This window comes from Vibrio limimangrovi (assembly GCF_054064025.1).
On sequence record NZ_JBSUGF010000011.1, the window covers coordinates 230,687 to 287,892 of the forward strand.

Here is a 57,206-nt window from a genome sequence, read left to right on the forward strand (position 1 = left end):
AAACGCCAATGATGCACGTGATCCCTGGCGGTGCGACAGCGCGTCCATTCGTGACTCATCACAATGCACTTGATATCGATATGTACCTGCGTGTTGCACCAGAGCTTTACCTGAAACGTCTGGTTGTTGGTGGTTTTGACCGCGTATTCGAGATCAACCGTAACTTCCGTAACGAAGGTTTGTCTCCTCGTCACAACCCAGAATTCACTATGATGGAATTCTACCAAGCTTACGCTGACTACAAAGATCTGATGGATCTAACGGAAGAAATGCTAAGCACAGTGGCAATGGAAGTTCTGGGCTCAACATCAATGCCTTACGGTGAAGAGATGGTTGAGTTTGGTGGTACTTACGCTCGTATGAGCATGTTTGAAGCTATCAAGCAATACAACCCGGATCACGAGAAAATTCAGGCGCTGACTGAAGAAGATCTGCAAAATCGTGAGCTTATGGTATCAATCGCGAAATCAGTTCACGTTGAAGTAGAGTCATTCTGGACGTGTGGCCAGTTGCTAGAAGAAATCTTTGGCGAAACGGCTGAGCCTCTGCTAATTCAACCGACTTTCATCACTGGCTATCCGGCGGATATCTCTCCACTTGCACGTCGTAGCGATGACAACCCATTCTTCACTGATCGCTTCGAGTTCTTTATCGGTGGTCGTGAAGTTGCAAATGGTTTCTCTGAGCTAAACGATGCAGAAGACCAGGACGAACGCTTCAAAGCACAAGTGAATGCGAAAGACGCGGGTGATGATGAAGCGATGTACTACGACGCTGACTACATCACTGCGCTAGAGCACGGCCTTCCGCCAACAGCGGGTCAAGGGATTGGTATCGACCGTCTTGCCATGCTGTTTACCAATACGCACACAATTCGTGACGTGATTCTGTTCCCGGCAATGCGTCCACAAGCGTAATCGAATATTTATTTGAGATGAAAAACCACCTTCGGGTGGTTTTTTTTGCCTCTTATTTAAATTAATTCAGATGGTTAGCTTAAACACCCAATCGGATATGCAAATAAGTATTCGCCAAAGCGCGATCTATTGCATAGTCTTAATATTGAGACAGACTTGAAGAGTTGTAGTCTCGATAATGTTACCCGTTCGCAAAGTTGCGTCTGTGGCTAGAAAGTTACATCAACAATAATTAATAAGGGTTGAAGAATGGCTGGGCAGTTTAAGATGGATTCCATCCCGGGATCGCTTGTCGTCGTAGGTGGTACGTATGAGCCTTGGTTATCTGTACTGGAACAAGTTGGCTGGAAGTGTCATCAGGTCGGTGATTTGCGTAAAGCCAATGCGTTGCTGGAAGATATTGGGCCTTGTATTGGTATTGTCGACCTTAGTCACGATGAGTTTAGTTTGAACGGTTTGGCTAACTTGGTGAGTTCTCATAAACATGTACGATGGCTCGCATTCATCCGTGAATCTCAGCTTGGTGTGGATACCATCTGCCAGTTTATTGTGAACTTCTGTATCGACTTTTTCACCGCGCCGATTCCGGATGCGCAACTATTAAGTACTATAGGCCACCAACTGGGCATGTTAAAGCTAGAAAAGAAGGTCTGGCCGAGTTTCGGTAACTGTCTGGATATGGGCTTGATAGGTGAATCTATCCCAATGAAACGTCTGCGTGATCAGGTTAAGCGAATTGGTCCAACGGATGTGAGTATCCTAATCTCTGGCGAAAGTGGTACAGGTAAAGAGGCGGTCGCGCGTGCTATTCATAAAGTATCCTCTCGCTCTCATAAACCGTTTATGTCAATTAATTGCCGAGCTCTAAATGAGCAGCGATTCCAGACGGAAGTGTTTGGTGTGGCAGCGAATGGCGATACGGGCCCAAGCTTATTGGAACAGGCTGATGGTGGCACGGTTCTGCTTAACGACATTCTCACTATTTCCAAAGCGCAGCAATTGAACTTGCTAAGATTTTTGCAGGAGGGCACGGTTGAAACCCAAGATGGGGTGAAAAGTGTCAATGTCCGTATCCTTGCTGCGAATTCGTCTGACGTTGAAAAAGCGCTGATCAATGGTGATTTCAACGAAGAGCTTTACCACTACATTAATGTGTTGCGTATCGGTGTGCCTAGTTTGAAAGAGCGTGCCAGTGATATTGCGCTATTAGCCCGTTACTACTTGCAAGAGTTCTCGAAAGAATATAACTCACAAGCGAAGAGTTTCTCCGAAGATGCATTGAAAGCACTGACTCGTTATTTCTGGCCAGGTAACGTTCGTGAACTGATGAATCAGATCAAGCGTGCGGTATTGATGTCAGACAGTGTCGTGATTGAAGTGCAGCATTTGGATTTACCGCATAGAAATGATACCAGGCGCAGTTTGAAGTCGATTCGTGAGAAGAGCGAACGAGATGCGCTATTGGTGGTGCTGGAATCTCACTCTGGCCAGGTATCGAATGCAGCGAAAGAGTTGGGCGTTTCACGAGCGACAATGTACCGATTACTCAATAAACACAACCTGATCACAGAACAAACCATCTGATATACAGACAAAAGTGAAAAAGGAGCGTGCAATAGTCGCTCTTTTTTATTATTCATTCAGTTGAGTTATAAAGCTTTGCAGTTTGTTAGTTTTTTAGATGAATATTTTACGATTTAAAGAATATGCAACTAGTTACCAGTTCAATGGTTTGTTTTTAATCGTTAGGTTAAAAAATGGTTGATAAACGAACACTGTTGCTTACAATTTAACCATAACTCAATGAGTTATATCACTTCATAACGGATTAATTTTTAAGCTAGGAGGCGCAAGATGAAACACTACGTTGTTGACACCACGACTTGCGCTGACCGTATTTCTATTACACCGACACTCATTCATGCGGCGGATAAAAATACCACTGGCTCTCAAGATAAAATTAACCCGTAACCTATCTTATTTTTTACTAGGCTGCGGAAAAATAGCGGCTTAGTAATACAGACTGCCTGTTTCTCTATGCACTATTTTTCCTAGTCGAATACTATCGATAATTGGAGAAAATTATGATGCGTCACTCTATTTACTTGAAACTTGCAGCTTTACTTTTAAAAGCAGATCTAAAACGTGAAGAAAGAGAATGGCAACGAAAAGTACGCCGCTCTGCCCATGATATTCCTTGGACTAATGCGCACTTATTGAAGGATATTGGTCTGGACGCGGAAGGTCGTTCAACACGAGTAAGCGTTCCTGATACTGTAAAAGTAGAACGTCGAGTTCGTCATCTTCGTCGTGTTTTAAGTGCGCGAATACCGACGTAATTTATAGCGTGTTGGGCTTGTCTATTTGGCCACTGGTAAATCCTACTGTGCTCAACACGCTGTAAATTAAGTAATAAAACTGATTCGTTTTAAATAGTTCAAACGGGCTGGCCTTGAAGGTCAGCCCGATTGCTTTTATGGGCAAGGGTTGGAGTAAGTGGTACCGACCGCTTGAATCTCGGCCAGAAGTTCATCACTGAGTTGAAGATCAATGCTGTCGATATTCGCTTTTAGCTGGTCGAGATTGGTTGCGCCAATGATGTTAGATGCTACAAATGGACGCTGATTGACAAACGCGAGTGCCATTTGTGCGGGATCTAAGCCGTGTTCTCGCGCCAAATTGACATAGGCCTCGGTGGCTTTGACACCCTGGGGAGTAAAGTAACGAGCAAAACGCTCCCACCTCGAGCAGCGTGCGCCTTCAGGTCTTGCGCCATTGAGATATTTCCCACTCAAACAGCCAAACGCGAGAGGGGAATACGCCAGTAACTGCACACCTTCGTAGTGGCTGATTTCAGATAGACCTACTTCGAAGCTACGGTTAAGCAGGTTATAAGGGTTCTGAATAGAGACAATGCGTGGTAAGTCGTGCTTTTCTGCCAAACGGAGCAGTGACATCACGCCCCACGGAGTTTCATTGGATACGCCGATATATCGAACTTTACCTGCGTTTACGAGTTCGGTCAGCGCTTCCAGTGTCTCGATTAATGTGACTTCTTCTTGTTTGTCTGGGTATGGGTAATTGAGCTGACCAAAGCAGTTGGTTTGGCGTTGTGGCCAATGGAGTTGGTATAGATCCACGTAGTCTGTTTGAAGTCTTGTAAGACTGGAATCAATCGCATCGTGAATGTTACGGCGGTTCAAGCTCATGTTTTCACGAATATATGGCAAGGTTCGTGGCCCGGCTACTTTGGTGGCCAGAACCACTTTTTCACGTTTGCCTGATTTTGCCAGCCAGTTTCCAATGTATTGCTCAGTACGACCTTGCGTCTCTGCATTTGGTGGAACTGGGTACATCTCAGCGGTATCGATGAAGTTCACGCCATGATCAAGGGCAAAATCAAGCTGTTCAAACGCTTCCTTTTCTGTGTTTTGTTCACCGAAAGTCATCGTTCCAAGACAGATTTTACTGATCTCGAGAGAGGAGTGCGGTAGTTTGGTGTATTGCATTTCACTTCCTTGCAGAATTGCCAACTTTAGTAGGTCATCCCAATATAGGGGATTTTTGGGCTCTCTCGCAAATGATTTGCGTTTAACTACCTGTAGAACTCGAAAGCCATTCATACCCTAACTACACTTAAAACGAGTTGTTAAGGAGGTGGATCATGCAGAAACATCAATTGGACATGTGGTTACATGGTCAACATAAAAACAGCTATCAAATGCCTAAAGTCTTTGTTATAGGTTGTTCTGATGTCTCTGACTATTTGTTAGCAGTGGAATACAAACACCAACTTGAGCCAATAAAAGACGGCGAGGATCCTATCCATTACGGATCATTAGAATTGGTGAAAGAGGAACTGCTCCGATTGGGCTTCGAAAAAGCCTATTTGAGGCTGCGCAATGCGTACGACGAGTGCGGTAACGATAGTGGTGTAGCCGCATATTGTGATATCGAGTTATCACTCATCTCATATTAAAGTGGTGTGGTCCCGTGTCATTCTGATAGCGTGTTGATGTAATGTTTTAACAGAATTTGCTCAGTAAACTGTGTTCTCAGGTAGAAACCTCTGGGTAACGTTTTTATTGGTTTTCCGTTTGAGCTGTACGCTTCAGTTTGTGCTTTGGCGTTGGCTGCTTTTGGTCGCAGATGGAGTGCTTCTCCGTGTCTGGCGGAAATTTGATCAAACTGGCCAAGTACGATCATTTCCATTAATTCCTCCCAGTCGTTACGTAAGACACGCTCCTCAGCTTCATCTGGTGACCAGATAAGTGGGCTACCAACGCGACGTTCCGCAAGCGGGATCTCTCTTTCTCCTTCAACAGGTACCCAAAGAACACGGGATAATTTATTGCGTACGTGGCTTGTTTCCCACGTTAGCCCTTGCACTCCAGTTAACGGTGCTACGCAGACGAAAGTGGTTTCTAATGGTCGGCCAGAGTAGCCCACTGGGATGCTTTTTAATTCAATTCCCAGTTTAGAAAAGTCTTGTTGGGGCTTACTGCCTGCTGGTGCGCCCAAATGCCATTCAAGTAGTTGACCGACCCAGCCTTTATCACGTTTTAAATTGTCAGGAACGATCATGCCTGCTTCTTCTGCAAGTTCTGCGAAACTAAGGCCAGCAATATCGTGAGCACGCTCCATCAGTTCCGTTTCTGTCTGTGGTTCTGGTTTCATAATGACTACGTATCGATTTAAAAAACGTAGTCTAACAAATTACAACAAAATCTACTGTTCAAGATTTCATCTGGGTGGATTAATAATGATCAATCCATAACTTATCCACAAGCTAAGGGGCGTGGAGGTGGATCTAAAGCACGACTGGATGAATAGACAGGTGTTTTGTATTGAATTAAGGCTTGATTTTATCGCAATGTCATGAAGTCCTACTGGTGTGGTGTGGATAAATTGCGGGTTGGTGGATCTTTAACCGATCTAAGTTTGATGAAAAGATCATCAGTGCGTGCAAGATCTTTTTTTCATCGATTTTTTAATAAAACTAATATTTATCAATTAATTATATTTTTTCATTCTCTTTTGTAAAAAGAAGGTAGGAAAAGGTTTTGAACAAAAATATCTACTGTTAGCGAATTCTTCACAAAGTTATTCACAGAAAAGGTGAATAAATGTGGGCAATGTCTCAATCTTGTGTTGATAAAGTATTGATAGGCTAAAAGATATCCAATGTTGATGGAAAAGTAATAAATCTTGCTCATATCACATCAGTAAGTTTGCTAGTAATGGGGATATGTGGAAAAATCACGGTAATAAAAAATTATTCATAGAGGTTAGCCAGTGATAGATGGCGATGGTTACCGACTGAATGTTGGTATTGTAATATGTAATAACCATGGTCAGGTCTTCTGGGCTAAACGATACGGGCAACACTCATGGCAATTTCCACAAGGTGGAATTGACGAAGGTGAAACCCCTGAGCAGGCGATGTTCAGGGAGTTATATGAAGAAGTCGGTTTAACGAAAAAAGACGTTAAAATCATTGCAACAAGTCGTCACTGGTTAAGGTATAAACTACCAAAGCGATTGGTGCGTTGGGACTCTAAGCCTGTTTGTATCGGCCAAAAACAGAAATGGTTTCTGTTGCGATTGGAATGCGATGAGTCATGCATCAATATGCAACGTGGGAAATCCCCTGAATTTGATGGTTGGCGTTGGGTAAGCTATTGGTACCCCGTCAGGCAAGTGGTATCTTTTAAGCGAGACGTTTATCGTCGTGCAATGAAAGAGTTTGCTTCTTTAGCCATGCCTTTTCGAGAAAGAAAAACGAAAGGGAAAAGAAAAAAGCAACGTAGAGGATAGTCATGCTCAGCCAGCTAAGGGAAATAGTTGAAAAGGTCTCCAGAGTTGAAGATGTTCATCTGGCACTCGATATATTGGTTAAGGAGACTTGTATTGCCCTTCGCACAGAGTGCTGTACGATTTACCTCGCCAATGAAGAAATGCAACGCCTTGAGCTTATGGCGACTCAAGGCCTTATTTTTGAAGGTGATAGTATACATATCAACTTCAATGAAGGTTTGGTTGGCCTCGTAAAACGCAGTGCTGAGCCGCTCAACCTTGCTGAAGCTTCCAAACATCCAGAGTTTAAATTCTTCCCTCAACTCGGTGAACAAATTTTCCACTCGTTTCTTGCTACACCGATTATTCACCGCAAACAAGTTTTGGGTGTCCTCGTCATACAACAGAAAACGCCGCGCTTGTTCAGTGAGATGGAAGAGTCATTCCTTGTCACATTGTCGGCTCAGTTAGCGGTTATCATTGCGCATGCGCAAAGTCTTGGTCACTGGCAATTAGCCTCCAAACCTACTGTCCTAAAAGGCTTACCAGCTTCTACCGGTGTGGCGATCGGCGAGTTTTGGTTTGACAACACTCAGCCGAGTTTGTCCGATGTTTTTCCTGCTTCAACATTGGACAGAGAGCGGGAATATGAACTCTTGCTGGTGGCAATTGAGCGCGCACTGAATGATTTTCGCCGGATGCGTAAAAAGCTTGATAGTGAAATCAACAAAGACGCTTTGGCTATCTTCGATCTTTTCACTCACTTGCTGAATGATCCGATGCTGCGTGGTGATCTGAAAAAGCAAATCGAGAAAGGGGACAGGGCTGATTGGGCATTGCGTCAGGTTGTTGAGTCGTACTCGAATCGATTTGCGCGCATGTCAGATGTTTACATGCGTGAACGTGCGCAGGACATCAGAGAGTTAGGCCAGCGTCTACTTTACTTTTTGCACAATAGTGAGCAAGAAAACTCGGCTATCGATCGCTCTATTATTCTGGTGGCAAATGAGCTTACTGCTACGTTATTAGCGTCAGTCCCTAAAGAATACCTGTTGGCGGTTGTCTCTCTGGAAGGCGGTGTTAACTCTCATGCAGCCATTTTATCACGTGCTCTGGGCGTCCCTGCTGTCATGGGGGCAAACATCAATACCGACGTGGTCAATGGCAAACTGGGCATTGTGGATGGATACACTGGTGAGATTTTCCTCGAGCCAAATCGCCAACTGTTACGTGAATACCGTAGCTTAGTCAGCGAAGAATCTGAGTTGACCGCGATGGTGAACAAGGATCTCGCCTTACCAGCGATCACTCTGGATAATCATCAAGTGGCAGTGATGTTAAACGCTGGATTGAGTGCCGACAGCAATATCGCGATCAATACCGGTGTTGATGGCGTTGGTTTATATCGCACGGAAATTGCATTTTTACTTCAGCATCACTTTCCATCGGAAGATGAGCAGTATCATCAGTACCGAGCGATATTGAACAGCTATCAGAATCAACGTGTTGTTATGCGTACGTTGGATATCGGTGGTGATAAGCCATTGCCGTATTTGCCGATAGAAGAAGACAATCCATTTTTGGGGTGGCGTGGGATCCGTTTTACGCTGGATCATCCAGATATCTTTCTTATCCAATTACGGGCAATGCTACGGGCGAGTGCCGAGAGTGGCAATCTGGATATTCTGCTGCCAATGGTATCTGGAGTAAAAGAACTGGATGACGCGATTACTTTAATTAATCAGGCATACACGGAAACCGTACTGATTGATGATCGGATCCTAATGCCTAAAGTCGGCGTTATGATTGAAGTACCGTCAATGGTGTATCTACTGCCGACGATTGCCCATCGTGTCGATTTTGTTTCTGTTGGTACAAACGATTTAACTCAGTATTTATTAGCCGTTGATCGGAACAATTCGCGGGTTTCAGATGTCTATGAATCCATGCATCCAGCCGTCATGCTGGCCTTAAAGCAAATTCATGATGTTTGTGAGAAGTATCAGGTACCCGTTTGCATTTGTGGTGAACTCGCCGGAGATCCGTTTGGCTCGCTGTTGCTACTGGGCTTAGGTTATCGCACTCTGAGTATGAATACGTCTAATGTGGCTAAAGTGAAGTATTTGATTCGCCATAGCCAACAAGAAGAACTCGAAAAATTAGCAAAACAGGCTATGACACTTTCATATGGACAGGAAATTCATCAGATGATGCATGATTTCTTTATCCAACAAGGTTTTGCTGGCTTTATTCGGGCAGGTAAGAAGTAGGTAATTGTGACCCTCTCTCTATTTTTATTATTGCTGGCAGTAGGTGCTTTTGTAGGTGTGATGGCAGGTCTGCTTGGCATTGGCGGCGGGTTAATCGTTGTTCCTGCGTTAGCGTACCTTCTTCCCTTGGCAGGTGTCTCGCCTGAAATGATCATGCACATGGCACTTGCTACTTCATTGGCGAGTATCATCATTACATCAGGCTCATCAGCAATGCATCACCTCAAACTGGGCAATGTTGATATGTTTGTGGTGAAGTGGCTGATGCCGGGTGTTGTGATTGGCGGTTTTGTTGGTGCGAGCCTGGCTGAATGGATCCCCACTCAATATTTGCCAAAAATTTTCGGTGTGATAGTGCTGCTGTTAGCAGTACAAATGTTCCGCTCGATTAAAGTGACAGAATTCAAGCCTATGCCGAGCAGCCCGATTACCATGATGTACGGAACCGGAATTGGCGTCGTGTCGAGTCTGGCTGGTATTGGCGGTGGTTCGCTGTCGGTCCCTTTCCTCAATAAACACGGCATCGAAATGCGAAAAGCCGTCGGATCCTCATCAGTATGCGGTTGCGTGATAGCCATTTCTGGCATGATCGGTTTTATCTTACATGGTTACAAAGTCGAGAATTTGCCTGCGTACAGTGTTGGTTATGTTTATCTTCCTGCTTTATTAGCAATCGTCATGACGTCGATGCTGACCACAAAAGTTGGCGCTAAGTTGGCGACGAATCTCCCGACAGCAGTATTGAAAAAAGTCTTCTCAGTATTTCTGATTTTTATTGCTGCAACAATGCTGCTGTAACCTCCATCCATTTGTAATAAGAAGAGAATGATTTATGTCTCAGGGATACATTGAATTTCCCAATATTGATCCGGTTTTAATCGCGATTGGCCCGGTTTCTATACGCTGGTACGGCATAATGTACCTAGTCGGCTTTATGTTTGCTTTATGGCTGGCAAATCGCCGTGCAGACAAGCCAAACAGTGGCTGGACACGTGAACAAGTCTCAGACTTACTATTTGCAGGCTTCCTTGGCGTAGTGATCGGTGGCCGGGTTGGTTATGTGATTTTCTACAATTTTGAGTTGTTCCTGGACGATCCTTTATATCTCTTCAAAGTCTGGACCGGTGGTATGTCATTCCACGGTGGTTTACTGGGCGTGATTACCGCCATGCTCTGGTACGCACGTAAAAATGGTCGTACCTTCTTTGGCGTAGCGGACTTTATCGCACCACTCGTACCATTCGGATTAGGGATGGGACGCCTGGGCAACTTCATGAACAGCGAACTTTGGGGGCGTGTGACTGATGTGCCTTGGGCGATTGTTTTCCCGAATGGTGGTCCGCTACCTCGCCATCCTTCTCAGTTATACGAAATGGCGCTGGAAGGCGTGGTGTTGTTCTTTATCTTGAACTGGTTCATCAAAAAACCACGTCCATTAGGCTCGGTATCAGGGCTATTTTTAGCTGGATATGGTACATTCCGCTTCCTGGTCGAGTTCGTGCGCGAGCCGGATGCTCAGCTTGGTCTGTTTAGTGGTTTTATTTCAATGGGACAGATCCTGTCTACTCCGATGATCGTGTTGGGAATTCTCATGATGGTTTGGGCGTACAAACGTGGTCTTTACCAAGATAAAGCGCAAGTGAAAAAGAAGTAGGGTATTGGTGTGAAACAGTATTTAGATTTGTGTCAGCGCATCGTTGACCAAGGAGTTTGGGTTGAAAATGAGCGTACAGGCAAGCGTTGCCTGACGGTGATCAACGCGGATTTAACCTACGATGTTGCGAACAATCAATTCCCATTGGTGACCACACGCAAAAGCTTTTGGAAAGCCGCAGTTGCGGAACTGCTGGGCTATATTCGCGGTTATGACAACGCGGAAGATTTCCGTAAATTGGGCACCAAAACCTGGGATGCCAACGCTAACGAGAATGATGCCTGGCTGAGTAATCCTTACCGTAAAGGCGAAGACGACATGGGCCGTGTATACGGTGTTCAAGGTCGTGCATGGGCGAAGCCAGATGGTGGTCATATTGACCAGTTACGCAAGATTGTTGATGATTTAACCCGTGGTGTTGATGACCGTGGCGAGATCCTCAACTTTTACAACCCGGGTGAATTTCACATGGGCTGTCTGCGCCCTTGCATGTACAGTCATCACTTTTCACTGTTGGGTGACACGCTGTATCTCAACAGTACTCAACGTTCATGTGATGTGCCATTGGGTCTTAACTTCAACATGGTTCAAGTGTATGTTTTTCTGGCTATTATTGCCCAGATCACTGGAAAGAAACCGGGGCAGGCATACCACAAGATAGTGAATGCTCACATCTACGAAGACCAGCTTGAATTGATGCGCGACGTGCAACTGAAACGTGAGCCACTTAAGGCGCCAACTTTCCATATCAACCCAGAGATCAAATCTCTGCAAGATTTAGAAACCTGGGTCACGCTGGATGACTTCTGGGTGGAAGGTTACGAGTACCATGACGCAATTCGCTACCCATTCTCTGTGTAGTCAGGTTTGTTGATCATTAATGTGAAAAAAGCTCCATGTCGGAGCTTTTTTCGTTTTAACGGTCTTACTTTAAGGCACTGACGATATAACGGTGGATCGGATTGGTTTGTTGTGGCTTAGACAGGGCTGGGCTGATGTAATCGGGTCTTGAAAAAATCCCTTTATTAACCAGTGAACGAATCAAATCAAAGTATTTCAGTTCGGTTTTTCCGCACAACAACAGATAGAAATCGTCACCCAGTTGATCATAAGCGTTAAGCACTTCCCGGAATCCGCGTAGATACAAGTAATCTTTTGTCAGGCCACCACCGCGGTACACGCGTGCGGTAATCGTAAAAGCGAGCGTATCAGAGGCATGGTATTGTTCCTTCAATAGTCTGAAAGTCTGGCGAAAATCCCGATCTTTAATCATCGATTCAACAGCCAGTACCCGCAGCGCCAACGTGCGTAATCGTTTGATACTGAAGTGCCCGGAAAGGTATTCACACAGAATCGCAAGTCCTTCCTGAGTATTGGTACTGGCAGGACAACCTAAGCTCAGTACGCTGAGAGGCTGGCGACGGCCATTTAGGGTGGTGAGTAGGTGAACGCCCATTTCATGATGAGCGAGCGCTTCCAATTCATCCGTTGCGATGCGTGCTGCGCTATTGATCTTCACTCGTATACCAGATACCAGCGCGTTAGCCAGCATCCCATCCAGCACCTGTATGTCGCATTCGTAGCCATTTTTCTGGGCAAAATGATTCATGAAACGAGCAATGGACTGGCTGTCATGCTCTGGTTTGCTTTCTTCTTCTGTCGGTAAATGCAAAATAAAATGTGCATTGGAAATATCTTTCGTACTTGGTTCTCCGTAATAGCGCAGAGAATTGTACAGGAAATCCTGTGTGCCAATGGTATCGACTTGATCGAGTTTATCCGCATAAGACTGAATCACATCTGCATACAGCTTTTGTAGCTGCGTATCGTGGATCTCTTCTAAAGGCAGTTCATACAAGCGACGCTTAGACTGGTGGGTATCGAGAGGTGATTTCTGGTATTCAAATTTAGGCTCTAAAGAGTATTTATTGCTAATGAATCGTTCTCTTTCTTGTGCGTAGTTGATCGGGTTGACGCTACTAAGAATATCAATATCACTAACTAATTGGGTTAGGTTTTCATCTATCGCTAATAGTTGACTGGGAATCGATTCGTAAGCTTGAGCCATGCTTTTAAACTCCATGTTAAAATACGACTAACCAAAAGCGTGGTTTACTCGGTGGGCTATGGCTCAAATTATCATCGTGAATGGGGTTTGAACAACAAATATTTGTACATCTGTCACAATTAGCGTTGAGTTTCTTTTTGTATATAGGGTACACATACAAAAAAGGCCCCACGATGTGGAGCCTGAAAGTAAGCGATGGTACTTCGTTATTATTATGCAGTCAGGGCCAGAATTGCACCTGGTAAAAGAATGAATACTGACATTAGGTAACCACCTACAACAGCTTTGTTCTTAATTGCCATCTCTGAAAGCTTTTCTGCGCCTTTTAGTGGCAGTTCACGTAAGAACGGAATACCAAAGATTAATAGTGTCGCTGCAACGTTAAATGTCAGGTGAACCAGTGCAATCTGTAGTGCAAACACCGCGAACTCACCGGAGACAGCCGTTGCTGCCAGAAGCGCTGTAATACATGTACCAATGTTAGCACCCAGAGTGAATGGGTAGATGTCACGTACTTTCAGTACGCCAGTGCCCACTAGCGGAACCATTAAGCTTGTTGTTGTTGAAGATGATTGCACAAGTACAGTCACGATCGAACCAGAAAGGATACCGTGGATAGGGCCACGACCAATAGCATTCTTAAGGATGTCACGTGCACGACCCACCATCAGGCTCTTCATCAGTTTACCCATCACAGTGATAGCAACGAAGATAGTTGCAATACCAAGCAGGATAAGAATCGCACCACCAAATGCGTCGCCGAATGTGGATAATGGCTCTTTGATTGCTGAAACGACAGGTTTTGTGATCGGCTTGATAAAATCGAAGCCTTTCATGCTCATATCGCCAGTATTCAGAAGTGGTGAAACCAGCCAATGAGAAACCTTTTCTAATAAGCCGAACATCATTTCTAAAGGTAAGAAGATAGCGACAGCAAGCAGGTTGAAGAAGTCATGGATCGTCGCACTGGCAAAAGCGCGCTTGAACTCTTCTTTACAACGCATGTGACCTAGAGAAACGAGCGTATTAGTAACCGTTGTACCAATGTTGGCACCCATAATCATTGGAATGGCGGTTTCTACAGGCAGACCACCTGCAACTAAGCCCACAATAATAGAAGTTACTGTACTAGAGGATTGGATTAGGGCCGTTGCCACCAGACCGATCATAAGACCAGCGATAGGGTGGGATGCAAATTCAAACAGTACTTTCGCCTGGTCGCCAGTCGCCCATTTGAAGCCACTACCAACCATAGATACTGCTAAAAGAAGCAGATACAGCATGAATGCCAAGTTAGCCCAGCGTAACCAATGAGTTGATCTCGAGATTGGCGCCGCTGCCGAAGTAGCTTGGTTCATCATAATTTTCTCCGTTGACCTTGCTTTATGTTTTGAGGTCTTTAGTTGAAACTGCGAGCGATGTTAGAGATAAAATATTTCATTAATATGACAGATCCGTGTCTTTAAAAGCTTTTTACTGTCATTTTTGACAGTTACTTTTTTATTTTTCTTTAGTTAGGTTTAACTTGTTGAAATTAAATGGCTTTAAAGTTGGTCTTTTTGCGCGGAGTTTGAGGGGGGAATGATAAAAACTGCATGTTGGGTTGTTGTTTATGACAATGTGAATTTTATTTGTTCGGTAAAATCTGTTTTTTTGTGTGTTTATTGTGGTTTTTTCGAATTAATTGTTTATCGTTGTCACATTTGATATAAAAGCAATCACCTTCTTTCCGGGGACTGGGTATGTCACATCTAAATTATAACCACCTGTATTACTTCTGGATGGTCTGCAAGCAAGGCTCTGTTACTAAAGCCGCCGAAGCTCTTTTCCTTACTCCTCAAACTGTGACTGGGCAAATCAAAGCATTTGAAGAGCGAATGAAAGGAAAATTAACAAAGCGAAATGGTCGTACTGTAGAACCAACAGAATTGGGTCAGTTAGTGTTTAAATACGCTGACCGCATGTTTGGCTTGAGTTATGAGATGTTGGATATTGTGAATTATAGCCAGCACTCCAATATCTTGTTTGAAGTCGGAGTCGCGGATGCGCTGTCAAAGCGTCTGGTCAGCAAAGTGCTCATGACCACGGTTCCTGAAGATGACAGTATCCATCTGCGTTGTTACGAATCGACTCACGAACTGTTGCTCGAGCGATTATCACAACACAAACTCGATATGATTTTATCCGATTGCCCTGTTGATTCGACTCAAAGCCCTGGCCTCTATAGTAAGAAGCTCGGTGAGAGCAGTATGAGTTTTTTTGCTTCGTTTGAAATAGACGAAGTGAAATTTCCAGAAATTCTGGAACAGAAAAAGCTCTTGATTCCAGCCAGCCGAACAGCAATGGGGCGTAAAGTGATTCAATGGTTTGATCGCCAAGGTTTACAGCCAGATGTGTTGGGAGAGTTTGATGATGTGGCGTTGATGAAAGCATTCGCACGATATCATGATGATGTTATCTTCCTGGCACCTACGGTCTACATGTCCGAAATTGAAGACGACCGCAAGTTACAATTAATTGGTCATGTCGGTGATTTAAAGGAAGAATATTATGTTATTTTTGCTGAGCGTATGATTCAGCATCCAGCAGTTAAGAACGTTTGTGATGCTGATTTTAGCCAAATGTTTGAATAAACACGTATCGTTGCGCAAATAAATAGATTACTATCGTCCAAAATATAAATCTAAATGAGACTTAAGTAACTTTGTAGCTTGTTAGTACCATTGGTATCTCGTGATGAGAGAGTTTGTACTTCTGAGAGCGATGCAAACTCTATGGCGTCAATCAAAAGACTATTTCAAAGTTATCAATATTGCGACATCTTTTATTTATTTGGGTGTCACAGGAAAAATTTTTGCAACACAACTAGCTAGCCAGAGTTGGAATAGGTAAGTTGTAGCTAGAGGTCCAACACATGAATCTACAAGACATGGAGAAAAACTCCGCTAAAGCCGTCGTGTTGCTCAAAGCGATGGCAAACGAAAGACGTTTACAAATTCTTTGCATGCTGCATAACCAAGAGCTGTCTGTTGGCGAGTTGTGTGCAAAACTAGAGTTAAGCCAGTCGGCATTGTCTCAACATTTGGCGTGGTTACGTCGTGATGAATTGGTCGCGACAAGGAAAGAAGCGCAAACGGTGTTCTACACCTTAAAAAGTGATGAGGTGAAAACGTTGATTAAAACCCTTCACGGACTGTATTGCGAAAGCGAGTAACCTGATCTGGTCAGCGCATTTACGTACGGTAGTACTGGAGATGCGTTTGGTCTGGCAAATAGAGAAAAGAAAAGCTGGCAGTGCCAGCTTTTTTATTGCGAAATTTAGATATAAAAAAACCGACACAAAGTCGGTTTTTTCTTCACTGTAAAATCAGGACTCTATTAAAGAGCTTTGATTTGTGCAGCGAAACGAGACTTATGGCGTGCTGCTTTATTCTTATGAATAAGGCCTTTAGTTGCCATGCGGTCTAGGATAGGTGTAACTACAGCAAATGCAGCAGTTGCAGCTTCTTTGTCGCCTGCTACGATAGCAGCAACAGTTTTCTTCATGTAAGTACGCATCATTGAGCGACGGCTAGCATTGTGCTGACGACGTTTCTCAGCTTGGATAGCGCGCTTCTTAGCAGATTTACTATTTGCCAAGGGTCTAACTCCCAAAAACTTAGTTCTGTGACAATTTAAGGGCGAGGAATATCCCTCATTTGCGCTTAAATGTCAAATGATTTGTGCAAAAACCGTTCTAAACCAAAACAAGTTTTGGTAAGAGAGGTCATCGCGGTTAAGATGGCGGGGATTCTAACAGCATTTTTATACCAATGCTAATAATTATCCGCATAGAACTAACAATAAGCGGATAAATTTTTGACGCCTATTTAGAGCCACCGCGAACCCAAAGGTATAGGGTTGGCTTTATTATAGTTATATTCCGAGGTTACAGTGAGTAAACGACTGCTCAAGTCAGGCATGATCGTAAGTGCCATGACGCTTATTTCCCGCGTTCTAGGTTTAGTACGTGATGTAGTAGTGGCAAACCTAATGGGGGCAGGGGCGAGTGCAGACGTCTTTTTCTTTGCCAATAAAATTCCCAACTTTTTACGACGTTTATTTGCTGAAGGTGCATTTTCCCAAGCATTTGTTCCCGTTCTAACTGAAAGTCATGCCCAGGGTGACATGGATAAAACCCGAGATCTCATTGCGCGAGCTGCCGGAACACTGGGTGTGATTGTCTCTGTGGTGACTTTGTTTGGTGTACTCGGCTCTGGCGTAGTCACTGCACTGTTTGGCTTTGGCTGGTTTTTGGACTGGATGAATGGTGGACCGTCGGCAGAAAAATTTGAGCTCGCTAGTATGATGCTCAAAATTACGTTCCCCTATTTATGGTTCATTACTTTCGTCGCACTGTCTGGTGCAATTCTCAATACTCTCGGCAAGTTTGCCGTTTCGTCATTTACCCCCGTATTTTTGAACGTCATGATCATACTGTCGGCTTGGTTTATTTCGCCGCAGATGTCACAGCCTGAGATTGGCCTTGCGATTGGTGTTTTCTTGGGTGGCTTAGTTCAGTTCCTGTTTCAAATTCCTTTCCTTATTAAAGCAGGCGTGATGGTCAAACCTAAATGGGGTTGGCGCGATCCGGGGGTAGTAAAGATACGTACCTTGATGATCCCGGCTTTATTTGGTGTATCAGTTAGTCAGATTAACCTGCTGTTTGATACCTTTATTGCCAGTTTTCTTCAAACAGGGTCGATAAGCTGGCTGTATTATTCGGACCGCTTATTGGAATTCCCGCTCGGGTTGTTTGGTATTGCCATTGCGACCGTGATTCTGCCGGCACTTTCTCGTAAGCACGTTGATGCCCACAGCGAAGGGTTTGCTCATACCATGGACTGGGGGGTACGCATGGTCACGCTACTCGGTATTCCAGCCATGTTGGGTTTGATGGTGTTGGCTAAACCAATGCTGATGGTGCTATTTATGCGTGGTGAGTTCTCTCCACAAGATGTACACCAAGCCTCACTTTCACTGCTCGCTTACGCATCTGGCTTATTAAACTTTATGTTGATCAAGGTACTTGCTCCGGGTTACTACTCTCGTCAGGACACCAAAACACCAGTGAAATACGGCATCATAGCGATGGTGACCAACATGGTGTTTAACGCCATTTTTGCCTACTTCTATGGTTATGTTGGTTTGGCTGTTGCGACGGCTCTATCTGCCCTTGTGAACATGGTACTGCTATACCGAGGCTTACATTTAGCGGGGGTTTACCAAATGACCAGACGTACTGTCTTCTTTATTATGCGTTTATTTCTTGCTGGCGCAGCGATGGTCGCAGCCATCATGTGGCAAATGGAAGAGATGCCTGTCTGGCTAGACTGGAGCTTTGCACACCGTAGTGCTGTGTTGGGAATGTTGATCGCCTTAGGTGCTGCAGTCTACCTTGTGGTTCTATTTTTAACAGGTGTACGCTTAAAAGACCTAAAAGCTGGGACAGAGTAAGGGGGATTAGTATATAATCCGTCAGTTTCACACAGTGCAAAGTAAAAACAGGGGCATAAAGCAGTATCCAATGGAACTGATCAGAGGCATTCACAATATCACATCGCATCACTACGGGTGTGTTCTGACTATTGGCAATTTCGATGGCGTACACAGAGGCCATCAACAAGTATTGCAGCAAGTATCTGAACAGGCGAGGAAACTTTCGTTACCTTCGGTTGTGATGACCTTTGAACCTCAGCCGATGGAGCTGTTTGCTAAAGACAAAGCACCAGCAAGGTTGACACGATTGCGCGATAAGTTCGTCCAGCTAAGCAAGCTCGACATCGATCGTTTGCTATGTGTCAATTTTAATCGACATTTTGCCAGCTTGACGGCGGAAGAGTTTATCCGTGACTTGTTGGTCGAGCGTTTGGGTGTTAAGTTTCTTGTCATTGGTGATGATTTCTGTTTTGGCCAGGGCCGCACAGGAAACTTTGCTATGTTGCAAGAAGCCGGGGAAAAATACGGCTTTGAAGTCGTCAGTACCCGAAGCTTTTGTTTACAACAGTTACGAGTCAGCAGTACCGCGATTCGCGAAGCCTTGGCTGGTGATGACTTGCATTCCGCACATGACATGCTGGGAAGAAATTACAGCATCAGCGGGCGTGTTTCCCATGGAAGAAAGCTGGGCAGAACGATTGGTTTCCCTACTGCGAATATTCCTCTGAAACGCTGTGTCTCTCCGGTTTCCGGAGTCTATGTTGTTCAAGTGCTTGGCTTAGGCGATAAACCAATGGGTGGTGTGGCTAACATTGGCCAAAGACCAACGGTAAATGGCGTTCGCCAGCAGTTAGAAGTACACTTATTTGACTTTCATGCCAATTTATATGGCAAGCAACTAGAAGTGGAACTTTTGCACAAACTTCGAAATGAGCAAAAGTTTGAGTCGTTTGAAGCACTTAAACAACAAATTGAATTGGATGCTGAAGCAGCAAGGGTGTGGCTGCGTCAGCTTAAGGGTTGAGCGGTTTATTCCACCGTTCAACATAATGTCTAATTTTCGCCCAATATAACGGAATTAAGAATCGATGAGTGAGTATAAAGATACCCTGAACTTACCTGAAACAGGGTTTCCAATGCGCGGCAATCTGGCTAATCGTGAGCCAGAAATGCTTGAGCGTTGGTACAAAGAAGATCTTTACGGTGAAATCCGTAAAGCTAAGAAAGGCAAAAAGTCATTCGTATTGCACGATGGCCCTCCTTACGCAAATGGTGACATTCACATTGGTCACGCACTAAACAAGATTCTTAAAGACATTATTATTAAATCCAAAACACTTTCAGGTTTTGACGCACCTTACATCCCTGGCTGGGACTGCCACGGTCTGCCTATCGAATTGATGGTAGAGAAGAAAGTAGGCAAACCAGGCCAAAAAGTAACTGCAGCAGAATTTCGCGAAAAATGTCGTGAATACGCATCAGGCCAGGTAGAAGGTCAGAAAGAGAGTTTCAAGCGTCTTGGTATCTTGGGTGAGTGGGATAAACCATACCGCACTATGGATTTCGATACTGAAGCGAACATTATCCGTGCGCTTGGTAAAATCGCGAGCAAAGGTCACCTGCTAAAAGGCTTCAAACCTGTTCACTGGTGTACAGATTGTGGTAGCGCATTGGCTGAAGCAGAAGTGGAATACAAAGATAAAGTATCTCCATCTATCGACGTACGTTTTAAAACTGCGGACGAATCGGCACTTCTGTCTAAGTTCGAATTGACTCAAGGTCATGAAGGTAAGGGTGACGTTTCTATCGTTATCTGGACAACAACGCCTTGGACATTACCAGCGAACCGCGCTGTGTGTCTGCGTGACGATCTTGAGTATGTACTTATCCAGGTTGAAGGTGACAACCCAGAGCGTATTATCGTTGCTGCTGAGCTAGCAAAAGAGGTAATGGATCGCGCGGGCATTGAGCACTTCCACAACCTTGGTTTTGCCAAAGGTGCGGACCTAGAGCTTTCTCAGTTCCAACACCCATTCTACGATTTCACTGTACCGGCGATCTTAGGTGATCACGTTACTACTGACTCAGGTACTGGTGTTGTACACACTGCACCTGGTCACGGTCAGGAAGACTTCGCGGTTGGCCAAAAGTACAATTTGGAAGTAGCAAACCCAGTTGGCTCAAATGGCGTTTACCTGCCAGATACTGAGCTATTCGCTGGTCAGCACGTATTTAAAGCAAACGATGCCGTTGTTGAAACGCTAAAAGAAAAAGGCGCGCTACTGCATCATCACGCTTACGAGCACAGCTACCCACACTGTTGGCGTCATAAGACTCCAATCATTTTCCGTGCAACACCTCAGTGGTTCGTATCAATGGACCAGGCTGGCCTGCGTGCAAAAGCACTAGAAGCAATCAAGGGTGTTCAGTGGATGCCTGAGTGGGGTCAAAGCCGCATTGAAGGTATGATTGAAGGTCGTCCTGAGTGGTGTATCTCTCGTCAACGTACCTGGGGTGTGCCAATCGCTCTGTTTGTACATAAAGAGACTTCTGAACTTCATCCAAATACGCTTGAACTGATCGAAACCGTGGCAAAACTGGTTGAAGAGAAAGGCATTCAAGCATGGTGGGATGTGGATGCAGCTGAGATTCTGGGTGAAGAAGCAAGCCAGTACGAAAAAGTGTTAGACACGCTAGACGTATGGTTTGACTCAGGTGTTACTCACTTCTCTGTTGTTGATGCTCGTGAAGAATACAACGGTAACAGCGCAGATTTATACTTGGAAGGTTCTGACCAACACCGTGGTTGGTTCCAGTCGTCTCTGATTTCATCTATCGCGATGAAAGACGTAGCGCCTTACAGGCAAGTACTGACTCATGGTTTCGTTGTTGATGGTCATGGCCGCAAGATGTCGAAATCTATCGGTAACGTTGTTGCACCAAAAGATGTAACCAACAAGCTAGGTGCAGATATCCTGCGTCTATGGGTTGCTTCGACAGACTACACTGGTGAAGTTGCGGTTTCTGATGAAATCTTAAAACGCAGTGCAGACGCGTACCGTCGTATCCGTAACACTGCGCGTTTCTTCCTTGCGAACCTGAATGGTTTCAACCCAGAAACAGACATCGTTCCTGCTGAAGAAATGGTTGCTCTGGATCGCTGGGCGGTAGGCCGTGCACTGGCTGCGCAAGAAGAGATCGTGAAAGCGTACGACGAGTACAATACGCACGCCGTAATGCAGCGCCTAATGCACTTCTGTTCTATCGAAATGGGTTCATTCTACCTAGACGTGATTAAAGACCGTCAGTACACAGCAAAACGTGGCGGTCACGCTCAACGTAGCTGTCAGACTGCACTTTACTACATCGTAGAAGCACTGGTTCGTTGGATGGCTCCTATCATGTCTTTCACTGCAGATGAAATCTGGAGCGAAATGCCAGGTGAGCGTGACAAGTTCGTGTTTACTGGTGAGTGGTTCGATGGTCTGTTTGGTCTTACTGAAGATGAAGCACTAAGCAACGAGTTCTGGACTGAAATCCAGAAAGTTCGTGGTGCGGTGAACAAACTACTCGAAGCGGCACGTGGTGAGAAAACCATCGGTGGTGCACTTCAAGCTGAACTAACGCTATTTGCTGATGACGCACTGGCTGCGAAAATCAACAAACTGGAAGATGAACTACGCTTCGTACTACTGACTTCTGCAGCAACAGTGAAGCCACTAAGCGAGAAGTCTGACGCAGCACAAGCGACAGATATCGAAGGTCTGTTCGTTGAAGTGAAAGCAACGGAATCTGAGAAGTGTGACCGTTGTTGGCACCACACTCCAGACGTAGGCACAATCGCGGGTCACGAGACAATCTGTGGACGTTGTGTGTCGAACGTTGAAGGTGAAGGCGAAGTACGTAAATTCGCATAAATACTCGTCATTTTTGGCGCAGTAGCTTTGTTGACTACATTTATTCCGGGATGCCGGACCAACTCCATCACATAGGCCACTATGTTCAGGAGCTTCATAAATGTGTCGCCTCGCTACAGCACCAATAATTTAGAGTATTAATGTCTTCGGAACTTTTTAGCAATTCTATAGCCCCAGTATCTACTGGGGTTATTTTTATTATCCAGTACAGTCTCTTACCTGTGAATTTCACTCACGTTATCCTTGCAAGGAGATAACCAGCGAGTGGGATATCTATGGTATTAATGACAGTTTAGGTCCCTTATTGTGTTCGTTCCTTACTATCGGGAATGATGAGTTTGTATTGGGTTAGTTGATTGAGATAGGGATAGAAATGAGTCATATTCCATTAAAGCAATCTGGTGTACGTTGGCTATGGCTGGCGATTGTGATTTTTCTGGCTGATATTGGCATTAAGTATGTTGTGATGAACAACATGGGGTTCGGCTGGGCAAACCGTATTGAAGTTTTGCCTTTCTTTAACCTTCTGTATGTTCATAACTATGGTGCCGCATTCAGCTTCTTGAGTGATCAGGCGGGCTGGCAACGTTGGTTCTTCACTGGGATTGCGTTCATTGTGTCAGGCCTTCTGACTTACTGGATGAGCAAGCTTTCAGCGAAAGAAAAGTGGAACAATATCGCGTACGCCATGATTATTGGTGGCGCTGTAGGCAACGTTTTCGACCGCGTGATTCATGGCTTTGTGGTCGATTACCTCGATTTCTACTGGGGGAATTATCATTGGCCGGCTTTCAACCTTGCAGATATGGCGATCTGTGTTGGTGCGGCAATGATTATCCTTGATGGATTTCGAAAAAAAGAGTCTGAGAAGTAAATCTGGCCAGCAATATTCCAATAACCTTAGGCGTCGTCCGTTGATTCGTGCGGCGCTTTTTATTATGTTGGAGCGAACATCAGCGCACCGTCATAAATACAGTCAAAAGCGCTGACTGACCTAAGAATAAGGAAGCCGTAACGTGACAACAATTACTAATGATTCGGTAGTGACTCTGCACTTCACCATTAAAATGAACGATGGCTCGGTGGCAGACAGTACTCATAACATGGGCAAGCCAGCTAAATTTGTGATGGGGGATGGTAGCCTGAGCGAAAACTTTGAGCAGTGTCTGGTTGGCCTGCAATCGGGTGAGCAAAAAGCCATTGAACTAAAAGCGCAAGACGCATTTGGTATGCCAAATCCAGATCATATCCATTATATGGATCGCGCCAAATTTGTTGGCGACGCAGAAGTCGAGGTTGGTACCATCATGGCATTCAGCGGTCCGGATGGTATGGAAATCCCGGGCATCATTACTGAAATTGCTGGTGATTCAGTAACGGTTGACTTCAACCACCCTCTGGCAGGACAAGACGTGACTTTCGAAGTCGAGATTTTGTCAGTAGAATAGCGCTCCATAGCGAACCTAAGTAAAGATAATTTCCATGAGCAATGAAATGAAAATCCTATTAGCTAACCCACGCGGTTTTTGTGCCGGTGTTGACCGTGCGATTAGCATCGTAGAGCGTGCGCTAGAGATGTACCAGCCACCGATTTATGTACGTCATGAGGTGGTTCACAACCGTTTTGTAGTCGAAGGGCTCAAACAACGCGGTGCGATCTTCGTCGAAGAGTTACATGAAGTGCCTGACAATAACATTGTGATTTTTTCTGCTCATGGTGTATCACAAGCAGTTCGCCAAGAAGCGAAGCTACGCGATCTCACGGTATTTGATGCAACTTGTCCACTGGTAACTAAAGTCCATATGGAAGTGGCGCGTGCAAGCCGCCGCAATATGGAAGTGATACTGATTGGTCACGCAGGCCACCCTGAAGTGGAAGGCACCATGGGACAGTACGCGAGTGAAACTGGCGGTATGTACTTAGTAGAAACACCTGCTGATGTAGAGAAGCTCAAAGCGATCGTTAAAGATCCTTCCGATCTGCATTACGTAAGCCAGACCACACTTTCTGTTGATGAGACGGCCGACGTGATTGACGAACTGCGCCGCGTATTCCCTGATATCCAAGGCCCGCGTAAAGATGATATCTGCTACGCAACACAAAACCGTCAGGATGCAGTGCGAGACATGGCGAGTGATGTGGATGTGATGGTTGTGGTGGGTTCTAAGAACTCGTCTAACTCTACACGCCTAAAAGAACTAGCAGAAAAGCTGGGTACGCCGGGTTACCTGACAGATTGCCCTGAAGACATCAAACCTGAATGGTTCGAAGGCAAAACGAAAGTGGGTGTGACCGCTGGCGCATCGGCACCAGAGGAGTTGGTTAATCAGATTCTTGAACGCATTAAGGAACTGATTGGTGCGCGCTCCGTCGATGAAGTTTCAGGCAGAGAAGAAAACATGTTCTTCGAAGTACCTAAAGAGCTACAGATCAAACAAATTGATTAAAACGAGCGAATAGTAATAAACAGGCGACTTCAAGGTCGCCTTTTTTGTGTCGGAGTTAATTATTGATACCAAGCATTTCTTTGAGTACTTTCAGATAGCGTCGACTCACAGGGATCTCAAAGCCCGTCTTGGTGATGATTTCCGCTAACCCGTTCTCCAACAGTTTAATTTCGCTGATCGCTTTGATACTGACTAGATACTGCCGATGACACCGAACCAGAGGCGTTTTTTCTTCGATGGTTTTTAGCGTTAATTGTGTACTGGCGGTTTGGCTCACAGATCGAACGTGAACCCCACTGATATCGCTATAGGCGCATTCAACGGTATCGGTAGCCATAATCACAATCCGGTTATGACCAATACAAGGTATCTGGTCTAAAGTGTCTGGCGCAATGGCTGAAAATTGCTGAGTTAGTGTCGACTGGTTGATGGTCTTATTCAGACGTTTTACGGTTTTATTGAGGCGGTTCGGATCAACAGGCTTCAGTAAATAGTCAAAAGCATTATCTTCGAAAGCTTGAATCGCATACTGGTCATAGGCGGTAACAAAAACCACGTAAGGCATCGTGTCAGGGTCGAGCATGCCGAGCAGTTCAATGCCGGTGACTTGAGGCATCTGGATATCTAAGAACACCACATCAGGTTTAAGCTCATTGATTTTCTTCAGGCCGAGAATGGCGTTTGAGGCATCGCCTATCACCTCGACTTGGCCTGTTTCGGACAATAACTCTGCTAATTCTTCACGAGCAAATTGTTCATCATCAATGACGAGAGCGGTTAACATCCACTATTACCTTTATTCTGACTGACGTTTTTACGAATTCGGGGGAATGATAAAACTCATTTTAGTAAATTGATGCTTCTCGCACGTAATTTTTAGCGCTGAATCACGTCCAAATTGATTTGTGAGGCGTTTATCGACAATTTCCAAGCCTAATCCCGAGTGGTTATCTTTCGGTGGCTCAAAGCTGCCAGCATTGTCTTCTACGGTAATAAGGTGTCCCTGTGGATGCACTTGGCTGTATATTTTGACTTTACCGCCTTCCAGCAGATTAGAAATACCGTGTTTGATGGCGTTTTCAACCAGAGGCTGGAGTGTAAAGCTTGGTAATTTGATATCGAGTAATTCTGGTTCAATATCTATCTCGACTTCCAGACGGTCAGTAAAACGTGCTTTCTCAATGCTCAGGTAGGAGTTCACATGGGCGAGCTCTTCTTTTAGCGTCACAGTATTGATGTTTTGTTTTAAGTTACTGCGGAAGAAGTGCGATAAATTCTGAATCAACTCACGCGCTTTATCTGGATCACGACGCGTGATGGCACTGATGGTATTCAGTGCATTGAACAAGAAGTGCGGGTTGACTTGTGCATGCAATAATTTGATTTCTGCCTGAGCTAGCAAGGCTTGTTGTTGCTGGTAATCGCCATATAAGATCTGGCTCGACAATAATTGGGCAATCCCTTCTCCCATTGACATGTTGACCGTTGAAAACAGCTTTCGCTTCGGCTCATAGAGCTTAATCGTACCTATGACTTCCTTACCTGCACGCAGTGGAATGATAAGCGCAGAACCCAGTTTGCAGTCTTTCGCGATTGAGCACTGATATGGACGTTCTGTGCCATCGAGATAAATGATGTCGTTCTTCTCCATTGAGTCCAACGTACTCTGTGAAGAGATAGGCGTGTTTGGTTTATGGTGATCATCGCCGATACCCACAAAGGCGAGGATCTTTTCCTGATCGGTAATCGCGACCGCGCCTACTTTTGTCTCTTCATAAATAATACGGGCGATTTTTTCTGCGTTTTCAGTGTTAAAACCGTTACTTAAAATGCCTACTGATCGGTCGGCAATGGTTAACGCTCGACGTGAAAAGGTTGCCGAGTATTTTTCGAAAATGGTTTTTCGGTCTTGAAGAATGCTCATGAACAGAGCAGCGCCAAACGAGTTGGCAATGATCATTGGAGCAGCAATCGCTGATACCAATTCATAAGCCTGGTCGAATGGTTTTGCGACCGCGAGCAGCAAGATCATCTGTACCACTTCAGCCACAAAGGTAACGCTGAATACAACGCTTGGGTTAAACAGCAGAGCGCCTTTGTTGCGTTTGATTAGGTATACATGGAGCAGGCCACCAATGACCCCTTCGGCGGTTGTCGAGATTGCACAGGCTAAATCAGTAAAACCACCCAGCGTGTAGCGGTGAATACCACCAGTGAGACCGACAGCGAAACCAACCACAGGTCCGCCGAATAATCCGCCCATCACCGCGCCAATCGCACGGGTGTTGGCAATCGCATCGTTAATGTGCAGACCAAAGTAGGTGCCGAGAATACAAAATCCCGAGAAGAGTACATAACAAATTAAGCGGTGACTTAAACGCGAAGAGATGCTCAGCAAAGGTAAAATGATCGGCGTTTTACTCAGCATATACGCCAGTACCAAGTAAACACACATTTGCTGTAATAGGGAAATAACCAGTTCCATAGCGAACCTAACCTGAAATCAATGAAGTTATTGTATACCTAAACAACCTTGAGGTTTTATCAGCCTTTAAAGTCATTTGGGTATAAAACAAAAAGAGCCTGCGTTTGGGCAGGCTCTTAATCTTAATCAGTCATGAATCAGCTGGGATTAAGCCGTTTCAGATACTGTTTGTGGTTTCTCTTCGTCTGCCAGTTCAGTTTCGCCTTTACCTTTAGAGGTTTTGATAACGTAAGCTGTTACCACTAGCGAGAAGATGATACCCGCGATAGTTGACACTTGCATTGGCAGGCCGAAACCTAGTGAGCTGTTGTTCAGAATGAAGCTCACACATACTGTCGTCATGAACACTGCTGGGATAGTGGTAATCCAGTGCAGTTTGTTGTGACGTAGTAGGTAAGCCGATGCAGTCCAAAGCATCATTACCGCTGTTGTTTGGTTTGCGAAGCCGAAGTAACGCCAGATGATACCGAAGTCTACTTGAGTCAGGATGCCACCGATAACGAACAGTGGAAGTGCCATTAGTAGTCGGTTACGTAGCGTTTTCTGTTCCATGTTGAAGTATTCAGCAAGAATCAGACGGCTTGAACGGAACGCTGTGTCACCAGAAGTAATAGGCAGGATAACTACACCCAGGAACGCGATGATACCGCCGAACACACCTAGTAGACCAAATGAAGCGCTGTATACCACGTTACCAGGACCACCGTTCTTCACTGCTTCTGACAATGCGTCTAGAGAGCCGAAGAAAGATAGCGCAATAGCACACCAGATTAGCGCGATAACGCCTTCACCGATCATTGCACCGTAGAATACGAAGCGACCGTTTTTCTCATTTTCCATACAACGAGCCATCAGAGGAGACTGAGTTGCGTGGAAGCCAGAGATAGCACCACATGCGATAGTGATGAACAGTGCTGGCCATAGAGGCATGTCATTCGGGTTTAGGTTGCTGAACATGTCCGAGACTTGGAAGTCACCCATTACTGTGTGCTCACTAGACAATGCAATCGCTGTCATCAGGCCAACAGACATGAAGATGAGTAGCGCGCCAAACAGTGGGTAGAAGCGGCCGATGATTTTATCAACAGGAACAATTGTCGCGATGATGTAGTAAGCAAAGATAACCACAACCATCGTTGTCATGCTAACGCTCAGGCTAGTTTGATCATTGATTAGGTTTGTGATCATGCCAGCTGGTGCCGATACGAATACCACACCTACAAGAAGCAACAGGACAATGGCAAAAATGTTCATAAAGTGTTTAGCGCCATTACCTAGGTAGCGACCTGTAATCGTTGGTACAGAAGCACCACCGTTACGAACAGATAGCATACCAGAGAAGTAATCGTGTACTGCACCAGCAAAGATACAGCCAATTACGATCCACAGCATTGCCGCTGGGCCGTATAGCGCACCCATGATTGGGCCAAAGATTGGACCTACGCCAGCGATATTCAGGAGCTGAACCAGGTAAACTTTCTTGGTTGACATTGGAACATAGTCAACACCATCTGCTTTAGTATGAGCAGGCGTTTGGCGTTTTTCATTAATACCGAAAATTTTCTCAACGAAAGCGCCGTAGATGAAGTATCCGCCGATTAGAGCTGCGACACAGGTTAGAAACCACATCATAACTATTGTCCTTAGTTTGTAGGATAGGGTAATTGTTTTAATTTCAGGATGCATGTTATGCGCTGCTGCTGTGAATTGCATTCGCTTAGTCGATGAGTGGTCGAATAGGGTGATGAGTGGTCGATATGACCCGTGAGTGGTTTTCATTCTGGCTCAGTGGTCGCCAAAAGCAGTAAGTGGTATCAGTGTGGATTGAGTGGCACGGATTTGACCGCGAACGGTTAGTTGTCACAGCCAGTGGCGAAATACACAGATAAACGGTCAAACCGAGAAATTAGTGATAAGCTTATTTTGAAAACGAATTTTTAAAACAATAAGTTAAGGGAAGGTATGAACAAGGCAACGTTAGGGTTAGCGCTGGCTTTACTGGCAGGGTGTACCGCAACCACAGAAGATCTTGCGCAATCCGGGGACTGGTACCAAATTGGTTATCGCGATGGCGTGGCAGGCCACACATCACGCACGGTAAAAGAGTTAAGTGAGATGGGAAATGCCAAGCAAGGGGATTACGACCAGGGCTATCTGGAAGGTTTAGCTGAATACTGTAACCCAGATTTTGCATACCAGATTGGACTGTCGGGTCAGTACTATGAAGGGGTATGTGAAGGGACAAAACAGGCGCAAAAATTCCGTATGGAATGGCAGCGTGGCTGGAATGAATACAGCAAGTAATACTGTTGCATAATCAAGACGACCGTCTGACTTGTTAATCTTCTGACAAACGGGGTGAACTTGTTTGTTTTACTTTTGCCATTGAGATTGAATTCAGAGTGATTCCGACGATGAAAAAGTATTTCCTGCTCACTTTAGTTTTATTACCACTGACTGTCAGTGCGTCGAATGCGCTGAAGGATACGATTAAAGCTAAACGTAAATACGAGCATAGCAAAAGTCATATTACTAATACGCTCGATAATACGAAACGTGATATCGAAGAGATCACCAGTGGCACTTACGTGCAGAATCAGGCGAAACGTGAGGCTAAGAAAGCGACGAGCAAGTACACCAACAAAGTGGAAAACGTTAAAAATGCCGCAGACCCAGAGCATATCAAGCGTAAAGCCAACAATGAGCTCAATCGCCAGGTTGATGAGTGGCTCTATGAAGATTAACGAGCAAAGAAAAAGGTGACATTAGCAATACAGTTCACTTCAGAGCATTCCAGCTTGCCGTCATCCTGGACAGCGACGAAGGAGCGTGATTCAGGATCTTCTATCCGAGTACTTTGTTATCAAAGGTATTTCTCACTATTCTCAGCGCGCTGATACTAGATTCCTAGTCTCGCTAAGGCTCGCTGGAATGACCCGATAATAGTTTTTAAGTGGCTGGCATTAGATACCAGTCACTTTTTATTCTTACTAGTTTGTTATTACTTGGGTTGGTGCTTTTCTACCGCTTTGCGCAGGAAGCCATCCTGATGAGCCAGTTGCTGGCGAGCGGAGTCGATATCAAGATCGGTCAGGATCATCAAGATCGCCAGTTTCACCTCATAGTCCGTTTGCTTCAGCACTGCTGTTGCCTGTTCTTTACTGCAGTCCGTCGCTTGCATCACGATACGAGCGGCGCGCGCGACCAGTTTTTCATTGGTTGCTTTTACGTCTACCATCAGGTTTTGATAGCTCTTACCAATTCGAATCATACTCGCCGTTGTCAGCATGTTCAGCACCAGTTTCTGTGCCGTTCCTGACTTCAGGCGGGTCGAGCCTGTTAATGCCTCGGGGCCTACGACTGGACTGATTGCAATGTCAGCGATATCGGCAATAGGAGAGTCAGGGTTACAAGACAGCGCGACTGTTGTTGCACCTATCTCATTGGCATAGTCTAATCCACCGATCACGTAAGGCGTTCTGCCACTTGCTGCGATACCGACAACGACGTCATTTTTATTGAAGTCGATGTTCTTTAAATCTTGTTCGCCAAGCAAAGGGGAGTCTTCTGCTCCTTCTTTGGCTTTCAAGATAGCTTCGGGACCTCCCGCTATCAGACCAATCACCATCTTATCTGATACTCCAAACGTTGGTGGGCATTCTGATGCATCCAGTACACCTAAACGACCGCTGGTTCCTGCACCCATGTAAACCAGTCTGCCACCTGCTTTAAATGCATCCGTGATCTTATCAACCGCGAGTGCTATCTCAGGAAGGACCTTTTCCACGGCAAGAGGAACGAGTTTGTCTTGCTGATTAATGCGCTGCACAATATCCAGTGAAGGCAGCAAGTCGATATCCATTGTTTCTGGGTTGCGACCTTCAGAAACGAGCTGTGATAAAGCAGCAATAAGTGCGTCGTTTGTCATAATTAAGCCTTCATTATTAATTTTTTGAATACATTACACCGAGTGAAGCCAGTCGACTTGCCCCAGTGACTTCCGGCAAATTGCTCGGCAAACCATGAATATGGCGCTGAGCTAACCATGCAAACGCCATCGCTTCCATATAGTCGCCATCCACACCTCTCTCAATTGTGGTGGCCACTTGCCATTGCGGAAGTAAGTTCGCTATACGTTGCATCAACAGTGGGTTTCTCGCTCCGCCACCACATACCAGTAGTTGTGGAGATGAGCCGTAAGTAAACTGTTCTACCTCATTGGCGATGGTTATCGCCGAGTATTCACAGAGCGTCCGTTGCACATCTTCCGCACAGATTTGGTGGTTAGTCAGATGGGATTGTAACCAGTCGATATTGAACAGTTCTCGGCCAGTACTTTTTGGTGCAGGCTTGGTTAAATAAGGCTCTTGCAGTAATTGATTAAGCAATAACTGGTTTACGGTGCCTTGCAACGCAAACTGTGCGTCTTTATCGAACCCTTGTGCCGTGTGCTTCTCACACCAGGCGTCCATCAGCATATTACCCGGTCCGGTGTCGTAACCAATCACGGGTTGTTGAGGATGCAACACTGAAATATTGGCGATGCCGCCAATGTTGAGTATGACCGTTGTTGAGTCTTGCATTGCAAAAATGCTTTTGTGGAAAGCCGGCACAAGAGGTGCGCCCTGACCACCAAGCGCCATATCCTTACGACGAAAATCGGCCACCGTATCGATGCCGGTTTTCACCGCAATAATGTTGGCATCACCCAATTGAGTGGTAAAAGGATGGTCGCCTGTTGGCTGGTGGAACACCGTTTGACCATGGTTACCGATCGCGCGGATTTGCTCAGCCAAATAGCCGGACTTCTCTAGCAGTTGCAGAACCGCATTGGCAAACAGGTGACCAAGCTGGTGGTCCAGTTCACCGATGGTTTTTAAGTTAGTAGCTTGACCAGTGCAAACGGATAATAAAGCCTGCTTGAGTGGCTTCGGCATTGGGTAATCATCGTGCGCAATAAGCTCAACCTGGTTGCCTTCAATTGCAACCAAAGCGGTATCGACACCATCCATACTCGTGCCAGACATCACGCCAATGTAAAGTTCGTTAAAATTCACAGCCGATCTCGTCAATTCTTCATTCGCTTATTGTAAAGCAAATCTGAAGCGAATAACCTCATTTAGAACCAGATATTTGAGGAGAAAACATGGGTCCGTTATGGGTTGACGTTGCAGGTTATGAACTGACTGCTGAAGACAAAGAAATTTTGGAACATCCAACGGTTGGTGGCTTGATTCTGTTTACGCGTAATTATCATGACAGCGAGCAACTTCAGGCGCTTACCCAGTCAATTCGTAAAGCGGCGAAACGTCCGTTTCTGATTGGTGTCGATCAGGAAGGAGGTCGAGTTCAGCGATTCCGTGAGGGCTTCTCTCTCATTCCCGCTGCAGATGAGTATGCCAAACATCGCAACGGCGAAGAGCTTGCCAGAATGGGTGGCTGGCTGATGGCGGCTGAGCTGATTGCGCACGACATTGACTTGAGCTTTGCTCCGGTGCTGGATAAGGGCCATCAATGTAAAGCGATTGGAAGTCGTTCTTTTGGCGAAGACGTAGATACCATACTTCGTCACAGCAGCGCTTATATGCAAGGCATGAAAAGCATCGGTATGGCGACGACGGGCAAACACTTTCCCGGTCATGGTGGGGTGATTGCTGACTCTCATTTGGAAACGCCATATGACGAGCGCAGTGATATCTTTGAGCAAGACATGGCAATTTTCAAAGCTCAAATCGAGTCGGGTATTTTAGATGCCATGATGCCAGCTCACGTCATTTTTCCTAATTATGATTCTCAACCTGCCAGCGGCTCTGAATATTGGCTGAAGAAAATCCTGCGTCAGCAGTTGGGATTCAAAGGCTTGATCTTTTCCGACGATTTGACGATGGAAGGGGCTGTCATCATGGGTGGGCCTGCAGAGCGTTCTATTCAGGCGTTGAATGCAGGTTGCGACATGCTCTTAATGTGTAATAAACGAGATGCTCAAGTCGAGGCGCTGGATAATTTGCCTATCTCGACTGTGCCACAAGCCAGCGCTCTACTGAAAAAACAGAGCTTTTCACTGAGTGAGCTTAAATTATCGCAAGGGTGGAAAGACGCCAGCGAAGCGATGAAACGTTTAACTCATTAAAACTTGCCGTTTGTGTCAGTGTAAACTGTTAAAAACACCCAACTTAAGCCAAAGTTCAATAAGTTTTGGCTTTTTATTTGGTGTAAATTTATTTTTACATTGAATGTTTTTTAATTTGTACACTTGTTTTTCTGATTTAGCCTGTTATCTTGTCGTTAAAGCTTAGTTGTCTCACCAAGGGTTTGGTTGGGTGTAAAAAATAATATACAGGTCAAGATTATGAAAAAAAGTGAATTGAGCGACATTAACATCGTCGAAGAACAGGTTCTTATTACTCCTGATGAGTTAAAAGCGAAGCTGCCTCTGAGCGACAAAGCGCGTCGTTTTATCCAAGAGTCTCGTCAAACCATTGCTAACATTATTCATAAGAAAGATCACCGTCTGCTTGTGGTGTGCGGACCTTGTTCAATCCACGATGTTGAAGCCGCGAAGGACTACGCAAAACGTCTTAAAGCACTTTCTGAACAACTTAGCGATCAACTGTATATTGTCATGCGTGTTTACTTTGAAAAGCCTCGTACAACGGTTGGCTGGAAAGGTTTAGTCAATGACCCCCACCTGGACGGCAGTTTCGATATCGAGCATGGTCTGCATGTGGGTCGTGAATTGCTGGTTGATTTGGCAGAGATGGACATTCCACTTGCGACTGAAGCTCTGGATCCTATTAGCCCTCAGTACATCGCAGATACCTTCAGCTGGGCAGCGATTGGTGCGCGTACTACGGAATCGCAAACTCACCGCGAAATGGCAAGTGGACTATCAACGCCGATTGGCTTTAAAAACGGTACTGATGGCAGCTTAGCGACCGCGATCAATGCAATGCAGGCGGCATCTTCTAGCCACCGCTTTATGGGTATCAACCGAGAGGGGCAAGTGGCACTGTTGACAACCAAGGGCAATCCTAACGGTCACGTGATCCTACGCGGTGGGAAGCAGACAAACTATGATTCGGTATCGGTGAACGAATGTGAACAAGAAATGGCGAAGTTAGGCCTAGATGCATCACTGATGGTTGACTGTAGCCACGCTAACTCTCGTAAAGACTACCGTCGTCAACCGCTGGTTGCTGAAGACGTTATCCATCAAATCCGTGAAGGCAACAAGTCTATTATTGGTCTGATGATTGAGAGTCATATCAATGAGGGTAACCAATCTTCTGATCTGAAACTGGAAGAGATGAAATATGGTGTGTCTATCACCGATGCATGTATCAATTGGGAGTCAACTGAGGCACTATTGCGTCATGCACACAAAGAGCTGGTGCCTTTCTTAGAGAATCGCCTAAAAGGCTAAAAACGGAACTTATTTTAAGGAACATCAATGGCAGTTGAACTTAACGCATTACGCGATCAGATTGATGCAGTCGACAAACAAATGTTGGAGCTTTTGTCTCAGCGTTTAGCGCTGGTAGAAAAAGTAGGGGAAGTAAAAAGCGAACACGGTTTGCCAATTTATGTTCCTGATCGGGAGGCGGCAATGTTAGCCTCTCGTCGAGCCGAAGCTGAAAAGATGGGCGTACCTCCACAACTAATTGAAGACATTCTTCGTCGTACTATGCGTGAGTCTTATGCCAGTGAGAAAGATTCCGGTTTTAAGTGTTTGAATCCAGAATTGCGTTCAGTCGTGATTATTGGTGGTAATGGTCAACTTGGTGGCTTGTTTGGTCGTATGTTCAAGCTGTCCGGTTATCAGGTCAAGGTTTTGGGAAGTAAAGACTGGGATCGCGCTGATGAGATCTTAGACAATGCGGGATTAGTGGTCGTTACTGTACCGATTCATCTGACTGAAGGGGTTATTGAGAAACTTGGTAACCTTCCAGAAGATTGTATTCTGTGTGACTTCACGTCTATCAAGTCTAAGCCGCTGCAAGCGATGCTCAAGGTGCACTCTGGTCCGGTTGTCGGTCTGCACCCAATGTTCGGACCAGATGTTCCAAGTCTTGCTAAGCAAGTTATCGTTTACTGTGACGGCCGCGGTAATGAGCATTACCAATGGTTGCTACAACAGTTTGCCATTTGGGGTGCAAGCTTGTGCCAAATTGATGCTGCAGAACATGACCATGGTATGACGCTGATCCAGGCACTACGCCACTTTACTTCATTCGCTTACGGCATGCACTTGAGTAAAGAAAATCCGAATATTGAGCAACTGTTGAAGTTGAGCTCTCCAATCTACCGTCTTGAGTTGGCGATGGTTGGACGATTGTTTGGTCAGGATCCGAACCTGTACGGTGACATCATTTTCTCGTCTCAGGAGAACATTGATATGATCAAGCGCTTCCATCAACGTTTGGGTGAAGCGGTTGCGATCTTGGACGGTAAAGATAAAGCCAAGTTCATTGAAAGCTTCAAGCAGGTGAGTGATTGGTTTGGGAAGTACTCTCAGCAATTTATGAATGAGAGCCAGAACTTGCTCAAGCAAGCGAATGATAATATCCAACGCGGATAATCCACTGATATCAATGAAAAAGAGCAGCGTTGGCTGCTCTTTTTATTTATGCTTGATGAAAAATCAGTAAACCGCTGTCTCGTCGTCGTCATCACTGGATACCGTATTAATACTGGTATCACGGTAAGGAGAGTTAGTTAAATTGATTTGCAGGCGAACAACGTTATCAATTAACTGAACTAATGGCCCCCATTTCACCTTTTTCTCTTTTTCAAATACATAATTGAAGTTTTCAGGTGTCCAATCCATCAAATGCTGAGGATTCAGTGCCCTGCCAAGGAAGTGTACTTCGTAATGCAGGTGCGGTCCTGTTGAGCTACCGGAGTTCCCGCATTGAGCGATGACATCCCCTTTACTGATGAATTGACCGCTTTTTACATTGAAGTGTTTCAGGTGCGCGAAGGAGCTCATAAAACCAAACGAATGACGTAAGGTGAGATAGTTGCCATAACCAGAGGCACCCGGGCGAACTGTCTCCACGACGCCATCCGCTGGGGCCAAGACTTCCTCACCACTCTTACAAGTTAAATCAATACCGGTATGAACGTGCCTTTTCCCTGATATAGGGTTAATTCGGCTGCCATAAGGCGAAGAAATACGCTGATAGGTGATCGGACTGTCATTGGGTATCAAACGAAACATGGTTGCACGAACGGCGGAATCTATCGCAGCAGCGTCGATCCTCTCCTCCAGTGCTAAATTGTTTTCATCAAGCATCAGTTCTTCATCAGCCAGGCCCAGAACCGACTCAACATCAAATACACGTTTTCCTAACAGTTGGATTTGATTGCTCTTGTCGGTTAGTGCTTGAGATAGCGAGTGATTCGTATCAAGCTGCTCTTCGTAAAGGGCGTTGATTTCGTTCTTCTCGCTCTCCAACTTAGCGATGGTCTCAACCAGAACATCATGATCATGGGCCTGTTGCTGATTCATGTACCATGCGCCACCGAATACTGCGGGTAATGTAATGACTGAAGCTAATAGTGTAATGACCGAAGTGCGGCCAAAATAAAAATGTTGATCTCCGTTTTGGGTCGGGATCTGAATCGTGATTTTTTTAGACATAGTTATTATTACTTAAATAGGCATTGATTCTTTCTCTCCTAAATCCGAACGATGTACTGACTGTCGGTGCAGGAGTTCGTTACTGCTCATATTCAATTGTGAAAATTGTATTAAATTGCTATGGCTTCCTATGAGCGTTAGCCTAATTACGTTGTTCTACTTGCAGTGGTATTCGCAGACTAGTCGTGAATAACCTTGTCTCGCCAAATTTTTATTTTTCATGCCAAGTATTAGAACAAGTTGAATAATATATCAAAAAGAACAAAAAGTGTTCGATTTTTTATTTTAGACTGTCGACTCCACTGCAGAGTGGTGTCAGAACCAGTCACATTCTTCGATAAAAAACAAAGGCCGCTATGATAGCGGCCTTTGTGCAGATTACAATCAGACTTATTTAGCAATACGCTTGTATTTGATACGGTGAGGCTCTGCGGCGTCAGGGCCAAGAGTCTTCTTCAACCACTCCATGTATTCGGTGTAGTTACCTTCGTAGAAGTTAACCTGACCTTCATCACGGTAGTCGATGATGTGCGTTGCAATACGGTCCAGGAACCAACGGTCGTGCGAGATCACCATTGCGCAGCCTGGGAACTCCAGAAGCGCTTCTTCTAGTGCACGCAGTGTTTCAACGTCAAGGTCGTTGGTTGGTTCGTCGAGTAGTAGTACGTTGCCGCCCGCTTTAAGCAGTTTTGCAAGATGTACACGGTTACGCTCACCACCAGACAGCTCACCAATCACTTTTTGTTGATCAGAACCTTTGAAGTTGAAACGTGAACAGTATGCACGTGCCGGGAGTTCGAAGTTGTTGATCTTAATGATATCAGCACCTTCAGAGATCTCTTTGAACACAGTGTTCTTATCGTTCATTGAATCACGGAACTGCTCAACCGATGCCAGTTTCACTGTATCACCTAGTTCGATAGTGCCTGAATCTGGTTGTTCTGTGCCGCTTAGCATCTTAAATAGCGTTGATTTACCTGCACCGTTAGCACCGATAATACCAACGATTGCGCCTTTAGGGATGCTAAACGATAGGTCATCAATTAGCACGCGGCCGTCGAACGATTTCGTCAGGTTATTCACTTCGATAACCTTGTCACCTAGGCGTTCACCTGGCGGGATAAATAGTTCGTTGGTCTCGTTACGTTTTTGATGGTCAGTGTTTTGCAGTTCTTCAAAACGAGCCATACGCGCTTTCGATTTCGCCTGACGACCTTTAGGGTTCTTGCGTACCCACTCAAGTTCTTTCTCGATGGTCTTTTGACGAGCGCTTTCTTGTGATGCTTCTTGTTGTAGACGTGCATCTTTTTGTTCTAGCCAAGAGGTGTAGTTACCTTCCCATGGAATACCTTCACCACGGTCAAGCTCTAGAATCCAACCCGCAGCGTTATCCAGGAAGTAGCGGTCGTGGGTAATCGCAACAACGGTACCTGAGTAATCAACCAGGAAGCGTTCCAGCCATGCAACGGACTCAGCATCCAAGTGGTTGGTTGGTTCGTCTAGTAGTAACATGTCTGGTTTTTCTAGCAGAAGGCGACAGATAGCAACACGGCGGCGCTCACCACCCGATAGGTGTGCAATCTTTTGGTCCCATTCTGGCAGACGCAGTGCATCAGCAGCACGCTCTAGCGCATTATCCAGATTGTGGCCGTCTTTCGCTTGGATCAGCGCTTCAAGCTCGCCTTGCTCTTTTGCCAGTGCATCAAAATCTGCATCCGGTTCTGCGTAAGCGGCATATACCTCATCCAGACGTTTCAGCGCACCTGCTACGTCAGATACGGCTTCTTCTACGATCTCACGAACGGTTTTTGATTCATCAAGCACTGGCTCCTGAGGAAGGTAGCCAACATTGAGTCCTGGTTGTGGACGCGCTTCGCCATCGATATCCGTGTCGATACCGGCCATGATACGTAGCAGAGTAGATTTACCCGCACCGTTCAGACCTAAAACACCGATTTTCGCACCTGGGAAGAAGCTTAGAGAGATGTCTTTAAGAATTTGACGCTTAGGTGGCACAATCTTGCTCACCCGCGACATGGTATATACGTATTCAGCCATTGCCGATCGTTCCTAAATTAACAGTCATTCAAACCCAGTATTTTATACTAACTGCCTGATATACCCAAATGACTTCAGGGTGGAGGATTCATTTGGTGATATTTGTTACCTTATTGCAAGAATTTCCCTCGTAATGAGATTTCTTATTTTGAGCTGACCGGAAACTTACACGGTTACGGTATACACTTTTATTATTCGCTATTCGTAAAGAATGAGTTTCTTTGCGAGTTTTGAACATCTTGTCCTCTTTGCTGTAAAGGTTCACGAGTATAAATTTTAATACATCATTTTGCTTTACATGTGCACTTATGTTTTGTGTAAATATGTGCATATGTTCAAAGTGCCTTTGATACATAAACTCTAAGAGAACTAGGTTTTGAGGCGGTATATGTCCGGGGAAATTAATACAAATGAGATTCAACGTTACGGAATTGGCTAAAAGCGTTTGCTGTGCTGCCGCTTTGTGCGCAGCCAGTATGACAGCAAACGCAGCGCTTAGCTTAGAAAAGCAGCGCGAAGTTTATCAGCAAGCTCAAAATTTATTAGATAAGAATGATATCAACGGATACTTCGCGATTCGTCCAAAAATCGCAGATTATCCGCTGACACCTTATGTCGACTACCGTACTTTTTTACGGCAGTTACCCAGCAAGTCTTACAAACAAGTTGACGACTTTATTTCTGAGTACGAGTCGTATCCATTTTCTCGTCGTGTCAGGGCTCCGTATCTTGATCAGCTCTACAGACAGAAAGACTGGAAGACGATTACTGAATTTCAAAAAGTGATTCCAAGTGGTGATCGCTACCAGTGCATTTTTTACTACGCGCAATTGAAGCAGGGTAAGCAAGTTGCAGCGTTTAAAGGCGCGGAGGACATGTGGCTAAGTGGATCCAGCATTGCGGGAGAGTGCGACCCATTATTTGCCGCTTGGGATAACGCAGGTGAACGAACCGACGATTTGATCTTGCAGCGGATGTTACTGGCGTTTGATGCGCGCAACGGCGGCCTGATTAATTATCTGCAAAAGCTACCTAAATCCGCGAAAGCCAAGCAAGAAGCCAACGATATGAAGGCGCTGTTTGATAATCCAGCCACAGTGGCTGATTTTGCCCAGAGAAAGCCAGCGAATGATTTGAATCGTGCCCAAAGTCAGTATGCGCTGGAGAAGTTGGCACGCATGGATATCAATCAGGCACAAAAAGCGTACGCAGCGGTGGTGAAAGGGCAGAAGTTTTCTGCGCAAAAAGCACAATCACTCGCTGATTATATTGCATTTCGCCTGACCCGTACTGAATCCGCCAGTTTGGCTAAATGGCGAGATGACATCACAAAAACCAGTCAAGATAGCCCGTTGATAGAAACTCGCGTTCGTCTTGCTATTCAAAATGCAGACTGGAAAGGCGTGCAGGAGTGGATTGCCGTCCTCAGTAAAGAGGAACAAGCTACACTGCGTTGGCAATATTGGCTGGGACGTAGCGAAATCGCATTAGGTAATGAAGTATCAGGCAAGAAGCGATTAGCAACCTTGGTTGGTCAACGCGATTTTTATAGTGTTGCTGCAGCAAATGCGATTGGTCAGTCTATAAAGTATCCAACTCATAGAATAAAGCTGGATACGAAAGTGATTCAGCCATATCACGAACCTTTGGCCCGTATCGAAGAGCTCATCGCTACCGATAAGATTCCTGCTGCTAAAAGCGAGTGGGCTTATCTGCTGGGGCGTGCAAATCAAGATGAAAAGGCCATGCTTGCGGCGTATGCGTCTTCCAAAAATTGGCACAACCTGACCGTCACTGCGAGTATTCAAGCACAGATGTGGGACAACATTGAGCTGAGGTTTCCCGTCGCTCATCATTGGTGGTTTAACTTCTATGCGAAAAAGCATGATATTGATCCAGTGACAATGATGTCATTGGCACGACAAGAGAGTGCGCTGGATGTACACGCTCGTTCGCCAGTGGGCGCGCGCGGTCTTATGCAAATCATGCCAGAGACGGCAAAATATACCGCCCGTAAATACAAGCTTAGTTACCAGGGTACTGAAGATTTATATAACGTCGGTAAAAACATCGAAATTGGTAGCCATTACCTGCAAGGTTTACTAGAGGATTACGATAATAATCGTATTTTTGCTCTAGCTGCTTATAATGCAGGCCCTAGCAGAGTGAAAACGTGGCGAGAGCGAACCCAGGGTAAAGTGGATGCCTATTCATTTATTGAGGCCATTCCATTTAAAGAGACTCGTGGTTATGTGCAGAACATTTTGATGTTTGAAACTTACTATCGCGATCTTTTGGGTATCGATGGCGCGTTCTTGAATCAACATGAGATCAAAACCAAGTATTGAGTGAGGTAACTTGATGTCACATGAACCCGAGTACAAAGACTGGCTACAGATTGTTGAGCTGATCCGAGCAAGTGCAGATAACCAACAGCACGAAATGTTGTTGACGATGCTGATGACGCCAGATGAAAGAGATGCATTAATTGCCCGAGTGAATATTCTTAATGAACTTCTTAAAGGTGAGCTATCTCAACGTCAAATCAGCCAGATGTTGGGAGTGGGCATTGCGACTATCACGCGTGGTTCAAATGAGTTGAAGTCTAAAACGGATGCAGAAAAAGACCAGCTCAAGGCATTGTTAGAGCCCGTTGCTCAGTAAGAGAAAGCAGAAAAACAAAAGGGCGGATTCCGCCCTTTTTAATATCTTCAATATCATCCGCTTTGCGCTACAGATTCGCCGGGAAATGATCTGTGTTAGTGAAAGGAATCAGAGCCAGAATCAGGGCTTGATGATAAACCGAACTACGTGTCAGTTGGTTTTGAGTTAACAAACTGATCGCGCCGCCTTTCTGTTTAATATTCTCAGTACCGAATACTTGATCCATCACATCACCCAGTTCATTGGCATGTTCCAGCTGAGCTAATACCTCTGGTGGCAGCATCAAACTTGCCGAGCGAGATTCCCCGCGATGGGTATCTGATTCAATCACCATCCAGGCAAAGGTCACGTTACCTTCTATCCCAGCCTCTAAACCAACGTAAAAATCGCCGTCTAATATTTCTACTTTAGCGTTGCTTACCCGATTTAATGCCCCTAAGTGTGTTTCTTCATTGCTCATTGGCTGATCGGCAACGCCACTCGGGACACTCACGCCGCAAAATTCAAACGTTTGGCTAGGGAATGCACTTTGAAAAGCACTCTCAACCGCTTTGATTTTTGCCGGGTTTAAAGAAGCTATTACGACTTTTTGGGTTACCATGATCTTTCTGCTCACTGGTGTCTATTAACTCAATTTAACGTGGGTCGGTTTTACGTTTTCGCTAGGGTAGCAGCCCAGTACTTTCAGATGCTTAGTGATCTTTGTCAGCTCTTGTAAAGCCTGCTGCATCTCTTCTGAATCCAGGTGAGATTCTAAGTCTACATAGAACATTTCTTCCCATGGATTGCCCATGATTGGACGAGATTCTAGCTTGGTCATATTGATGCCGTAGCGTTGCAAAACCAGCAGTGATTCAACCAGAGAACCAGCCTTCTGAGAGGTTGACATGATCAGTGTGGTTTTCGCTGGAATTTGCGTGGAGACTTCAACAGGTTTACGAGCGACAACGATAAAGCGAGTGTGGTTTTCTGTTTGATTTGCAATGTTGCCCTGAATAGCTTGCAGACCATACAACTTACCGCTCGACGCATTACCTATTGCTGCTACGTCATCACGGTTGAGTTCTTGTACTTTTAGCATCGCATCAGCCGTGCTTGCACAAGATTCCAGTTTTACGCCCTTCATGCGGCTTAGGAATTCACTGCATTGTTGATGCGGCTGAGGATGTGAGTAAAGCGTTTTAATGTCTTCAAGACGAATGTCTTTCGTCGCAACCAAGCAATGCTCAATCGGCTGCGTTAGCTCACCAACGATGTACAACGTTGTGTGTTGCAGTAAATCATAGACTTCGTTGATGGAGCCTGAGCTGGTATTTTCAATGGGTAGTACACCGTAATCTGCATGACCGGATTCTACTGTTTGAGTGACCTCTCTAAAGTGCTCACAGTTTAATTCGATCAGCTCTGTATTTTTACGGCTGAAGTATTCGCGACTTGCCAGGTGTGAGTAAGATCCTTTTGCGCCAAGAAAAGCAACACGAGCGAGTGGTTTACGGCTTTCTTGTGGATTCACAAGATTCTGCAGGTAACTTTGTTGCAGTAGGACAGAGTCTTCAATAATGGTATGGAAAAGTTTTGTGATGTACTGAGCGTCTAGATCATACTTATCACGGCCATTAGAAATTAACTTCACTAGTAGCTGCTGTTCACGGACGGCATCACGAACAGGTTTTGACGTTTTTACTTTGCTTTTGGCGACTTCGATGCTGAGCTTACGGCGTTCAGACAACAGGCTAAGTAGTTCATCGTCAAGCTCGTTTAAACGTAAACGAATATCTTCCAGAGAAATGGGTTGGTCAGTCATCAATTCTTTCCTTATAAAAAAGCCTCCCGTTTTGGGAGGCTTTCTGTTTGTTTTTGACTTTTCTTTCACAAACGATCGAGCCCCTCCAACTATGGAAGGAAAAAGAAGTCAAAAATAAACAGAGGGGCTAAATGCATGGATATTGCTCAATTTAGATATGTTTAAACACAATAAGCAAGCCTGCGGGGACCGTCAAGCAAAAAAATAGCGCCTTTCGGCGCTACTTCCTCAATCTGGTCAATTTACTCTTCTTCTAACTCGAGCTCTGGTTTGTTCGCACGGCGAGCATCAGGTTTGTGGGTCAGCTTATTCAGTTGTCGTTCTAGTTTTTGCTCCACTTCGTTGATCGCGATGTATAGATCTTCGTGAGTTGCTGACGCGATGAGCTGGCCTTTTGGAACCGTGATAATAGCTTCAAATTTTTTCTGTTTATTGGGTTCCTCACTGAACGTTGCTTGGCATCCAATTAGGTCGACTTGCCATTTCTCCAGTTTTTTAAATTTGCTCTCAATATGAGCACGGATTGCAGAGGTGATTTCGATGTTTTTGCCAGTGATATTCATTGTCATAAGTGCTTTTCCTCTGTTGCATCCCTCATGGGTTAAGTTCAGATTACTGCTTTATGGATAAAAAAATGTGATACACATCACTATTTTGGTCGAGGTTTTTACAATGGAAAATGAATGTGATCTTACTCAAGAAGTGCTGAGATTTATTGTTAAATTGCTTGTTATCGGTTAGCAAATCATTAGATTGGATAGAGTACTCAGCTGAAAACATCCCCGTTTTTAGGGATGTTGTACAGCCTGGAATTTAGAGTGCTCAAAATTTAACTGACTAAAAAGTGTGATGTTTGTCACGCTAAAGTGCGGTCAGAGAGAATTCAGACTAGCCGCTTAGTTGATAAGCGGCTTTGTTGTTTCTGGTTCGTGAGTCATTTTATTCAAGGGGATCATAAAAACAGGATCGTCCGGGATCAGTGAAACATTCTCGACCGTTTTGGCTCGGTCGAGATGTTCTAGTTGTTTGTATATGATGTAGTAACGATTGATAGTGGTTACGTACCCAGCAGTCGAGTTTAAGTTCTTTTTCATCACCACTTCGACATTGTTGAACCAAACATTTGGGTTATAACCTTGTCTGGCAGCCAGCTTACGAATTCTTTCTACATTCCCTGGCCCTGCGTTATAGGCCGCCAAGGTAAAATACAGTTTGTTTTCAGCGGTAATGGCTTTATCACTAAAGTACTGCCGGCGTAAAAACGCCAGATATTTCACTGCTGCATGAACGTTGTTTTCTAATTGCCGAACATTTTGGATGTTGATATTTGGGTCACGAGCGGTACTGGGCAGGATTTGCATTATGCCGACAGCACCGCTCCTGCCTACTAAATTGTTATTAAATCCTGATTCTTTGTAAGCGATTGCCGCTATCAGTAGGTAGTCGATATCGTATTTCTCTCCATAGCGTGAAAATAACGCCGACAGTTTTTCTAATTGGGCCATCTTTTTTGGATTGAGTGCTTTATCGAGCCATCTAGTATTGTCAATGTACTTGCCGTAAATGACGTTACCGAGCAAAGTTCCTGAGCGTGATTTCTTGATGAACTTGTTGACTACGGCTTTGAGTTGCGGACTGTCTTTACGCATCGCCCAAGCAATTTTACCGCTTTTGCGTAGTGGGACTTTTTTATGTACTCGAATATCATCCATCACGTTTAGCCACAGCGTCGCTTTATGGCTATCCAGCACGGTGGCTTTGACAAAACCATTGTTCAACATGCCGACTAGTTCGTAATCTTGTAGGTTTTCTTCCACGAAGTGGACAATAACGGGCGGCAGTCCTTTCTTAGTCAGATTTTTATTCAGAGCCTGGATGCTCTCAAAGTAACTGGAGCTTGCTCTGACCCATATTTCTTTTCCACTCAGCTGCTCTATCTTTGTAATGGCTGGTGTATTTTTGTTTGTAACGATCCACTCTTCGATCCCAGAGATTATCGGTGAACTAAAATCGATTTTCGCTTTGCGGTTATCGGTAATGGTGAGATTCGCGACCACTAAATCACCCAGCCCCTTATTTAAGGAGGGAATCAATTGGTCTCTAGATACAGGAATAATCTGCACGTTAAGTTTCGGTGTCACTTTGCGTAAATCTTTCTCGAAGTGAGCCAGTAGTTCTGCGCCTATCCCTTTAGGTGTGCCACCTTCTATGTAGTAAAACCCTAAGTCAGCAGAGACAAGTACACGCAGTAAGTTTTTTTGTTTAATAACGTCTAAATCACCAGTATATGGTGGTTGTTTTAACGGTGAAATTTGCAATGCGTAAACGGATGCTGACAACAGAATCAGTAATACTGCCCATAGCTTAGAAATTGTCACGTTCACATCCAGGTTTATGTTGAGAGAACTTTAAGCATATATTGTGCTCAAAAAAGCATCAAGTTAGCGTTTGGTGAACTATTTTTTGGGGGGAAACAAAACCGCCACAGCATTAAGCTATGGCGGTGAATCGTTCGAGTTGTCTTAGATTTAGTCGGTTGGATTCAGTCTGATGAGCTCTTCTGTTCTTGCAATGGAAGCGTCTAGACCAAGCTGTTTGTATGCTTCTAACTGTATTTCAAGTGATTTACGCGCAGCGTCTGTGTCTGGGAATGTCTTTTGTAATTCTTGGCTACGGTTAATAGCCGCAATCCATGCTTCACGGCGTAAGTAGAAGTCTGCTGTCGCTAAATCATAATTAGCCAGACGGTTTTTCAAAGCAATCATGCGTTTTTGCGCGTCTTCAGCATAATGGCTGTTTGGGTAACGCTGCAGCAGCTTTTTGAAATCATCAAAGGCTTGTTTAACTGGCTCAGGATCTCGGTCACTACGGTCGATGTTAAACAAGTCGTGCATAAAGTTACGGTCTTGCGCCATATGGGTCAGACCACGCATGTACAGTACCCAGTCCATTTTTTCATGAGTTGGATTTAAACGCATAAAACGAGAGATGGTTGCGAGACCAAGGGCTAAGTCGTCGTTTTTGTAGTACGCATAAATTAGGTCAAGTTGTACCTGTTCTGAGTAGGCACCAAATGGGTAACGTGAATCTAATGCTTCTAGTTTTTCGATGGCGGTTAGCCAGTTACCAGTTTGAAGCGAAGTTTGCGCGTCTGCATACAGTTCCGAAGGTGGCACATCAGGAACGATTTCTTCTTTGCTTGCACATCCAAACAGAAGGGATACCGCTAAAAGGCCTGTTAAAGTCTGACGTTTCATATCAGGAGTCTGTTCCTTGAATCTAAATATTTCTAAAGCTGCCGTTACTTTCTTTCCAGTAACAGATACAATGACGTAATAGTCTATTTTTCCACAGTCGTGAGCATTAGTCTCACAGTTTTTAAAAAAGTTCGATATGGCTCAGCAGATAGTATTAACAAATACCGTAAAAGATAGCCAGTTAGGTCAACGTTTAGACCAAGCTATCGCAGAATTATTCGCTGACTTCTCTCGCTCTCGCCTGAAAGAATGGCTTCTAGAGGGGAAAGTTCAAGTGAATGGTGAAGTTGTCACCAAACCTCGCACCAAAGTAATGGGTGGTGAGGAAATTACATTGCAAGCCGAGCTGGAAGATGAAGAACGCTGGGAAGCGCAAGATATCCCGTTAGATATCGTCTACGAAGATGATGACATCATCGTAATCAATAAGCCTCGTGATTTTGTCGTCCACCCTGGTGCGGGTACACCGGATGGAACTGTGCTCAACGCCTTGTTATTCCATTTTCCTGATATTGCGGAAGTGCCTCGTGCAGGTATTGTGCATCGTCTGGATAAAGACACTACAGGTTTGATGGTGGTCGCGAAAACGGTACCAGCGCAAACTCGTTTAGTTCGTGCTCTGCAAAAACGTAATATCACTCGTGAGTACGAGGCAATCGCTATTGGTCGTATGACGGCTGGTGGTAAAGTGGATAAACCAATCGGTCGCCACTCAACAAAACGTACCCTGATGGCAGTAAGCCCAATGGGTAAGCCAGCCGTGACACACTACCGTGTGGCGGAGCATTTCCGTGAGCATACTCGTATCCGTCTGCGTCTGGAAACGGGTCGTACTCACCAGATTCGTGTGCATATGTCTTACTTGCAGCATCCGCTGCTGGGTGATACTGCATACGGCGGTCGTGCTCGTATCCCATCTGGTGCTTCGCAAGAACTGACAGATATGATCCGTGGCTTTGATCGTCAGGCTCTACACGCAGTTATGCTGCGCTTTGAGCACCCAATCACTGGTGAAGAACTGGAGTTCCATGCTCCTGTGCCAGATGATATGGTGGTAATAACCGAAGCATTACGTCAAGATACTATCGAGCACGGTTTACCGGACGAATTCTAATATGAAGATCATTGTTCCTAACTGGCCAGCGCCTAAAAATGTAAAAGCGTTTGCTTCCACGAGAGTGGGAGGCGTTTCAACGGGAGCCTATCAAGGGCTTAATCTTGGCGCTCACGTTGGGGACGATTTGTCTTTGGTAGAAAAGAACCGGGATTGGTTGGTGCAGCAAGCTGAAATGCCAAGTGCACCAATTTGGCTTAATCAGACTCATTCTACGATTGTTACACAAGTCTCGGAGCCGACGTTTCATGTTCTCGATGCCGATGGTGTGTTTACCCGTTCTCGAAATATCGTGTGTTCTGCGATGACCGCCGATTGTTTGCCGGTGATATTAACCGATACGCAGGGTACACAGGTTGCGGCGGTCCATGCTGGCTGGCGCGGTTTGTCAAATGGCATCGTTGAAAATGCATTGGCGATGTTTTCTGGCGACGTTATGGCGTGGCTAGGGCCGGCTATCGGTCCTCAGGCATTTGAAGTTGGCGAGGATGTTCTGCAAGCCTTTGTTGACTTCGATTCCCAGGCCGAACAAGCTTTTGCTCCGCGAGATATTAAAGGCAAATGGATGGCCGATATGTCAAAGCTTGCGACGCAGCGTCTCAACAAAGCAGGCGTAAATCAAGTTTTTGATTCGGGTTTATGTACTTACCAAAACCAGCAGGACTTTTATTCTTATCGCCGTGACGGGGTGACCGGACGTCAGGCAACCTTCATCTGGCTAGAAGATTAGATTTTAACCAGTAATAAAAAGTAGTGATGCATAGCTCTGAGTTTGCATCACTGTTTATATTTATTTACATCCTCCCTTGAAATTCCCCTACCGAGTATCCATCTTTCTACTGTAATTAGTATTCTCTTATATAAGGTTAGGAAGGTAGATATGCGTCTTGATAGATTCACAAGTAAGTTTCAAATCGCTATCTCTGATGCTCAATCACTGGCGTTAGGGCGCGATCATCAATATATCGAGCCAGTTCACCTGATGGTGGCTTTGCTGGATCAAAATGGTAGTCCAATTCGTCCATTGCTGACTATGCTGGACGTCGACGTAACTCAGTTACGATCTAAGCTCTGCGAAATGCTTGATCGATTGCCAAAAGTGAGCGGCATTGGTGGTGATGTGCAGCTTTCTGGTGCTATGGGTACTTTGTTCAATCTGTGTGACAAAGTGGCTCAAAAGCGCCAAGACTCTTACATCTCGTCAGAAGTCTTCCTCCTAGCCGCACTTGAAGATCGAGGCCCTCTTGGTCAGTTGCTGAAAGATGTGGGTTTAACTGAGAAAAAAGTTAGCCAGGCGATCGAAAAGATCAGAGGTGGTCAAAAGGTTGATGATCCGAATGCGGAAGAGCTTCGTCAGGCTCTGGAAAAGTTCACCATAGACCTTACCGAAAGAGCAGAGCAGGGTAAGTTGGATCCGGTGATAGGCCGCGATGATGAAATCCGCCGTACGATTCAAGTTCTGCAACGCCGTACCAAAAATAACCCGGTTATCATTGGTGAACCTGGGGTTGGTAAAACCGCGATCGTCGAAGGTCTGGCACAGCGTATTATCAACAATGAAGTGCCTGAAGGTCTGCGTGGTCGTCGAGTCCTCGCCTTAGATATGGGGGCGTTGGTTGCCGGTGCGAAATACCGAGGTGAATTCGAAGAGCGCTTAAAATCAGTATTGAATGAACTGGCTAAAGAAGAAGGCAACATCATTCTGTTTATTGATGAGCTGCATACCATGGTTGGCGCAGGTAAAGGTGAAGGTTCCATGGACGCGGGTAACATGCTGAAACCAGCATTGGCGCGTGGTGAACTTCACTGTGTTGGTGCTACCACATTGGATGAATACCGCAAGTACATCGAAAAAGATGCGGCCTTAGAGCGTCGTTTCCAGAAAGTATTGGTAGACGAGCCGACGGTTGAAGATACGGTAGCGATTTTGCGTGGTCTTAAAGAGCGTTACGAGTTGCACCATCATGTTGAAATTACTGACCCGGCTATCGTTGCAGCAGCAAGTTTGTCACATCGATACATTTCTGACCGTCAGTTACCGGATAAAGCTATCGATTTGATCGATGAGGCTGCATCGAGTATTCGTTTACAAATTGACTCTAAGCCGGAAGCTCTGGATAAGTTAGAGCGTAAAATCATTCAGTTAAAGATTGAGCAGCAAGCGTTAAGTAACGAGCATGATGAAGCCAGTGAAAAGCGTCTGGTCACCTTAAATGAAGAGCTGAATGTAAAAGAGCGCGAATACGCTGAGCTAGAAGAAGTTTGGAATGCTGAAAAAGCGGCGCTATCAGGTACACAGCACATTAAATCCGAGCTAGAGCAAGCGCGAATGGATATGGAATTCGCCCGACGAGCTGGTGATTTAAACCGTATGTCTGAGTTGCAATATGGCCGTATACCTGAACTCGAAAAACAGTTGGATCTGGCGGCGCAAGCGGAAATGCAAGAAATGACTCTGCTGCGTAACAAAGTGACCGACAACGAAATCGCGGAAGTGTTATCCAAACAAACGGGTATTCCGGTCTCTAAGATGCTCGAAGCAGAGAAAGAGAAACTGCTGCGCATGGAAGATGTATTACATCAACGTGTTATCGGTCAGGTAGAAGCGGTCGAAGTGGTTGCGAATGCGATTCGCCGTAGCCGGGCTGGCCTGTCGGATCCAAACCGACCAATTGGCTCATTCTTGTTCTTAGGTCCAACGGGTGTGGGTAAAACCGAGCTGTGTAAGACCCTGGCAAACTTCATGTTTGATAGTGAAGATGCAATGGTGCGTATTGATATGTCAGAGTTCATGGAGAAACACTCCGTAGCGAGACTGGTTGGTGCGCCTCCTGGTTATGTGGGTTATGAAGAGGGCGGCTATCTGACAGAAGCGGTTCGTCGTAAACCTTATTCGGTGATTCTATTGGATGAGGTAGAGAAAGCGCATCCGGATGTGTTTAACATTCTGCTTCAAGTGCTTGATGACGGACGCCTGACAGACGGTCAAGGTCGTACGGTTGATTTCCGCAATACAGTGGTGATCATGACGTCAAACTTAGGCTCTTCACGAATTCAGGAAAACTTCGCAAGACTGGATTATCAAGGCATTAAAAATGAAGTAATGGATGTGGTCAGCAAACACTTCCGCCCAGAGTTCTTGAACCGTGTTGATGAAACCGTGGTATTCCACCCACTTGGTAAAGAGCACATTAAGTCGATTGCTTCGATTCAGTTGGAACGTTTGCATAAACGTCTGGCAGAGAAAGACTACGAGCTAGAAATAGGCGAAGAAGCGTTAGAGTTGATTGCTCAGGTCGGCTTCGACCCTGTATATGGTGCGCGTCCACTGAAACGTGCAATTCAACAAAATGTTGAGAACCCATTAGCGAAATCGATTCTTTCCGGACAGTTTTTACCAGGAAAGGCGATCAAACTGGGTGTCAAAGACGGCAACATTTTCGCCAGCCAATAAAGATAAAAAAGCCATGCACATTCGCATGGCTTTTTCTTTCCTTAGATTAAGGTCACGAGGGCTCGTCACGCAACCTCAGTTACCAGTCATCTACGATTAAGAGAAGTTCGCGTTAATGCGCATCTTCAAGTAGTCTTCAGCCGTAATCGGCTCGTAAACCTTTAGTGGACCCTGAATGATTTGGTCTCGGTTTGCTTGGCAGAAAAACGCCATGCTATAACGAGAGTCTTGGTTTTCTTCTGGGGTTGGCATGCGCACGCGGTGAAGAGTAGATTTAAATATGTCATCACTCCAACGCATAAGCATGTCACCGATATTACAAGTGATCACCCCTGCTTTGGGTTCCACTGTACTCCAAACTAAGTTTTCTTTTGCGTCTTTCCCTGCCGCAACTTGCAAACCTCCTTGATTTTCCTGCTGGAATACCATCGTCAAGCAATCAAAATCGGTGTGCGCACCAGCACGCCAAAATGTGCCTGTTTCTGACACTTCTTTCATTGGCAGGTAGTGCAACATACGCAATGTGCTCAGGTAGTTTTCTGAATCTCTTTGGTGAGCTTTAGTGAAAAAGTCGCGTTCAAAGCCAAGCTTATCGGCAAAGCAAGACAGAATCTTCATACCGAGCTGCCAAGCCTGATACTCGAAAGACAACAGGTGAGATTCAAAACTCTCGACCACATCATTACTCGGCCATAAATCATCCATGTGAGGCAGAGTAATTTGATAGGACTCTTTTTGGTCTGCTGTTCCTGTTGATGGACGAACTTGTTGTTTAAATTCCCAACCTGCGTTTAAGCCCTCTTTCAATGGGAACTTTTGCTTAGTTTCCATCGGTAGTGAAAAGAATCTCTCACTAAGCGCAAAGGATTTTTCAATGTCAGCTAAACTGATGCCGTGATCAACGATCTGAAAAAAACCGACTTGGGTGGCTGCCTCCCAGAGTTGTTGGGTGATCTCGTCACGACAGTTATCAAAATCATGTAAGTTGATCAAAGGGATCGCCGTATCATTTGATACTAATCCGAGTCCACCAATCGTTGTTTCAAAGTTGAGTTCATCTAAAAGGTAGGATTGAGTCATTATTGATTTCTCCAATTAACAATTAAGTAAGTGCTTGTTATTGGAGCAATGTCCAGCAATAGCTCAAGAACCAAAATGTCTTGCTATTGCAGACCGCTTCTACTCCGAGTGGTTATTAATAGAGGTGAATCACTCCCGTGTTAAACGGGAGAGCCATTCATCTCGAACAGTGTGTTTATTCAACGCCGGGCTACCTTTGCTTTTCTTCTTCGGTCAGGCTCCAAGAGAAGCAATATCGTTGCACCCAGCTTACCGCTTTAAAGAGCAACATGCTGACAAGAGACAAGAACACCAGTGCGGCAAACGCTTGTGGGATTTTGAAATACGAAGTTGAGAATTGAACTAAATAGCCTAAGCCTTTTTCCGCTGCGACGAACTCTGCAATTACGGAACCGATCACGGCTAAAGTGATCGCTACTTTTACACCACTGAAAATATGAGGGATGGCGTAAGGTAGACGAATTTGCCAAATCGTTTTGCTGTTTTTCACGCTTAACGAACGGGACAGTTCAATTAGTTCTGGCGGGGTTGCCAGCATGCCTGTTGTCGCCGATACCACAAGAGGGAAGAATGTGATGAGGCAGGTAATCGTTAAACGAGGAGCATCACCCGTTCCCAAAATAACGATCAATAGTGGCGCGATCGCTACGACAGGTGTTGACTGGATGACGACCAAGATTGGAAAAAGCGCTTTAGTAAGAAACTTCGAGTTCACCATCATGATGGCCAAAGGAATACTGATTAAAAAAGAAATTCCAAAGCCGAGTAGCGCAATACGTAAAGTCGCCCACAAGTTATCTAACCATCGTTCAAGAGGAACCTGGCTGAAAGCCAGTGCAATATCGGATGGTGCAGGCAAAATGAAAGTAGGTACAGAAAAGATTCGACAAGTCGCTTCCCAAATCGGAATCAACGTCAATATTGCGACAAGTGGAAGCCCGTTCTGCGACCATTGTGATAAATACCGTTTCATATCTATTCCTTTAGACAATTTCGATTAAGCGACCGTTTTACGTATTGGTTCAACGTTATTGTGCTCGCTGCTCTCGGTATAACTCGGTTTCTCCGAGCGATAAAAATATTCGCGTATTTTATTGGTATACGAACCAAATGTCGGATCCTGAAGTGTGTGAATGTTTCTGGGGCGAGGCAAATCGATATTGATTTCCTCTAATACCGTACTCGGACGAGGTCCCATTACTAACACTTTATCAGCGAGCAGTACCGCTTCAGAGATGGAATGAGTAATGAACAAAACAGTTTTTGGTTTTTCCATCCAGATCTTCTGTAACTCGAACCCCATCTCTTCACGTGTCAAAGCGTCAAGTGCGGAAAAAGGTTCATCCATGATCAGAATATCTGGATTGAGTAGTAAGGCTCTTGCTATACCGACTCGTTGCTGCATACCGCCGGACAACTGATGGGGCATACTTGATTCAAAACCTGATAGCCCAACCATATCTAACAGCTCTTCTGCATGCTGTTGTTCTTTCTTAGCGACGTAGTTGAACTTGTGCTTCAATGGAAAAAGAACATTGTCGAGAACGTTTTTCCAAGGCAATAAGGTCGGTTTTTGAAACACAATACCGATATCCTCTCTTGGCTCAGTTACAGGCTGACCAAAAACGGAAATCTCACCTTGGGTTGGCAATATAAGACCTGACAGTAGGCGCAGCAAGGTAGACTTGCCGCAACCTGAGGGTCCAACGATGGCAACAAATTCATGCTTATTTACATTGAAGTTGACATCGTTGAGAACCGTAACCGAATGTTTGTCAGAGTGATAGGTATGCCCTATGTTCTTAAACGAAACAAATGGCTGCATTAGTTCACCTCTTGGAAAAATTGACGAGCAACTGCGCTTTCAGGGTCTAACTTACCAATATCAAGGCCTTGAGCTTCCGCTGTCCACGCCCATGTTTCACTCAGGCGATCTGGAGTAAATACACCCACGCCATCTTTTTCCGAAACTTCGTTCATCACTAAACTACGAATGGATTTAATCGTATCGGTCGCTTGGGTTGCATCTACGTCTGGAACTATTTTGTTAACGGCAGCACCACTTTGCTCTGGATTTGCCCAGGTGTATTCAACTGCTTTCGCGTAAGCTTTTACGAATCGTTTCACTACGTCGGGGCTTTGTGACATGAACTTATCGCTGGCGATAATAGATGATGAATAGAACTCAAGGCCGGCATCATACCAAGGCAGTACATTTAGCTTTTTACCCGCTTGTTCTGCCTGCTCTGTATTTTTCACTCGATCTGTCATCCAGGAAATCATCACATCAGACTGCCCCGTAATCAGCATTGGGTTGAGTGCGCCTGGATCTGCTTTGAGGACTTTTACACTGTTTTCATCGATGCCATTTTTCTTAAGCATAATCGGCAGGAAAACGTTCGCAGAAGTGAAGGGAGAGGTGACGATGGTTTTGCCTGCGACATCTTTAACCGACTCAACACCAGAATCATCCAGTGCGTAGAAAGCATAAGGTGCTTTATTGAAAATTGAGTAAATGGCTTTTACCGGCACATTATCATTCGCTTTTGCGACCATCAGAGCAACAATATCAGCCGAGCCAATATCGGCGGTACCCGTCGCTACTTTGGTTATTGCATCTGTAGAACCTTTACCACCAAGAATGGTGACATCCAGATCCTCTGCTGCAAAAAATCCTTGTTCAACCCCAACGAATACTGGTGCTTTATCTCCCCCAGGTAACCAGTCAAGCTGGAAAGTCACTTTATCTGTTGCCAGGCTACTTCCTGAAGCGCATAGCAAAGATAACGAAAGGGCAAGTTTGTTCAATTTAGAAATATTTTTCATAGTTACTCCGTGTCTTCCTTTCACTGTCTCTATAGGCGTTACCTTATTGTTGGTCACGGCTCTTTAGAGGTTAACTATGAGCAATGTCCCGATACCTTTCATTTCTTGTATCTAACCGCTTCTACTCACGCTTTAAATTAACATTTAGCAAGCAATGTGCCATACAAAGATAAAGGGTTGACTGATTATATGTAACTTGCGATTAACTTATAATTAACGTTGCGTCTGAGGGATTAGTACCAGAGTCTGTTTTGTATACAATTAGCACTTAATTTGCAGTAATGCGTAAGTTTACTGCACTATATTTGTGCATATTGGTTGTAAAAGTTACATTTTAGTGCATCTTCTAGATGTTAAACGTAGATAGATAAATACTATTAACATGGTGTAGTTATTGCATTGTATACAGAATGAGGCGGGGGGAGTGCTCATTCCACATCCTCTATATGTTAATTGAGTAGAAGCGGTTAAGAGTTGAATCTCTGGGACATTGCTCAAAGGTTAATCCATTCTAGTTGTTTGAACTTAGATACCGATTGTTCATTAAAAAGGATCTTTATATGAACTACTTAATTAAAAATGCCAATAGTGTTTTTTCTCCTCAACAAAATGTAAAAGATATTCGAATTCAGAATGGTGTCATTACTGAGCTAGGACAGAACCTGATTGCTAATGAAGGTGAAATTCGAGTGGATGCGACAAATTGTGTCGTCTACCCGGGGATGGTAAATACTCATCACCATATCGCTCAATCTATATTAAAAGGGATCCCGGCAGGTATGAATCATGGCTTGGGTGACTGGCTGGCAAGTGTTCCTTATCGTTATTGGCCTCAAATTACACCAGAGATTATGTATTCCGCTGCTAAGTTGGGTTTCTATGAGTTACTTCGCTCTGGAGCTACGACCTGTGCTGACCACCACTATCTTTATCATGCGAGCTCAAGCCAAGAGTTAGAAGATGTTCTTTGGCAGGCTGCTGACGAAATGGGAATACGTTTGGTCTTATGTAGGGGAGGGGCAACTGTTAAAGGCACGCACAAAGGATTAGCGAAAGCTGGAGTTGTTCCAGAATCTGCAGAGCAAATGATTTCACGTTTAGAGCATACTCGTAGTCGTTACCATCAAGAAGGTGGCGCTGCAATGCGTAAGCTTGTGGTTGCGCCAACCACAATCGCTCATTCTGCAACGCCTAGCGATCTCAAATTAATGGCTGAGTATGCCAGAAGTCAAAAATTGAGAATGCACTCCCATCTTCTAGAAGTGGGCTTTGATAATGAGCAGACATTCGCTAAGTACGGAATGAGTGCGGTTGAGTTTACTCAAAGCTGTGATTGGCTAGGTGAGGATGTGTGGTTTGCGCATCTGGTTCAGGCGAGTGAAAAAGATATACAGTTATTGGCAGAAACAAAAACGGGCATCGCACATTGTCCAACATCTAACTGCCGTCTTGGGAGTGGCATCGCACCAGTCATAGATATGGCCAAAGCGGGTATGCCAATTTCTATCGGCGTTGATGGTTCAGCTTCTGCTGAGTCCGGTTCGATGTTGCAAGAGTTGAATCTGACTTGGCTAATACATAGAGCGCAAAATGGACCTGACGCAACATCACTGGAAGAGGTCCTCAAATGGGGCAGTAAAGGTGGGGCTGATCTGTTAGGTCTAAATAAAGTCGGGGAAATTAAAGAAGGCTTCTCTGCGGATCTCGTTCTCTATGATTTAAATCAGCCTCGCTTGTCAGGTTGCCACTCTTCACTTATGGCTCCACTTATGTGTGGTGAACCTGCGTCTGTTAAATTAAGTTTTGTAAATGGGCGTATTGCTTATCAGCAACAACATGATGATCAGTTCAGCTATTTAGTGGAGGAAGTGAGAAAATCTATCGCTAAACTCAAGCGACGTGTTGCTATTTTAGAGTCATAATCTTGTTATTTCGTCTATAGAATATTCAAATTGATGGTTATTTAAACATTCAGTCTAAAAAAGTCTTTTTTAGACTGATTTCCCCTTGCCAAGTCGATTTTTCTCCCTATAATTCGCCTCCGTTGTCTCGCAAAGCATTGCCTGATAGCAAGACGGTTGAGTTAAAAGATAACTCACAGAGAAATAACTGAAAAAAGTGTTTGACACCAGAAGTTATCTCGCTAAAATGGCCGTCCGATTTGAGTTGGGCGTATAGTTCCAGGTTCATGTCGAAAAGCTCTTTAACAATATAGACCTATCAATCTGTGTGGGCACTCGTTGATGATAATCCAATTAGAAACTTCGGTTTCA

General features: G+C 45.0%; 49 protein-coding genes and 1 other annotated feature (1 of these 50 cut by a window edge). Of the genes, 28 read left to right on the forward strand and 21 right to left on the reverse strand.

Annotated features, from left to right (window positions below):
* The 3 genes from lysS to ACWYU8_RS16395 all read left to right on the forward strand — a co-directional run.
* A protein-coding gene (gene lysS / locus ACWYU8_RS16385; RefSeq protein WP_457520810.1) for a lysine--tRNA ligase crosses the window boundary here: on the forward strand, nucleotides 1–917 show its 3' portion. The gene continues 616 nt to the left of window position 1, outside the view; only the last 917 of its 1,533 coding nucleotides appear in the window; its start codon lies off the left edge, out of view; the stop codon is at nucleotides 915–917.
* A 249-nt stretch (nucleotides 918–1,166) separates the two neighbouring features.
* Nucleotides 1,167–2,501, forward strand: coding sequence for a cyclic-di-GMP-binding transcriptional regulator VpsR (vpsR, locus tag ACWYU8_RS16390; RefSeq protein WP_457520811.1), 1,335 nt, complete (start codon nucleotides 1,167–1,169; stop codon nucleotides 2,499–2,501).
* Between the two features lie 503 nt (nucleotides 2,502–3,004).
* The gene (locus tag ACWYU8_RS16395) at nucleotides 3,005–3,256 is read left to right on the forward strand and encodes a DUF1127 domain-containing protein (protein ID WP_457520860.1); all 252 of its coding nucleotides are present in this window, start codon (nucleotides 3,005–3,007) and stop codon (nucleotides 3,254–3,256) included.
* Nucleotides 3,257–3,391: 135 nt separating this feature from the next.
* Here the strand turns inward: ACWYU8_RS16395 and ACWYU8_RS16400 are convergent, their stop codons facing one another.
* Nucleotides 3,392–4,426, reverse strand: a complete 1,035-nt coding sequence (locus tag ACWYU8_RS16400) for an NADP(H)-dependent aldo-keto reductase (RefSeq protein WP_457520812.1) — start codon at nucleotides 4,424–4,426, stop codon at nucleotides 3,392–3,394.
* A 155-nt stretch (nucleotides 4,427–4,581) separates the two neighbouring features.
* Between ACWYU8_RS16400 and ACWYU8_RS16405 the strand changes: the two genes are divergently transcribed.
* The gene (locus ACWYU8_RS16405; protein ID WP_457520813.1) at nucleotides 4,582–4,896 is read left to right on the forward strand and encodes a DUF6482 family protein; all 315 of its coding nucleotides are present in this window, start codon (nucleotides 4,582–4,584) and stop codon (nucleotides 4,894–4,896) included.
* Between the two features lie 17 nt (nucleotides 4,897–4,913).
* On the opposite strand, the gene mutH is transcribed toward ACWYU8_RS16405, so the two are convergent.
* Nucleotides 4,914–5,594 carry a DNA mismatch repair endonuclease MutH gene (gene mutH / locus ACWYU8_RS16410; protein ID WP_457520814.1) on the reverse strand — a complete coding sequence of 227 codons (681 nt, stop codon included), beginning with the start codon at nucleotides 5,592–5,594 and terminating at the stop codon, nucleotides 4,914–4,916.
* Nucleotides 5,595–6,212: 618 nt separating this feature from the next.
* Between mutH and rppH the strand changes: the two genes are divergently transcribed.
* Genes rppH through ACWYU8_RS16435 form a run of 5 tightly spaced genes read left to right on the forward strand, consistent with a single transcriptional unit; the run spans nucleotide 6,213 to nucleotide 11,498 of the window.
* Nucleotides 6,213–6,734 (forward strand): RNA pyrophosphohydrolase, encoded by a 522-nt coding sequence (rppH, locus tag ACWYU8_RS16415; protein WP_098416479.1) that lies wholly within the window; start codon nucleotides 6,213–6,215, stop codon nucleotides 6,732–6,734.
* 2 nt (nucleotides 6,735–6,736) lie between these two features.
* Nucleotides 6,737–8,983: a phosphoenolpyruvate--protein phosphotransferase gene (gene ptsP, locus ACWYU8_RS16420; RefSeq protein ID WP_457520815.1), complete on the forward strand. Its 2,247-nt coding sequence runs from the start codon at nucleotides 6,737–6,739 to the stop codon at nucleotides 8,981–8,983.
* Between the two features lie 6 nt (nucleotides 8,984–8,989).
* The gene (locus ACWYU8_RS16425) at nucleotides 8,990–9,781 is read left to right on the forward strand and encodes a sulfite exporter TauE/SafE family protein (protein ID WP_457520816.1); all 792 of its coding nucleotides are present in this window, start codon (nucleotides 8,990–8,992) and stop codon (nucleotides 9,779–9,781) included.
* A 34-nt stretch (nucleotides 9,782–9,815) separates the two neighbouring features.
* Complete coding sequence (gene lgt / locus ACWYU8_RS16430; RefSeq protein WP_457520817.1) at nucleotides 9,816–10,637, forward strand: prolipoprotein diacylglyceryl transferase; 822 nt, start codon at nucleotides 9,816–9,818, stop codon at nucleotides 10,635–10,637.
* A 9-nt stretch (nucleotides 10,638–10,646) separates the two neighbouring features.
* Nucleotides 10,647–11,498 (forward strand): thymidylate synthase, encoded by an 852-nt coding sequence (locus ACWYU8_RS16435; RefSeq protein ID WP_457520818.1) that lies wholly within the window; start codon nucleotides 10,647–10,649, stop codon nucleotides 11,496–11,498.
* Nucleotides 11,499–11,562: 64 nt separating this feature from the next.
* Here the strand turns inward: ACWYU8_RS16435 and ACWYU8_RS16440 are convergent, their stop codons facing one another.
* Nucleotides 11,563–12,720 (reverse strand): flavohemoglobin expression-modulating QEGLA motif protein, encoded by a 1,158-nt coding sequence (locus ACWYU8_RS16440; protein ID WP_457520819.1) that lies wholly within the window; start codon nucleotides 12,718–12,720, stop codon nucleotides 11,563–11,565.
* 197 nt (nucleotides 12,721–12,917) lie between these two features.
* Nucleotides 12,918–14,066 (reverse strand): Na/Pi symporter, encoded by a 1,149-nt coding sequence (locus ACWYU8_RS16445; RefSeq protein ID WP_457520820.1) that lies wholly within the window; start codon nucleotides 14,064–14,066, stop codon nucleotides 12,918–12,920.
* A 381-nt stretch (nucleotides 14,067–14,447) separates the two neighbouring features.
* On the opposite strand from ACWYU8_RS16445, the gene nhaR reads away from it, so the two are divergent.
* Together nhaR and ACWYU8_RS16455 are read left to right on the forward strand one after the other, a co-directional pair.
* Nucleotides 14,448–15,338: a transcriptional activator NhaR gene (nhaR, locus tag ACWYU8_RS16450; protein WP_457520821.1), complete on the forward strand. Its 891-nt coding sequence runs from the start codon at nucleotides 14,448–14,450 to the stop codon at nucleotides 15,336–15,338.
* A 281-nt stretch (nucleotides 15,339–15,619) separates the two neighbouring features.
* Nucleotides 15,620–15,919 (forward strand): ArsR/SmtB family transcription factor, encoded by a 300-nt coding sequence (locus tag ACWYU8_RS16455; protein WP_457520822.1) that lies wholly within the window; start codon nucleotides 15,620–15,622, stop codon nucleotides 15,917–15,919.
* Nucleotides 15,920–16,083: 164 nt separating this feature from the next.
* Here ACWYU8_RS16455 and rpsT read toward each other — a convergent pair whose 3' ends face one another.
* The gene (gene rpsT, locus ACWYU8_RS16460; protein WP_444494563.1) at nucleotides 16,084–16,344 is read right to left on the reverse strand and encodes a 30S ribosomal protein S20; all 261 of its coding nucleotides are present in this window, start codon (nucleotides 16,342–16,344) and stop codon (nucleotides 16,084–16,086) included.
* A gap of 294 nt (nucleotides 16,345–16,638) precedes the next feature.
* Here rpsT and murJ point away from each other — a divergent pair, with 294 nt between their 5' ends.
* The 6 genes from murJ (at nucleotide 16,639) to ispH (ending at nucleotide 24,548) form a co-directional block, all read left to right on the forward strand.
* Nucleotides 16,639–18,201, forward strand: coding sequence for a murein biosynthesis integral membrane protein MurJ (murJ, locus tag ACWYU8_RS16465; protein ID WP_457520823.1), 1,563 nt, complete (start codon nucleotides 16,639–16,641; stop codon nucleotides 18,199–18,201).
* 70 nt (nucleotides 18,202–18,271) lie between these two features.
* Complete coding sequence (gene ribF, locus ACWYU8_RS16470; RefSeq protein WP_457520824.1) at nucleotides 18,272–19,207, forward strand: bifunctional riboflavin kinase/FAD synthetase; 936 nt, start codon at nucleotides 18,272–18,274, stop codon at nucleotides 19,205–19,207.
* Nucleotides 19,208–19,271: 64 nt separating this feature from the next.
* Entirely contained in the window at nucleotides 19,272–22,100 is a 2,829-nt protein-coding gene (ileS, locus tag ACWYU8_RS16475) for an isoleucine--tRNA ligase (RefSeq protein ID WP_457520825.1), read from the forward strand.
* A 373-nt stretch (nucleotides 22,101–22,473) separates the two neighbouring features.
* Nucleotides 22,474–22,974: a signal peptidase II gene (lspA, locus tag ACWYU8_RS16480; protein WP_457520826.1), complete on the forward strand. Its 501-nt coding sequence runs from the start codon at nucleotides 22,474–22,476 to the stop codon at nucleotides 22,972–22,974.
* A 142-nt stretch (nucleotides 22,975–23,116) separates the two neighbouring features.
* Nucleotides 23,117–23,548 (forward strand): FKBP-type peptidyl-prolyl cis-trans isomerase, encoded by a 432-nt coding sequence (gene fkpB / locus ACWYU8_RS16485; protein ID WP_457520827.1) that lies wholly within the window; start codon nucleotides 23,117–23,119, stop codon nucleotides 23,546–23,548.
* A 34-nt stretch (nucleotides 23,549–23,582) separates the two neighbouring features.
* Nucleotides 23,583–24,548: a 4-hydroxy-3-methylbut-2-enyl diphosphate reductase gene (gene ispH / locus ACWYU8_RS16490; RefSeq protein ID WP_457520828.1), complete on the forward strand. Its 966-nt coding sequence runs from the start codon at nucleotides 23,583–23,585 to the stop codon at nucleotides 24,546–24,548.
* Between the two features lie 55 nt (nucleotides 24,549–24,603).
* Here the strand turns inward: ispH and btsR are convergent, their stop codons facing one another.
* The 3 genes from btsR to ACWYU8_RS16505 form a co-directional block, all read right to left on the reverse strand.
* Nucleotides 24,604–25,332, reverse strand: a complete 729-nt coding sequence (gene btsR / locus ACWYU8_RS16495) for a two-component system response regulator BtsR (RefSeq protein WP_457520829.1) — start codon at nucleotides 25,330–25,332, stop codon at nucleotides 24,604–24,606.
* A 30-nt stretch (nucleotides 25,333–25,362) separates the two neighbouring features.
* Nucleotides 25,363–27,033 carry a LytS/YhcK type 5TM receptor domain-containing protein gene (locus ACWYU8_RS16500; RefSeq protein ID WP_457520830.1) on the reverse strand — a complete coding sequence of 557 codons (1,671 nt, stop codon included), beginning with the start codon at nucleotides 27,031–27,033 and terminating at the stop codon, nucleotides 25,363–25,365.
* Between the two features lie 147 nt (nucleotides 27,034–27,180).
* The gene (locus ACWYU8_RS16505) at nucleotides 27,181–28,665 is read right to left on the reverse strand and encodes a carbon starvation CstA family protein (protein ID WP_457520831.1); all 1,485 of its coding nucleotides are present in this window, start codon (nucleotides 28,663–28,665) and stop codon (nucleotides 27,181–27,183) included.
* Nucleotides 28,666–28,995: 330 nt separating this feature from the next.
* Between ACWYU8_RS16505 and ACWYU8_RS16510 the strand changes: the two genes are divergently transcribed.
* Together ACWYU8_RS16510 and ACWYU8_RS16515 are read left to right on the forward strand one after the other, a co-directional pair.
* On the forward strand, nucleotides 28,996–29,337 hold the full coding sequence (locus ACWYU8_RS16510) for a DUF2799 domain-containing protein (protein ID WP_457520832.1): 342 nt from the start codon (nucleotides 28,996–28,998) through the stop codon (nucleotides 29,335–29,337).
* 110 nt (nucleotides 29,338–29,447) lie between these two features.
* On the forward strand, nucleotides 29,448–29,777 hold the full coding sequence (locus ACWYU8_RS16515) for a hypothetical protein (protein ID WP_457520833.1): 330 nt from the start codon (nucleotides 29,448–29,450) through the stop codon (nucleotides 29,775–29,777).
* A gap of 257 nt (nucleotides 29,778–30,034) precedes the next feature.
* Here the strand turns inward: ACWYU8_RS16515 and murQ are convergent, their stop codons facing one another.
* Complete coding sequence (murQ, locus tag ACWYU8_RS16520) at nucleotides 30,035–30,961, reverse strand: N-acetylmuramic acid 6-phosphate etherase (RefSeq protein WP_457520834.1); 927 nt, start codon at nucleotides 30,959–30,961, stop codon at nucleotides 30,035–30,037.
* Nucleotides 30,962–30,977: 16 nt separating this feature from the next.
* Entirely contained in the window at nucleotides 30,978–32,090 is a 1,113-nt protein-coding gene (locus tag ACWYU8_RS16525) for an anhydro-N-acetylmuramic acid kinase (RefSeq protein ID WP_457520835.1), read from the reverse strand.
* Between the two features lie 89 nt (nucleotides 32,091–32,179).
* Here ACWYU8_RS16525 and nagZ point away from each other — a divergent pair, with 89 nt between their 5' ends.
* The 3 genes from nagZ to tyrA all read left to right on the forward strand — a co-directional run bounded on the left by nagZ (nucleotide 32,180) and on the right by tyrA (nucleotide 35,611).
* Entirely contained in the window at nucleotides 32,180–33,163 is a 984-nt protein-coding gene (gene nagZ, locus ACWYU8_RS16530; RefSeq protein WP_457520836.1) for a beta-N-acetylhexosaminidase, read from the forward strand.
* Between the two features lie 219 nt (nucleotides 33,164–33,382).
* Nucleotides 33,383–34,456, forward strand: a complete 1,074-nt coding sequence (locus tag ACWYU8_RS16535) for a 3-deoxy-7-phosphoheptulonate synthase (RefSeq protein ID WP_457520837.1) — start codon at nucleotides 33,383–33,385, stop codon at nucleotides 34,454–34,456.
* Nucleotides 34,457–34,483: 27 nt separating this feature from the next.
* Nucleotides 34,484–35,611: a bifunctional chorismate mutase/prephenate dehydrogenase gene (tyrA, locus tag ACWYU8_RS16540; protein WP_457520838.1), complete on the forward strand. Its 1,128-nt coding sequence runs from the start codon at nucleotides 34,484–34,486 to the stop codon at nucleotides 35,609–35,611.
* Nucleotides 35,612–35,674: 63 nt separating this feature from the next.
* Here tyrA and ACWYU8_RS16545 read toward each other — a convergent pair whose 3' ends face one another.
* Entirely contained in the window at nucleotides 35,675–36,676 is a 1,002-nt protein-coding gene (locus ACWYU8_RS16545) for a peptidoglycan DD-metalloendopeptidase family protein (RefSeq protein ID WP_457520839.1), read from the reverse strand.
* Nucleotides 36,677–37,066: 390 nt separating this feature from the next.
* Nucleotides 37,067–38,734 (reverse strand): energy-dependent translational throttle protein EttA, encoded by a 1,668-nt coding sequence (gene ettA / locus ACWYU8_RS16550; RefSeq protein WP_457520840.1) that lies wholly within the window; start codon nucleotides 38,732–38,734, stop codon nucleotides 37,067–37,069.
* 410 nt (nucleotides 38,735–39,144) lie between these two features.
* On the opposite strand from ettA, the gene sltY reads away from it, so the two are divergent.
* Nucleotides 39,145–41,082: a murein transglycosylase gene (gene sltY, locus ACWYU8_RS16555; protein WP_457520841.1), complete on the forward strand. Its 1,938-nt coding sequence runs from the start codon at nucleotides 39,145–39,147 to the stop codon at nucleotides 41,080–41,082.
* A 13-nt stretch (nucleotides 41,083–41,095) separates the two neighbouring features.
* Complete coding sequence (gene trpR / locus ACWYU8_RS16560; RefSeq protein WP_457520842.1) at nucleotides 41,096–41,398, forward strand: trp operon repressor; 303 nt, start codon at nucleotides 41,096–41,098, stop codon at nucleotides 41,396–41,398.
* A gap of 67 nt (nucleotides 41,399–41,465) precedes the next feature.
* Here the strand turns inward: trpR and yjjX are convergent, their stop codons facing one another.
* The 5 genes from yjjX to bamD all read right to left on the reverse strand — a co-directional run bounded on the left by yjjX (nucleotide 41,466) and on the right by bamD (nucleotide 46,459).
* Nucleotides 41,466–41,999, reverse strand: a complete 534-nt coding sequence (gene yjjX / locus ACWYU8_RS16565; protein WP_457520843.1) for an inosine/xanthosine triphosphatase — start codon at nucleotides 41,997–41,999, stop codon at nucleotides 41,466–41,468.
* 24 nt (nucleotides 42,000–42,023) lie between these two features.
* Nucleotides 42,024–43,202: a prephenate dehydratase gene (gene pheA, locus ACWYU8_RS16570; protein ID WP_457520844.1), complete on the reverse strand. Its 1,179-nt coding sequence runs from the start codon at nucleotides 43,200–43,202 to the stop codon at nucleotides 42,024–42,026.
* Nucleotides 43,203–43,214: 12 nt separating this feature from the next.
* Nucleotides 43,215–43,336 (reverse strand) — a sequence feature (Phe leader region).
* A 108-nt stretch (nucleotides 43,337–43,444) separates the two neighbouring features.
* Nucleotides 43,445–43,771: a ribosome hibernation-promoting factor, HPF/YfiA family gene (gene hpf / locus ACWYU8_RS16575; RefSeq protein WP_457520845.1), complete on the reverse strand. Its 327-nt coding sequence runs from the start codon at nucleotides 43,769–43,771 to the stop codon at nucleotides 43,445–43,447.
* A 327-nt stretch (nucleotides 43,772–44,098) separates the two neighbouring features.
* Complete coding sequence (locus ACWYU8_RS16580) at nucleotides 44,099–45,580, reverse strand: transglycosylase SLT domain-containing protein (RefSeq protein ID WP_457520846.1); 1,482 nt, start codon at nucleotides 45,578–45,580, stop codon at nucleotides 44,099–44,101.
* A gap of 150 nt (nucleotides 45,581–45,730) precedes the next feature.
* Nucleotides 45,731–46,459: an outer membrane protein assembly factor BamD gene (gene bamD / locus ACWYU8_RS16585; protein WP_457520847.1), complete on the reverse strand. Its 729-nt coding sequence runs from the start codon at nucleotides 46,457–46,459 to the stop codon at nucleotides 45,731–45,733.
* A 136-nt stretch (nucleotides 46,460–46,595) separates the two neighbouring features.
* On the opposite strand from bamD, the gene rluD reads away from it, so the two are divergent.
* From rluD to clpB, 3 genes are all read left to right on the forward strand, one after another.
* Nucleotides 46,596–47,573, forward strand: a complete 978-nt coding sequence (gene rluD / locus ACWYU8_RS16590; RefSeq protein WP_457520848.1) for a 23S rRNA pseudouridine(1911/1915/1917) synthase RluD — start codon at nucleotides 46,596–46,598, stop codon at nucleotides 47,571–47,573.
* A gap of 1 nt (nucleotide 47,574) precedes the next feature.
* Complete coding sequence (pgeF, locus tag ACWYU8_RS16595; protein WP_457520849.1) at nucleotides 47,575–48,303, forward strand: peptidoglycan editing factor PgeF; 729 nt, start codon at nucleotides 47,575–47,577, stop codon at nucleotides 48,301–48,303.
* 150 nt (nucleotides 48,304–48,453) lie between these two features.
* A complete protein-coding gene (gene clpB, locus ACWYU8_RS16600; RefSeq protein ID WP_457520850.1) occupies nucleotides 48,454–51,027 on the forward strand; it encodes an ATP-dependent chaperone ClpB in 2,574 nt (857 codons plus the stop codon).
* Nucleotides 51,028–51,123: 96 nt separating this feature from the next.
* On the opposite strand, the gene ACWYU8_RS16605 is transcribed toward clpB, so the two are convergent.
* The 4 genes from ACWYU8_RS16605 to ACWYU8_RS16620 form a co-directional block, all read right to left on the reverse strand.
* Entirely contained in the window at nucleotides 51,124–52,107 is a 984-nt protein-coding gene (locus ACWYU8_RS16605; RefSeq protein WP_457520851.1) for an isopenicillin N synthase family dioxygenase, read from the reverse strand.
* 190 nt (nucleotides 52,108–52,297) lie between these two features.
* A complete protein-coding gene (locus tag ACWYU8_RS16610) occupies nucleotides 52,298–53,080 on the reverse strand; it encodes an ABC transporter permease (protein ID WP_457520852.1) in 783 nt (260 codons plus the stop codon).
* A gap of 24 nt (nucleotides 53,081–53,104) precedes the next feature.
* Entirely contained in the window at nucleotides 53,105–53,932 is an 828-nt protein-coding gene (locus tag ACWYU8_RS16615) for an ABC transporter ATP-binding protein (protein ID WP_457520853.1), read from the reverse strand.
* Nucleotides 53,932–54,933, reverse strand: coding sequence for an ABC transporter substrate-binding protein (locus ACWYU8_RS16620; protein WP_457520854.1), 1,002 nt, complete (start codon nucleotides 54,931–54,933; stop codon nucleotides 53,932–53,934). The genes ACWYU8_RS16615 and ACWYU8_RS16620 overlap by 1 nt, the downstream gene beginning before the upstream one ends.
* A gap of 560 nt (nucleotides 54,934–55,493) precedes the next feature.
* On the opposite strand from ACWYU8_RS16620, the gene ACWYU8_RS16625 reads away from it, so the two are divergent.
* Nucleotides 55,494–56,855 carry an amidohydrolase family protein gene (locus ACWYU8_RS16625; RefSeq protein ID WP_457520855.1) on the forward strand — a complete coding sequence of 454 codons (1,362 nt, stop codon included), beginning with the start codon at nucleotides 55,494–55,496 and terminating at the stop codon, nucleotides 56,853–56,855.
* Nucleotides 56,856–57,206: the final 351 nt, after the last annotated feature.

What these genes read in the sequence shown, in the direction of transcription:
- ispH (WP_457520828.1), top strand. Translation starts at nt 23,583, where the DNA reads ATGAGCAATGAAATGAAAATCCTATTAGCTAACCCACGCGGTTTTTGT.
- ACWYU8_RS16405 (WP_457520813.1), top strand. Translation starts at nt 4,582, where the DNA reads ATGCAGAAACATCAATTGGACATGTGGTTACATGGTCAACATAAAAAC.
- trpR (WP_457520842.1), top strand. Translation starts at nt 41,096, where the DNA reads ATGTCACATGAACCCGAGTACAAAGACTGGCTACAGATTGTTGAGCTG.
- lgt (WP_457520817.1), top strand. Translation starts at nt 9,816, where the DNA reads ATGTCTCAGGGATACATTGAATTTCCCAATATTGATCCGGTTTTAATC.
- ptsP (WP_457520815.1), top strand. Translation starts at nt 6,737, where the DNA reads ATGCTCAGCCAGCTAAGGGAAATAGTTGAAAAGGTCTCCAGAGTTGAA.
- ACWYU8_RS16395 (WP_457520860.1), top strand. Translation starts at nt 3,005, where the DNA reads ATGCGTCACTCTATTTACTTGAAACTTGCAGCTTTACTTTTAAAAGCA.
- bamD (WP_457520847.1), bottom strand. Translation starts at nt 46,459, where the DNA reads ATGAAACGTCAGACTTTAACAGGCCTTTTAGCGGTATCCCTTCTGTTT.
- ACWYU8_RS16615 (WP_457520853.1), bottom strand. Translation starts at nt 53,932, where the DNA reads ATGCAGCCATTTGTTTCGTTTAAGAACATAGGGCATACCTATCACTCT.
- hpf (WP_457520845.1), bottom strand. Translation starts at nt 43,771, where the DNA reads ATGACAATGAATATCACTGGCAAAAACATCGAAATCACCTCTGCAATC.
- vpsR (WP_457520811.1), top strand. Translation starts at nt 1,167, where the DNA reads ATGGCTGGGCAGTTTAAGATGGATTCCATCCCGGGATCGCTTGTCGTC.
- yjjX (WP_457520843.1), bottom strand. Translation starts at nt 41,999, where the DNA reads ATGGTAACCCAAAAAGTCGTAATAGCTTCTTTAAACCCGGCAAAAATC.
- pgeF (WP_457520849.1), top strand. Translation starts at nt 47,575, where the DNA reads ATGAAGATCATTGTTCCTAACTGGCCAGCGCCTAAAAATGTAAAAGCG.
- ACWYU8_RS16620 (WP_457520854.1), bottom strand. Translation starts at nt 54,933, where the DNA reads ATGAAAAATATTTCTAAATTGAACAAACTTGCCCTTTCGTTATCTTTG.
- ACWYU8_RS16515 (WP_457520833.1), top strand. Translation starts at nt 29,448, where the DNA reads ATGAAAAAGTATTTCCTGCTCACTTTAGTTTTATTACCACTGACTGTC.
- tyrA (WP_457520838.1), top strand. Translation starts at nt 34,484, where the DNA reads ATGGCAGTTGAACTTAACGCATTACGCGATCAGATTGATGCAGTCGAC.
- ileS (WP_457520825.1), top strand. Translation starts at nt 19,272, where the DNA reads ATGAGTGAGTATAAAGATACCCTGAACTTACCTGAAACAGGGTTTCCA.
- murQ (WP_457520834.1), bottom strand. Translation starts at nt 30,961, where the DNA reads ATGACAAACGACGCACTTATTGCTGCTTTATCACAGCTCGTTTCTGAA.
- ACWYU8_RS16505 (WP_457520831.1), bottom strand. Translation starts at nt 28,665, where the DNA reads ATGATGTGGTTTCTAACCTGTGTCGCAGCTCTAATCGGCGGATACTTC.
- nagZ (WP_457520836.1), top strand. Translation starts at nt 32,180, where the DNA reads ATGGGTCCGTTATGGGTTGACGTTGCAGGTTATGAACTGACTGCTGAA.
- ACWYU8_RS16605 (WP_457520851.1), bottom strand. Translation starts at nt 52,107, where the DNA reads ATGACTCAATCCTACCTTTTAGATGAACTCAACTTTGAAACAACGATT.
- mutH (WP_457520814.1), bottom strand. Translation starts at nt 5,594, where the DNA reads ATGAAACCAGAACCACAGACAGAAACGGAACTGATGGAGCGTGCTCAC.
- ACWYU8_RS16610 (WP_457520852.1), bottom strand. Translation starts at nt 53,080, where the DNA reads ATGAAACGGTATTTATCACAATGGTCGCAGAACGGGCTTCCACTTGTC.
- ACWYU8_RS16445 (WP_457520820.1), bottom strand. Translation starts at nt 14,066, where the DNA reads ATGATGAACCAAGCTACTTCGGCAGCGGCGCCAATCTCGAGATCAACT.
- ACWYU8_RS16455 (WP_457520822.1), top strand. Translation starts at nt 15,620, where the DNA reads ATGAATCTACAAGACATGGAGAAAAACTCCGCTAAAGCCGTCGTGTTG.
- lspA (WP_457520826.1), top strand. Translation starts at nt 22,474, where the DNA reads ATGAGTCATATTCCATTAAAGCAATCTGGTGTACGTTGGCTATGGCTG.
- ACWYU8_RS16535 (WP_457520837.1), top strand. Translation starts at nt 33,383, where the DNA reads ATGAAAAAAAGTGAATTGAGCGACATTAACATCGTCGAAGAACAGGTT.
- sltY (WP_457520841.1), top strand. Translation starts at nt 39,145, where the DNA reads ATGAGATTCAACGTTACGGAATTGGCTAAAAGCGTTTGCTGTGCTGCC.
- rluD (WP_457520848.1), top strand. Translation starts at nt 46,596, where the DNA reads ATGGCTCAGCAGATAGTATTAACAAATACCGTAAAAGATAGCCAGTTA.
- ACWYU8_RS16625 (WP_457520855.1), top strand. Translation starts at nt 55,494, where the DNA reads ATGAACTACTTAATTAAAAATGCCAATAGTGTTTTTTCTCCTCAACAA.
- nhaR (WP_457520821.1), top strand. Translation starts at nt 14,448, where the DNA reads ATGTCACATCTAAATTATAACCACCTGTATTACTTCTGGATGGTCTGC.
- ACWYU8_RS16510 (WP_457520832.1), top strand. Translation starts at nt 28,996, where the DNA reads ATGAACAAGGCAACGTTAGGGTTAGCGCTGGCTTTACTGGCAGGGTGT.
- clpB (WP_457520850.1), top strand. Translation starts at nt 48,454, where the DNA reads ATGCGTCTTGATAGATTCACAAGTAAGTTTCAAATCGCTATCTCTGAT.
- pheA (WP_457520844.1), bottom strand. Translation starts at nt 43,202, where the DNA reads ATGACTGACCAACCCATTTCTCTGGAAGATATTCGTTTACGTTTAAAC.
- ACWYU8_RS16545 (WP_457520839.1), bottom strand. Translation starts at nt 36,676, where the DNA reads ATGTCTAAAAAAATCACGATTCAGATCCCGACCCAAAACGGAGATCAA.
- ettA (WP_457520840.1), bottom strand. Translation starts at nt 38,734, where the DNA reads ATGGCTGAATACGTATATACCATGTCGCGGGTGAGCAAGATTGTGCCA.
- ribF (WP_457520824.1), top strand. Translation starts at nt 18,272, where the DNA reads ATGGAACTGATCAGAGGCATTCACAATATCACATCGCATCACTACGGG.
- btsR (WP_457520829.1), bottom strand. Translation starts at nt 25,332, where the DNA reads ATGTTAACCGCTCTCGTCATTGATGATGAACAATTTGCTCGTGAAGAA.
- ACWYU8_RS16500 (WP_457520830.1), bottom strand. Translation starts at nt 27,033, where the DNA reads ATGGAACTGGTTATTTCCCTATTACAGCAAATGTGTGTTTACTTGGTA.
- ACWYU8_RS16440 (WP_457520819.1), bottom strand. Translation starts at nt 12,720, where the DNA reads ATGGAGTTTAAAAGCATGGCTCAAGCTTACGAATCGATTCCCAGTCAA.
- ACWYU8_RS16400 (WP_457520812.1), bottom strand. Translation starts at nt 4,426, where the DNA reads ATGCAATACACCAAACTACCGCACTCCTCTCTCGAGATCAGTAAAATC.